Below are 57671 nucleotides of genomic sequence, written 5' to 3' on the forward strand. Positions count from 1 at the left end.
AGCGAAATTTCGCCACCCACCCAAGATTTAATTTCTCCATCCTGCTCGAGTAATAATCCGCCCTGTTTATCAATGCCGCGTGCAATACCGTGAACCTCCCTATCGCCAATCAACAGTTTTACCGGGCGATTGATAAAGTTATCCAGCGCATCCCAACGTCCCACAAACGGCGTCAGTCCATCACGTTCAAAAACGGGTAAGGCATCACGCAGGCTATTGATTATTTTAGCCGCGAGTTCATTGCGATTAATTTTGACGCCGGCTTCCTGCAGATTTATCCAGCCCTGATTAATCTCCGTCGCACTTTCTGAACGCATCACCAGATTGACACCTGCGCCCATGACAATTTGTGCGGCATCGCCGGTTTTACCTGTGAGTTCAACCAGAATACCCGCCAGCTTGCGGTCGTTGAGATAGAGATCGTTTGGCCATTTCACGCGGACATCTGGTGCGCCCAGAGACTGAAGCACTTCAGCCATAACAATACCAATCACTAAGCTCAGCCCCATTGCCGCAGCCGGACCTTGCTCAAGTCGCCAATACATCGAAAGATATAAATTAGCGCCAAACGGTGAGAACCATTTGCGGCCTCGACGGCCTCGTCCGGCTTGCTGATATTCTGCAATACACGCGTAACCTGATACCAACTGGTCCATGCGTTCTAATAAGTATTGGTTCGTTGAATCAATGACGGGAATCACCGCCAGGTCCGGTTGCTGCAGATGTGACAGGATTTCCGCTTCATCCAATAGCTGTATAGGAGCAGGCAAGCTATAACCTTTACCCGTGACGGTGTAAACATCCAGACCCCAGCTTTTCAATGTCTGGATGTGTTTGTTAATCGCAGCACGGCTCATGCCCAGCGATTCTCCCAGATGTTCACCTGAGTGAAACTCTCCATCTGCCAGAAGCGCGACCAATTTGAGTGGCACGTTATGATCTTTCATGAAATTACCTCAACGGCATTACGTTCGCCCTGAGCACCAATAAAACGCACCTCTGGCTCCAGCCAAACATTGAATTTCTCACCAACGGAATTTCGTACATGGTGAGCGAGCCCAACAATATCTTGCGGTGTCGCCTGATCTTCATTGATCAATACCAGTGCCTGCTGGCGATGGACAGCGGCACCACCGACGCTGAAGCCTTTCAGGTTACATTGATCGATCAACCAGCCTGCGGCCAATTTGACCTCACCATTCGCCTGCGGGTAATGCGGCATATCTTGCCACTCTCGCATCAGTGCGGAGGCCTGTTCATGGGAGATCAGAGGGTTTTTGAAGAAGCTGCCCACATTGCCCGTTATCTTGGGATCCGGTAATTTGCTTTTTCGCATATGGCACACCGCATGGAACACATCCCATGCGCACACTGTGGCAGGGTTAAGTTTGGCTAAATCGCCATAGCTTAAGACAGGTTTCCACTGCTTTGCTAAACAAAGCCCAATGGCAACAATCACGTAATCATCCTTCAATGCATGCTTGAAGATACTGTCACGATAGCCGAATAAGCATTCTTCACGATAAAGGCGTCTGATTTTTTGCGTGGGCAAGTGCAGCGCATCTACATAGTGGCAAATGTCTTTGAATTCGACGCCATAGGCGCCAATATTCTGTATAGGTGCTGAACCGGCCATCCCAGGGATGAGCGCCAGGTTTTCCAGGCCAGTGATGCCTTTCTTTAAAGTATGCTCGACCAGCTCATGCCAGTTTTCGCCTGCGCCCACATGCAAATGCCATGTTTCATCTTTCTCTTCAAGAGAGATGCCTTTAATGGCGTTGACGATCACTCCGCCATTAAAGTTCTCAAGAAATAGCACGTTGCTTCCTTCACCTAACACGATGAAAGGTTGATGCCGCTGCTGAGTCGCTTGCCAGGCATCAATAATGGCTTCGGGCGTGTCAGCGATATACAGGGCTTGAGTACTGATCTCTAGACCCAATGTGTTGAAAGCTTTTAAAGAAGTGCGGGGGCTGGACATTTCACGGCCTTTACTGATTAATCTGGCCGTAGTTTACCCGATCAGTTAGCCGCAAGTGGGATGTTTTCGTGGCTTTTAGGGGGAATTCATCGATCTGCAGACGTAAAAAAGCCCTGAACTTTCGTTCAGGGCTTCTTCACTTGTTTGATGCCTGGCAGTTCCCTACTCTCGCATGGGGAGACCCCACACTACCATCGGCGCTACGGCGTTTCACTTCTGAGTTCGGCATGGGGTCAGGTGGGACCACCGCGCTAAAGCCGCCAGGCAAATCTTGGTGTTCTGTCCTGTGTCTTTTACGCTGATGCGGCGTTGGCTGCGTTCGCGCTGCTCAGTCACATACTCATGTATGCTCCTTCACATCGTCTCGCTTGCCGCCTTGCTTCAGCGCAAAATCCTTCGGACTCATGTCCGCAGAACAAAACTAAATCTAAAATCCGGTGAATCAAGCTGAAAATCTACTTTGCGTCTCTTCAAAAACGCCTCTGGCGTTGTAAGGTTAAGCCTCACGGGTCATTAGTACCGGTTAGCTCAATGCATCGCTGCACTTACACATCCGGCCTATCAACGTCGTCGTCTTCAACGTCCCTTCAGGGGCATCAAGTGCCCAGGGAGAACTCATCTTGGGGCAAGTTTCGTGCTTAGATGCTTTCAGCACTTATCTTTTCCGCACTTAGCTACCGGGCAATGCCATTGGCATGACAACCCGAACACCAGTGGTGCGTTCACTCCGGTCCTCTCGTACTAGGAGCAACCCCCCTCAATTCTCCAGCGCCCACGGCAGATAGGGACCGAACTGTCTCACGACGTTCTAAACCCAGCTCGCGTACCACTTTAAACGGCGAACAGCCGTACCCTTGGGACCTACTTCAGCCCCAGGATGTGATGAGCCGACATCGAGGTGCCAAACACCGCCGTCGATATGAACTCTTGGGCGGTATCAGCCTGTTATCCCCGGAGTACCTTTTATCCGTTGAGCGATGGCCCTTCCATTCAGAACCACCGGATCACTATGACCTGCTTTCGCACCTGCTCGAGCCGTCACTCTCGCAGTCAAGCTGGCTTATGCCATTGCACTAACCTCCTGATGTCCGACCAGGATTAGCCAACCTTCGTGCTCCTCCGTTACTCTTTGGGAGGAGACCGCCCCAGTCAAACTACCCACCAGACACTGTCCGCAACCCGGATTACGGGTCTACGTTAGAACATCAAACATTAAAGGGTGGTATTTCAAGGATGGCTCCACGCAGACTGGCGTCCACGCTTCAAAGCCTCCCACCTATCCTACACATCAAGGCTCAATGTTCAGTGTCAAGCTATAGTAAAGGTTCACGGGGTCTTTCCGTCTTGCCGCGGGTACACTGCATCTTCACAGCGATTTCAATTTCACTGAGTCTCGGGTGGAGACAGCCTGGCCATCATTACGCCATTCGTGCAGGTCGGAACTTACCCGACAAGGAATTTCGCTACCTTAGGACCGTTATAGTTACGGCCGCCGTTTACCGGGGCTTCGATCAAGAGCTTCTCCTTGCGGATAACCCCATCAATTAACCTTCCGGCACCGGGCAGGCGTCACACCGTATACGTCCACTTTCGTGTTTGCACAGTGCTGTGTTTTTAATAAACAGTTGCAGCCAGCTGGTATCTTCGACTGCCTTCAGCTCCGTCCGCGAGGGACTTCACCTACCGACAGCGTGCCTTCTCCCGAAGTTACGGCACCATTTTGCCTAGTTCCTTCACCCGAGTTCTCTCAAGCGCCTTGGTATTCTCTACCTGACCACCTGTGTCGGTTTGGGGTACGATTTCGTGTTACCTGGAGCTTAGAGGCTTTTCCTGGAAGCAGGGCATCAGTTACTTCATCACCGTAGTGACTCGTCATCACACCTCAGCGTTAAAAGAGTTCCGGATTTACCTAAAACTCCCGCCTACATGCTTAAACCGGGACAACCGTCGCCCGGATAACCTAGCCTTCTCCGTCCCCCCTTCGCAGTAACACCAAGTGCAGGAATATTAACCTGCTTCCCATCGACTACGCTTTTCAGCCTCGCCTTAGGGGTCGACTCACCCTGCTCCGATTAACGTTGAACAGGAACCCTTGGTCTTCCGGCGAGCGGGCTTTTCACCCGCTTTATCGTTACTTATGTCAGCATTCGCACTTCTGATACCTCCAGCAACCCTCACGGGCCACCTTCAACGGCTTACAGAACGCTCCCCTACCCAACAACGCCTAAGCGTCGCTGCCGCAGCTTCGGTGCATGGTTTAGCCCCGTTACATCTTCCGCGCAGGCCGACTCGACCAGTGAGCTATTACGCTTTCTTTAAATGATGGCTGCTTCTAAGCCAACATCCTGGCTGTCTGTGCCTTCCCACATCGTTTCCCACTTAACCATGACTTTGGGACCTTAGCTGGCGGTCTGGGTTGTTTCCCTCTTCACGACGGACGTTAGCACCCGCCGTGTGTCTCCCGTGATAACATTCTTCGGTATTCGCAGTTTGCATCGGGTTGGTAAGCCGGGATGGCCCCCTAGCCGAAACAGTGCTCTACCCCCGAAGATGAGTTCACGAGGCGCTACCTAAATAGCTTTCGGGGAGAACCAGCTATCTCCCGGTTTGATTGGCCTTTCACCCCCAGCCACAAGTCATCCGCTAATTTTTCAACATTAGTCGGTTCGGTCCTCCAGTTAGTGTTACCCAACCTTCAACCTGCCCATGGCTAGATCACCGGGTTTCGGGTCTATACCCTGCAACTTAACGCCCAGTTAAGACTCGGTTTCCCTGCGGCTCCCCTATACGGTTAACCTTGCTACAGAATATAAGTCGCTGACCCATTATACAAAAGGTACGCAGTCACCTAACAAGTAGGCTCCCACTGCTTGTACGTACACGGTTTCAGGTTCTGTTTCACTCCCCTCGCCGGGGTTCTTTTCGCCTTTCCCTCACGGTACTGGTTCACTATCGGTCAGTCAGGAGTATTTAGCCTTGGAGGATGGTCCCCCCATATTCAGACAGGATACCACGTGTCCCGCCCTACTCTTCGAACTCACAGAAGGTGTGCTTTTGTGTACGGGAGTATCACCCTGTACCCTGCGACTTTCCAGACGCTTCCACTAACACACCAGCTGATTCAGGTTCTGGGCTGTTCCCCGTTCGCTCGCCGCTACTGGGGGAATCTCGGTTGATTTCTTTTCCTCTGGGTACTTAGATGTTTCAGTTCCCCAGGTTCGCCTCGTAACACTATGTATTCATGTTACGATGATGCACAGAGTGCACCGGGTTTCCCCATTCGGACATCGTCGGCTGTAGCGGTTCATATCACCTTACCGACGCTTTACGCAGATTAGCACGTCCTTCATCGCCTCTGACTGCCAGGGCATCCACCGTGTACGCTTAGTCGCTTAACCTCACAACCCACAGGCGTTTTTCAACGCATGCAAGCTGCAAGCATTTGAGAGACTCGAACATGTCATCATTCATTTCTTATTACGGAGAAATGAACCGACACGTCGTTTCAATTTTCAGCTTGTTCCGGATTGTTAAAGAGCAATATCTCAAACTCGACGTTACCGTCAGTTTTGAGATATTTCGTGGAGACACCTTTCACCTGTCACCAAGCAAGTGGCGTCCCCTAGGGGATTCGAACCCCTGTTGCCGCCGTGAAAGGGCGGAGTCCTAACCGCTAGACGAAGGGGACACATACATGTCACGACTTCGCAGCCGTCTTGCTCATTACTTTTCTATCAGACAATCTGTGTGAGCACTTCGCGGGAAAGTATCTTCAGGTAAGGAGGTGATCCAACCGCAGGTTCCCCTACGGTTACCTTGTTACGACTTCACCCCAGTCATGAATCACAAAGTGGTAAGCGCCCTCCCGAAGGTTAAGCTACCTACTTCTTTTGCAACCCACTCCCATGGTGTGACGGGCGGTGTGTACAAGGCCCGGGAACGTATTCACCGTAGCATTCTGATCTACGATTACTAGCGATTCCGACTTCATGGAGTCGAGTTGCAGACTCCAATCCGGACTACGACGCACTTTATGAGGTCCGCTTGCTCTCGCGAGGTCGCTTCTCTTTGTATGCGCCATTGTAGCACGTGTGTAGCCCTACTCGTAAGGGCCATGATGACTTGACGTCATCCCCACCTTCCTCCAGTTTATCACTGGCAGTCTCCTTTGAGTTCCCGGCCGAACCGCTGGCAACAAAGGATAAGGGTTGCGCTCGTTGCGGGACTTAACCCAACATTTCACAACACGAGCTGACGACAGCCATGCAGCACCTGTCTCAGAGTTCCCGAAGGCACCAAAGCATCTCTGCTAAGTTCTCTGGATGTCAAGAGTAGGTAAGGTTCTTCGCGTTGCATCGAATTAAACCACATGCTCCACCGCTTGTGCGGGCCCCCGTCAATTCATTTGAGTTTTAACCTTGCGGCCGTACTCCCCAGGCGGTCGACTTAACGCGTTAGCTCCGGAAGCCACTCCTCAAGGGAACAACCTCCAAGTCGACATCGTTTACGGCGTGGACTACCAGGGTATCTAATCCTGTTTGCTCCCCACGCTTTCGCACCTGAGCGTCAGTCTTTGTCCAGGGGGCCGCCTTCGCCACCGGTATTCCTCCAGATCTCTACGCATTTCACCGCTACACCTGGAATTCTACCCCCCTCTACAAGACTCTAGCCTGCCAGTTTCGAATGCAGTTCCCAGGTTAAGCCCGGGGATTTCACATCCGACTTGACAGACCGCCTGCGTGCGCTTTACGCCCAGTAATTCCGATTAACGCTTGCACCCTCCGTATTACCGCGGCTGCTGGCACGGAGTTAGCCGGTGCTTCTTCTGCGGGTAACGTCAATCGATGAAGCTATTAACTTCACCGCCTTCCTCCCCGCTGAAAGTACTTTACAACCCGAAGGCCTTCTTCATACACGCGGCATGGCTGCATCAGGCTTGCGCCCATTGTGCAATATTCCCCACTGCTGCCTCCCGTAGGAGTCTGGACCGTGTCTCAGTTCCAGTGTGGCTGGTCATCCTCTCAGACCAGCTAGGGATCGTCGCCTAGGTGAGCCATTACCCCACCTACTAGCTAATCCCACCTGGGCACATCCGATGGTGTGAGGCCCGAAGGTCCCCCACTTTGGTCCGAAGACGTTATGCGGTATTAGCTACCGTTTCCAGTAGTTATCCCCCTCCATCAGGCAGTTTCCCAGGCATTACTCACCCGTCCGCCACTCGTCACCCGAGAGCAAGCTCTCTGTGCTACCGTTCGACTTGCATGTGTTAGGCCTGCCGCCAGCGTTCAATCTGAGCCATGATCAAACTCTTCAATTTAAAGTTTGATTTGCTGCAACCAGTGCAGCGATGCTCATCTGTAAAACGTCATAATGAATTTCATTATGTGTTCACTCGTGAGACTTGATATTTTTTACGTCCGGAGACGTTGATATCAATCCTGCGAGTGCCCACACAGATTGTCTGATAAATTGTTAAAGAGCGGTGCAATCAGCGCCTTAAGCTGCTGTTGCGAGGTGGCGTATATTACGCTTTCCTCCTTCAGAGTCAAACACTTTTTTCAGCGTTTTTCTCCGGCGGGGTGAATCACTTCACACCCTGCTGAGCCGTCTGCGTTGCCGCTTTGCCGTCTCAGTGGTGGCGCATTATAGGGAGTTAATTCTGGCTGACAAGGGTTTATTGCAAAAAAATGATCGTTCGACCTAAATTTAGCCACAACGCTCTATTTCACAACGATTTGCCTGGTAACTGTGCAAAATCCTGGGCAAAAACTGCGACTTTATCCCAATCGGTGTACTCCACTTCTTTAGATGTGTCCGTCTCACCTCCAGTCATACGCATGATCAGTTGAATCATGATGCGATCAAACCAGCGATAACGTGGATAACGCAGAGCGCCAGCAAACACAGCACAGCAATCGGGCTGCCACGGTGACTGTTCCAGAAACTTACGAGTATACGCATTGGTCACAGGCGTGCACTTCTCTGCCTTACGCGCCGTCAGGTTGACGCTAAAGAAGCCGCTAACACGCTGCTGCAACTCGGCCTTGTGCTGCGAGACAAACTTAATCAATGCAGGATGGAAATGACCGTAACGAATGGATGCGCCAATCAACACACGATCATACTGTGACCACTCCACCTTCTCAGCCTCAAGCAGGTCAATCACATCACACAGCTGCTGTGGCGCTAACGCCTGCGCCATACGTGCCGCGATCTCACGGGTTTGCCCATCGCGACTGGAATAAAGAATTAATGCTTTCATCAAATAATCCTGTTTCTCTTTTTATTCACGCCAGAAAGTCGGCGTAAACAGCACCAGCAGTGTGAACACCTCAAGGCGGCCAAACAGCATGGTCAAAATCAAAATCCACTTAGCGACATCATTCATTGAAGTGAAGTTATCGGCCACCACCCCCAACCCCGGTCCGAGGTTATTCAGCGTTGCCGCCACCGCCGCAAAAGCAGAGAAGTCATCCACGCCGGTCGCAATAATCGCCAGCATACTCAGTAGAAACACCAGCGCGTAAGCGGAGAAGAATCCCCATACCGCTTCAAGAATGCGTTCCGGCAGTGCACGATTGCCCAATTTGATGGTGTAAACCGCGTTAGGATGCACCAGGCGCTTCAGTTCACGTGAACCCTGCTTAAACAGCAGCAGGATACGAATCACTTTCAAACCACCACCGGTTGATCCCGCCATGCCACCGATAAAAGCCGAGCAAAGCAGCAGCACCGGTAAGAACAGCGGCCAACGTGCGATGCTGTCAGTAGTAAAGCCTGCCGTGGTGGCCATCGACACCACCTGGAAAAACGCCTGATTCAGAGTTTGCCAGCCGCTGGCGTAGACGTTGTGGAACCACAGCACTATCGTACAGATCAGCACTAACGTCAGTTGTACGCCAATAAACATGCGGAATTCGGGATCGCGCCAGTAAACTTTAAGGCTGCGCCCGCTTAACAGAGAGAAATGCAGGCCATAGTTACAGCCCGAGATCAGCAGGAATACCGCCACGATGGTATTAATAGTGGGGCTATTGAAGTAACCGATACTCGCATCATGTGTCGAGAAGCCACCAATGGCGATGGTGGAGAAACTGTGGCCGATAGCATCAAACACCGGCATCCCCGCCAGCCATAACGCTACCGCGCACGCCACGGTCAGCAGGACGTAGATCAGCCACAATGTTTTAGCCGTTTCAGCAATACGCGGACGCATTTTATTATCTTTCAGCGGTCCTGGCATTTCAGCGCGATACAACTGCATACCGCCGACGCCCAGAATAGGCAGGATGGCGACGGCCAAAACGATGATCCCCATACCGCCAAGCCACTGCAGCATCTGACGATAAAACAGAATCGCTTTGGGCAAGGTATCCAGCCCGACTAAGGTGGTTGCACCCGTGGTCGTCAGGCCAGAAAAGGACTCAAAGAACGCATCAGTCACCGACAAATGCGGCTGCTCGGCAAAGATAAAAGGCATGGCCCCCACGCTGCCCAGCACGGTCCAGAACAGCACCACAATCAGGAAACCTTCACGCGGTTTGAGTTCGGTTTTCTTTTTGCGGTTAGGCCACCACAACAGCGATCCAATCACAATCGCCATCATAAATGTCTGGCTGAATGCGCGTCCGGCACCGTCGCGGTAAATTAAGGCCACCAGCCCCGGCAGGATCATGGTCACCGAGAATAAAATCACCAACAGGCCCACGATGCGGGTAATGGCGCGAAAATGCATTCAGCCGTTTCCTTTAACAGATGCTTTTAATGGTCCAGCGGGATCAGCGTCAGCGCGCCCCGGCTGTAATCAGAAAGGTTTTGCCGAAAGCCATCAATCTGTGGATGCGGCAGCGCTAACCGTAGCGCAATACGATCCTGATAATGGCTCTCTTCGATGATGCCGTCAAAACGTTGCAGCAAGCGCTCGATATCGCTCAACTGGGCATAGTCACATTGCAGAGTAAAAGATTGCATCGGCACTTTACGTTGACGCGCTAACTGCTTCAGACCCTGTTGCACGCCGCCACCGTAAGCTTTTACCAGCCCACCCGTGCCCAGCATAATGCCGCCATAGTAGCGCACCACCACGGCGGTAATTTCACCGACACCGCTACCCATCAACTGGGCCAGCATAGGTTTGCCTGCGGTACCTGAAGGTTCTCCGTCATCAGAGAAGCCCAGTTGCTGCGAATCTGACGGAGAACCCGCGACCCACGCCCAGCAGTGATGGCGGGCCGCGGGATGCTCCTGCTTCACCTGCTGCACAAAAGCCCGCGCCGCCTCAACGCCATCGGTATGCGCCAGCAACGTAATAAAGCGGCTCTTCTTGATGGTTTCCTCGCTGAGGCTCACGGTCTCAGCGGGAATATCGTAAGCATCCATTAGGCCAGATGCAGATCGCGCGTCATATTTTCAACACGATTGGCGTGAATCACCACATTATCCTCAATACGAATACCGCCGTACGGTTTCAATGCGTCAATCGCCTGCCAGTCAAAGTATTGGCTGTACTTGCCGCCGCGCAGCGCGGCCAGCAGCGAATCAATGATGTAGAAGCCAGGTTCGATGGTCAGCACCATGCCCGGCTCCAGCACGCGGGTGCAGCGCAAATAAGGATACTGGGCTGGCGCAGCCAGATGCGTGCCGTTGTCGTCCTGCATAAAGCCCGCCACGTCATGTACCTGCAAGCCTAACGGATGGCCAAGACCGTGCGGCATAAATGGACCGGTTAAATCTTCCGCCACCAGCGTCTCTTCGGTCAGCCCCTTCACCAAGTCAAACTTCAGTAACAGGCGCGCAATGCGCTGGTGCATCTGCAGGTGATAATCGGTGTAGCGCACACCGGCTTTCAGCGTGGCAATCAGCGCCAGCTCTTCTTTATTCATCGCGTCCACCATTTCGGCATAGCGAGACTTACTTTGCGCCGCATAGCTGCGCGTCAAATCAGCGGCATAGCCAAGGTATTCTGCACCTGCATCAATCAGGAAACTGTGGCGCTTCGCCGGTGGCTGATGGTCAAGTTTGGTGTAATGCAGCACGGCGGCGTGTTCGTTGAGCGCGATGATGTTGCCGTAAGGCACATCGGTGTCGCGATGACCGGTAGCCGTCAGATAGGCGATGTTGATATCAAACTCGCTCATACCCGAGAAAAAGGCCTCTTTCGCCGCACGATGGCCCGCGACGGCCAGCTTCTGCGCTTCACGCATACAGGCCAGCTCGTACTCAGTTTTGATACTGCGATGGTAATGCAGGAAGTCGATCACGCCTTTGGGATTGACACGATCGCTATTGATACCCAGTTGCGTGGCACGCGATGGCACCGGACCAATGTAAGCCACATTATCGCGCTGAGCAGGCAGAAGCTGGGCAATCTCATCGGCATTTTTCAGGCCAATAACATCCACATCGTGGGTCCAGAAGCTATTAGGTAACGGCTCGACGTTATGCCAGTAATCCACCGGAGAGTAGAACCACAACTTGGGTTTATTGACGCCATCGATCCATAACCAGCAGTTGGGCACCTGCGTGACCGGCACCCAGGCTTTAAATTGCGGATTAACTTTAAACGGATAGTCGTGATCGTCGAGAAAAACGGTCAACAGCTCGCCAGAATGAATCAACATGGCATCAAGTTTAAAGCGTGCCAGCACCTGTTGCGCCCGCTGTTGCAGCGTATTGATATGCGCGTGATACAGGGTTTTCAGTGAATCCATGGACTTGTCTCCGATGTCGCGAAATTGGCGGCAGTGTAGCACAGCCGCGTCTGGGTTGCCGTGCTGCACACGCTGTGATCGGCGTACCAAATAAGCAAAGACTCGTTTGCAAAAAATTAACATGCCGCCCACACTCCCATTCATCTGGTATGACCAGATCACCTTTCGCGGTTTCAGGAGACGGACATGCTCTACCAAGGCGATACCCTTTCAGTTCACTGGCTCGACGATGGCATCGCCGAGTTGGTGTTTGATGCACCCGGTTCAGTGAATAAACTCGACACCAAAACAGTAGCTTCATTGGGCGAGGCCCTCGCCGTGCTGGAAAAACAGCCGGATCTGCGCGGCCTGCTGCTCACGTCGGCCAAACCGGCGTTTATTGTCGGTGCTGACATCACCGAATTCCTGTCGCTGTTTGATGCGCCAGAAGAGAAATTGAGCCAGTGGCTGGCGTTTGCCAATAGCATCTTTAATCGCCTGGAAGATCTGCCCGTCCCAACCGTGGCAGCGATTGACGGCTATGCGCTGGGAGGCGGCTGCGAGTGCGTGCTGGCAACCGATTTCCGTGTTGCCACACCAACCACACGTATCGGCCTGCCAGAAACGAAACTGGGTATCATGCCTGGATTCGGCGGCAGCGTGCGTTTGCCACGCCTGCTGGGTGCCGATAGTGCACTGGAAATCATTGCGGCCGGAAAAGATATTGATGGCACCAGCGCACTCAAACTCGGTCTGGTCGATGCCGTAGTGAGTAGCGAGAAACTGCGCGCTGCCGCACTCACCGTGTTGCAAGATGCGATAGCACAAGGCAGTTGGCAGGCCCGCCGCGCACCGAAACTGGCCCCCTTGAAACTCAGCCCGATTGAAGCGGCGATGAGCTTCACCATTGCCAAAAGCATGGTGATGCAAACCGCAGGCAAGCACTATCCCGCACCGATCACCGCAGTGAAAACCATTGAGGCCGCAGCGGGTTTGGGCCGTGATGATGCACTGAAACTGGAAACGGCCGCCTTCGTCCCGCTGGCGCAGAGCGATGTGGCACGCGCGTTGGTTGGCATCTTCCTCAATGACCAGTATGTCAAAGGGTTGGCGAAGAAACACAGCAGTGCAGCCGGTGCTCCGCAACAAGCGGCGGTATTGGGTGCCGGTATCATGGGCGGCGGCATTGCTTATCAGTCGGCATGGAAAGGCGTGCCGGTGAAAATGAAAGATATCAACCCACAGGCGCTGACGCTGGGCATGACGGAAGCCAGTAAGCTGCTAAACAAGCAACTGGAGCGCGGTAAAATCGATGGCGCTAAGCTGGCCAGCGTACTCACCACCATTCAGCCCACGCTGGATTACGCCGGGTTTGAACGGACGGATGTGGTGGTTGAAGCCGTGGTAGAAAACCCGCAGATCAAAGCCAAAGTGCTGGCCGAAACTGAGCAGCATCTTCGTGACGATGCCATTCTCGCCTCCAACACCTCCACCATTCCGATTAGCCAGTTAGCGCAGTCGCTGCAGCGCCCAGAGAATTTTTGTGGCATGCACTTCTTTAATCCCGTGCCACGCATGCCGTTGGTTGAAGTGATTCGCGGTGAGCAGACTTCAGAAGCCACGATCAGCAAAGTGGTGGCCTGGGCCAGTAAAATGGGCAAAACGCCGATTGTGGTAAATGATTGCCCCGGCTTTTTCGTTAACCGCGTGCTGTTCCCCTACTTTGCCGCGTTCAGTCTGCTGCTGCGTGATGGCGCTGACTTCCGCCAAATCGACAAAGTGATGGAGAAACAGTTTGGCTGGCCAATGGGCCCGGCCTGGCTGCTGGATGTGGTGGGTATTGATACCGCTCACCACGCGCAACAAGTCATGGCGCAGGGTTTCCCTTCTCGCATGCAGAAAGATTACCGCGACGCGATTGATGTGCTGTTCGAGGCGAAACGTTACGGCCAGAAAAACGGCCTGGGCTTCTATCAGTGGGAGCAAGACAAAAAAGGCAAAGCACAGAAGAAAACCGATCCGGCTGTTGATGCCCTGCTGGAGCCGATTTGCGAACCCAAACGCGTATTCAGCGATGAAGACATCGCTAACCGCATGATGCTGCCGATGCTCAACGAAGTGGTGCGTTGCCTGGAAGAGAAGATCATCGCCTCACCCGCTGAAGCCGATATGGCACTGGTGTACGGTCTGGGGTTCCCTCCTTTCCGAGGTGGCGCTTTCCGCTACATGGACACGCTCAGCACCAGCAACCTGGTCGATCAGGCTAAACGTTACACCGCGCTTGGCCCTCTCTATGCCATACCCGAGCTGTTAGTACAGAAAGCCCATCAGCATCAGAGCTGGTATCCAGCGGCCCAACCGATTGACGAAGCAGCACTGCAAAGTGCCTGAGGTGAACAAAATGGAAAATGTAGTGATTGTTGATGCGGTACGCACACCCATGGGCCGTTCCAAAGGCGGTGCGTTTCGTCAGGTGCGCGCGGAAGATCTCTCTGCGCATCTGATGCGCGAACTGCTGAGCCGCAATCCTGGTGTCGATCCCGCAGCGCTGGACGACATCATCTGGGGCTGTGTCCAGCAAACGCTGGAACAGGGCTTCAACATTGCACGTAACGCGGCGTTGCTGGCGGAGATTCCTCACCGCGTCCCGGCCAGCACCGTCAATCGTCTGTGCGGTTCATCGATGCAGGCACTGCACGACGCCGCGCGCGCCATTATGGTCGGCGATGCGCACAGCTGTCTGATCGGCGGCGTCGAGCATATGGGCCATGTGCCGATGAATCACGGCGTTGATTTCCATCCTGGCTTAGGCCGCACCGTTGCGAAAGCGGCGGGCATGATGGGATTAACTGCTGAAATGCTGGCACGTATGCACCACATTAAACGTGAGCAGCAGGATGCCTTTGCCTTGCGTTCGCATCAGCGCGCCTGGGCTGCTACACAGCGCGGTGACTTCAAACGTGAGATTGTGCCCACATACGGCCACGATGCGGATGGCGTACTGAAGCGCTATGACATCGATGAAGTGATCCGCGAAGATACCACGCTGGAAGGATTAGCCGCGCTGCGTCCGGCATTCGATCCGGTCAACGGCACTGTGACAGCGGGCACCTCCTCTGCACTCTCTGACGGCGCTGCCGCGATGCTGATCATGAGCGAAAGCCGTGCCAGAGAACTCGGCCTGACACCACGTGCACGCATTCGCAGCATGGCCGTGGTGGGTTGCGATCCCTCCATCATGGGTTACGGTCCGGTTCCCGCCAGTAAGCTGGCGCTGAAACGGGCAGGATTAAGCGTGCAAGATATCGACCTGTTTGAGCTTAACGAAGCCTTTGCCGCGCAGACGCTGCCGTGCATTAAGGATTTGGGGCTGCTGGATCAGTTGGATGAGAAAGTGAATCTGAACGGCGGCGCCATTGCTCTGGGCCATCCGTTGGGATGCTCTGGCGCGCGAATCAGCACCACGCTGCTGAATCTGATGGAACGCCGTGATGCGCACTTTGGTCTGGCGACCATGTGCATTGGTCTAGGTCAGGGCATTGCGACGGTGTTTGAACGGGTTTAATCAGTTGCCATCAGCACGATGAATCGCGCCGCTACAGGGTGAGCGGCGTGATTTATCGTACGCTGATGACTTTAGATAAACGCAAACGCATCGCCGAACATCTGCGCTTCTACCGCACCGCGCTCCGCACAGAAACGCTCGCGTGCAATCTTCGCCATCTCAAAACGACCAGCGATATAGATGTCGTGCTCGCTAAGGGTCGTGTAATCCTGCATCACGGCAGTCAACACCGTGCCACTGCGACCTTCCCAACCTTCCGCTGGCTGCTCGACGACCGGGATCACCTTCAGATTAGGATGCTTCACCGCCAGCGCATTCAGCTCATCCAGATCGTAGAGATGCATCAATTCACGTCCACCCCAGTAAATGGCGATATCGCGCTCTGGCTGCTGGGCCAGCGCCGTCAGCAGAATGGAACGTGCATAAGAGAAACCCGTGCCACCGGCAATCAAAATGATCGGGCGATCACTCTCTTCTCGCAGCCAGGCATCGCCATGCGGCATGTCCACGGTGATTTGACGATCGTTTTTGATGCGATCCATCACCGCCATGGCATAGAGATTGAGGTCAGATGCGCCGATGTGCAGCTCGATGATGTCCTTTTCCATCGGCGTTGAAGCCAGTGAAAACGGGCGCTTGTCACGCTCATCCATTACCACCATCAGATACTGTCCCGCGCGGAAGCTGAAATCCGCTGCTGGAATCAATCGGACGCGGAATACCGTATCCGTAATCGCTTCAACCGAAGTGACTTTGCAGCTTAACGTCGTCATAGGTGCCCTTTTTTATGGTTCTGGCCGCCGTTAGCGCTGCGGCGGCTCGGCAAAGATAGCTAACTCATCCCAAATTGCGTCAATGCGCGCGGTGACGGCCGGATCTTTGACAATCGGCGTCCCCCACTCACGGGTGGTTTCACCAGGCCACTTGTTGGTGGCATCGAGCCCCATCTTCGAGCCCAAACCGGAAACCGGTGAGGCGAAATCAAGATAGTCGATAGGCGTGTTCTCCACCATCACGGTATCGCGCGCCGGATCCATACGTGTCGTAATGGCCCAAATCACATCGTTCCAGTCGCGTGCGTTAACATCGTCATCGCACACAATCACAAACTTGGTGTACATAAACTGGCGCAGGAAAGACCAGACGCCAAACATCACGCGCTTGGCATGGCCGGCATACTGTTTCTTTATCGTCACCACCGCGAGGCGATAAGAACAGCCTTCAGGCGGCAGATAGAAATCAACAATCTCCGGGAACTGCTTGATCAGAATCGGCACCAGCACTTCATTCAGCGCAACGCCTAACACCGCAGGTTCATCCGGTGGACGACCGGTGTAAGTCGAGTGATAAATCGGGTTACGTCGCTGCGTTACGTGCGTCACGGTAAATACCGGGAAACTATCTACTTCATTGTAGTAGCCCGTGTGATCGCCGTAAGGGCCTTCAGGTGCCATGTCGCCAGGCTCGATATAACCTTCCAGCACGATTTCCGCACTCGCCGGCACTTCCAGGTCGTTGGACAAGCACTTCACGACTTCGGTTTTGTTGCCGCGCAGTAAACCGGCAAAAGCGTATTCGGACAGCGTGTCAGGCACTGGCGTCACGGCACCGAGAATCGTCGCGGGATCGGCCCCCAGCGCTACCGAGACGGGGAAACGCTCGCCGGGATGGGCTTTACACCACTCCTGGAAATCCAGTGCGCCGCCGCGATGGGACAACCAACGCATGATAACGCGATTCTTACCGATCACCTGCTGGCGATAGATGCCGAGGTTCTGGCGCTCTTTGTGCGGTCCACGCGTCACGGTGAGGCCCCAGGTGATCAGCGGTGCCGCATCACCCGGCCAGCATTTCATTACCGGAATACGCGACAGATCGACATCATCGCCGCTAAATACCTCTTCCTGACACGGCGCATTACGCAGACGCTTGGTCGGCATATTTAGCACTTGCTTGAACTGCGGCATCTTGTCGAACAGATCGCGGAAACCTTTTGGTGGCTCGGGTTCTTTCAGGAACGCCAGCAGTTTACCCACTTCTCGCAGGGCACTGACCTCTTCCTGGCCCATGCCCATCGCCACACGTTTTGGCGTACCGAACAGATTACACAGCACCGGCATGTCGTACCCTTTAGGGTTCTCAAACAGCAGTGCCGGGCCACCCGCACGGAGGGTGCGATCGGCAATTTCAGTCATCTCCAGCTCAGGATCGATTTCCTGAGTGATGCGCTTTAGCTCGCCTCGCTGCTCAAGCAACGCGAGGAAGTCTCGTAAATCCTGATATTTCATGCGGCGTTAGCTTCCGGCCAAAGTGAATCGGGAAGTATATACCCAAACATTAAACGGGCTGACAGGAGAATGGCACCAGCGATTGAATCGCCAGCACATCGTGATACGCCGCGACAGGCTCGCCATGACGGAAAACTTTAAAATCTTCACCACGTGCGCTGTAGTAACGCAGGCGGTTTTCACTCACGTGCAGGAAACTGGCTTCACGCAGCGCAATCACCGACTCATGCGGATTAACCGCGCAGAACTCGGCCAGACGCTCGTCACGGGTTTCGCCCATATGGCCACTGACGTGCGCATCCAAATAGTGCGGATTGATCTGTACCGGGAACAAGCCCAACGCAGGCAACACCACGCTGCTGCGCACCGGCATATCGTTGGTGGTGCGAATCGAAGGTGTGGCGACATTACAACCGGCGCTCCAGCCCACGTAAGGCACATCACGCTCACGTACCGCACGCTGAATCGCCACAATCAGACCTTGTTCATGCAGCATCTGATTGAGGAACCAGGTATTGCCACCGCTCACCAGGATTAACTCCGCCTGTTCAATCGCCGCCACCGGCGAGGAGAATTCGTGCACGGTACGCACCTGAATGCCCAGAGAGTCGGATAAGTCTTGCGCGCGCTGCGCGTGATCACCACGAATGATGGCATACGGCACCAGCACCGCCGAGGTAATGCCCCGCTGCGCGATCATGGCGTGCAGTTGCGGGTGTGCGTAGCTCAGCAAAGGCGCATCATCAGCCACTTTGCCATTACTCAACAAGAACAGTTCCATCAGCCAGCCCTTTTCAAATTCATGCGAAAGATGGAGAGGGAGTCTGATACAGATGGTCATCAGCCGTCAATTTTCTTGCAAGAAAGCGTTAATAAGCCGCACCAATCGGAAAATTCGTAGTGATTTTTATTTCTCAGCCGCGTTTCCGCTGGCCGATGCGCTATAACTCTGACAGCAGGTTTGTTATTCTTAGCGTCCAATATTTGGGAGCAGTTATGGAATCCTGGTACTTACTCTATTGCAAACGTGGACAGCTGTTGCGCGCGAAAGAGCATCTTGAGCGGCAAGAGGTGAATTGCCTCAGCCCAATGATCGCTCTGGAGAAGATTGTGCGCGGCAAACGCACCACGGTGAGTGAGCCGCTGTTTCCAAACTATCTGTTTATCGAGTTTGACCCCGAAGCGATTCACACCACCACAATCAGCAGCACGCGCGGCGTCAGCCACTTCGTGCGCTTTGGTGCGCAACCGGCCACCGTATCCAGTGAAGTGATCGAAGCGCTGCAAACCGATGTGCCGCAAATTATGCTGGACCCGGAAACGCCACAAAGCGGTGATGAAGTGATCATCACCGAAGGCACCTTTGAAGGGCTGCGCGCCATCTTTGCCGAACCCGATGGCGAGACACGCTCGGTATTGCTGCTAAATTTGCTGAACAAACAAGTAATGCGCAGCGTCGACAACAAACAGTTCCGTAAGGTCTAAGCCAGCTTAAACAGTTGGCGCGCGTTGCTATCCACCTGCAAGCCTAACGCTTCCGCCTCTTCCCCACGCCAGTTTGCCACTTGCTGCACAATATGCGGCAGGAAGCAGGGTTCATTACGACGTGAAGGGGGGCGTGGATGCATATCGCGCGGGAGCAAATACGGCGCGTCGGTTTCCAGCAGCAGACGATCAGAGGGAATCAGCGGTAACAATTCACGCAGTTCCATGCCACGCCGTTCATCGCACACCCAGCCGGTAATGCCCACCGATAAGCCCAGAGCCAGGCAGGATTCCAGTTCCTCGCGCGTACCGGTAAAGCAATGCACCACTGCTCCCACTAATTTTGGCAGCCACGGCTCCAGCACAGCCGCGAAACGGTCGTGCGCTTCCCGACAGTGCAGAAATACCGGCAACTGCAATTCTGCCGCCAGCGCCAGCTGTGCATCAAACGCATACTCTTGTTGATCGTGAGCGGCCAGGTTGCGATTAAAATCGAGACCGCACTCCCCAATCGCCACCACCTGCTCGCTCTCGGCCAGACGACGTAGCGTATTCGCTGTCTCTGCCGACCATTCACTGGCGTGATGAGGATGCACCCCGGCCGTGGACCAGCAGTAACCTGGATGCAGTGCCGCTAACTGGCGCGCCTGTTGGCTCTCCAGGGCATTAGTTCCGGTAATTAACAGGCCGGTGACGCCTGCTTCGCGCGCACGTTTCACAACCTGCTCGCGATCTTTTGCGAATTGCGTGCTGGTCAGGTTTACACCGATATCAAACATGTTTTCTCCCAAATAAAAACCGCCCAGAGGGCGGTTTCGATTGATTCACCCGCTCGCTGACGGGAAGCCCTGCTCAAAAGACATCAGGATTCAGTGTTCTGTTCCTCGTCCTCTGACGCTTTGCGACCTTTTCCCACATAGTAGCGGGAGAAGAATACGCCGACTTCAAACAGGCAGTACATCGGAATAGCGAGCAAAGTTTGCGAGAAAACATCCGGCGGTGTGAGCAACATTCCAACCACGAATGCGCCAACCAGCATATAAGGACGTTTCTTTTTCAAATCTTCCGGTGAGGTAATACCCGTCCAGCAAAGCAGCACAATCGCAATCGGGACTTCAAACGCCACGCCAAACGCCATGAAAATGGTCATAACGAAGTCGAGGTAGTTGGTGATATCGGTCGCGATAGTCACACCTTGCGGTGCGGTCTTGGCAAAGAAGCCAAACGCCAGCGGGAAGACGATGAAGTAGGCAAAGGCCACACCCACGTAGAACAGCAGCGTACTGGAGAACAGCAACGGCATGACCAGCTTACGTTCATGGCGATACAGCGCAGGCGCCACAAATGCCCATACCTGATAAAGGATCACCGGCACGGCAAGAAAGACCGAAACAATGATGGTGAGCTTTATCGGAGTAAAGAACGGTGATGCCACATCGGTGGCGATCATACTGGCACCGGCCGGCATTTGGCTGATCAGCGGTGATGCCACCAAGTGGTAGATGTCGTTAGCGAAGTAGACCAGGCACAAAAAGATAGCAAACACCGCAATAATGCAGTTCAACAAACGCTTACGCAGCTCAATCAGGTGGCTGATGAGCGGTTGGGTATCTTCAACGGCCATGTTTATCGTTCATCTTTTACGGTGGGTGTCGGCGTCGTATTGTGCGGAGCACTGGCGGGTGCCGCTGTCTCCGCTGGCGCCGTTGTCACAGGTTGAGGTGCCTGCGCCGGTGCACTGGCCTGCTGCTCTGCGGATGCCGGGGTCACCCCAGGTTGAGGAGAGGTAGCAGGTTGCGCGGCAACAGGCTGCGATTGATGAATGGTGTTGGCTTCATCTTCCGCTTTCTCGATATCGATACTTTGCTGCACAGAGCGTTTCATCGAGTCCGCAGTTTTACGCAGTTCTTCCATGGACTCTTTCAGCTCCGGCGACAACGAGCCGCGGCCTGCTTCTTCGACTTTTTTCAGGCTGTCCTGCAATTCCTGCAGTTTCAGCTCCTGCGCCAGTTCGTTTTGCACGTTAGCAGCCAGGGAACGAATCGCTCGAATCCAGCCCACGACGGTTTTCACCGCAACCGGTAATCGTTGTGGGCCCAGTACGATCAGCCCAATAACGAACACCAATACCAGTTCACTAAAACCAATATCGAACACAGTTAACCCTTACTTGTCTCGGGCGTCGTCTTTGCTCGCCGAGGTTTGCTGTTTGTCTGCCAGAGTTTTGGCGTTGAAGTCAGCGTCCTGCTCTTTCGGTTGATCCTTTTTATCGTCTTCATCGCCCATGGCTTTTTTGAAGCCACGAATGGAAGAACCTAAATCCGAACCCAGGTTGCGAAGTTTATTGGTACCGAACAGAAGTACAACAATGACGGCAATGATTAACAATTGCCAAATACTGATACCGCCCATGAGATATGCCTCTAATATTCTGTGAAAAACTATTGAATGTAACGCACAGAAAGCCCGTATGAATTCGGGCTTTAGCTTGCGACATTACGCGATTTGCACCAGGCAGACAATCAGTTTGTCTTACGCCAGCCGATAAGCCAGGTCACGATGCCAGCGGCCATTAAAAGCGCGGGGAAGAAATCCCAGTCAGGTCGACTTAACAGCACTGCGGTGCCACTTAATAACAGTGTAGCCCCTACCCCAAACAGATAACGTGCCTTGTGATGACGTGTGCGCTGTGCGTTCATGTCGCTCACCAGCTTATCGACACTGTGCTGCAATAATTTATGCTGACGCATGCTGTCATAGAACAATTCAGGCAGCTCTGGCAGCTTCTCGGCCCAGAAAGGCGCCTTGTCTTTGACTGCGCGCAAAATGGCCGGAATGCCAATCTGATCTTTAATCCAGTCTTCAAGAAATGGCTTAGCGGTTTTCCACAAATCCAGCTGCGGATAAAGCTGACGACCAATGCCTTCGATATACAGCAAGGTTTTTTGCAACAGCACCAGCTGGGGCTGCACTTCCATGTTGAAGCGACGTGCGGTGTTGAACAGGTTCAACAGCACGTGTCCAAATGAGATCTCTGCCAGTGGCTTCTCGAAGATCGGTTCGCACACCGTTCGGATAGCGAATTCGAAATCTTCGACATTGGTATCTGGCGGTACCCAGCCTGAATCCACATGCAATTCGGCGACTTTGCGGTAGTCACGATTGAAGAAGGCGATAAAGTTTTCTGCCAAATAACGTTTATCTTCTTTATTTAGCGAGCCGACGATGCCGCAATCAATGCCGATATATTGCGGATCTTCAGGATGGTCATAACTGACAAAGATGTTGCCCGGATGCATGTCGGCATGGAAGAAGCTGTCGCGGAAAACCTGGGTGAAGAACACCTGCACACCGCGTTCTGCCAGAATCTTCATATTGACGCCATGCTGCTCCAGCGCCGCCACATCGGAAATCGGGATGCCGTAAATACGCTCCATCACCATCATGGATTCGCTGCAGTAATCGGAGAAAACTTCCGGCACATACAGCATGTGGCTCTGTTCAAAGTTTCGACGCAGCTGAATCGCATTCGCTGCTTCGCGCAGCAGATTGAGTTCATCAAGCAGCGTTTTTTCGTAATCGCGCACCACTTCAACCGGGCGCAGACGACGACCATCCGGCAACAGACGCGGCACCCAACGCGCCATGCGATAAATCAGCTTCATGTCCGCTTTGATCACCGGCAGGATGTCAGGGCGGATCACTTTGATCACCACTTCGCGACCGTTGGATTTCAACGTGGCGGTGTGCACCTGCGCAATTGAAGCGGAAGCCAGCGGCTTAATGTCAAAATCATCAAACCAGGTCTCCACCGGGCCACCAATCGAGCGCTCAATCTGCTCTTTCGCTTTTAGGCCATCAAAGGGGGCCACTCGGTCCTGCAATACCGCCAGCTCATCGGCAATCGCCGGTGGGAAAAGATCCCGGCGCGTTGAGAGCATTTGACCGAACTTGATCCACACCGGACCGAGCTGCTCCATTGCCAGACGAATGCGCACGCCCGTTGAATCATTTTTGTGTTTGTTGGGGATCCAGAAAATACAGCGTCGCCAGATTCGCAGCGGCAACGTGATGCGCATGTGGGGGATCAGTTCATCAAGACCGTAGGTCAGGAAGATCTTGATAATGAAGTATAAGCGCCGAATTTCTCCCAGCGTCATTTCGCCTCCAGCTGTGCTAAACGCGTTTCAAACGCATTAAGCGAACGTTCCATCGCTTCGACCTCCTCGCAGAACCAGGCAAGTTCTAATGCGCCCGGCGCGACACGCCACTCTTCAGTCAATACCTGGCCAAGATAGTCCTGCCGACGCGTAACCTGCTTCTGCACGAATTTCAACGCATGCTGTGCAGCCTGGCTCACGCCCTGCGCTGCAATATCGCCAATCCAGGGTGCGAGATACTCTGCTGGGTCGAGTTCAGCAAGATCCATCAATGCAGAAAACTGCTGCACCACCTGCAGATCGCCTTCTACGTCCAGCTCACCGCTGCGGATCAGGCTGGTGAGTTGCTGACGATCGCGCAGCTTCGGCAGAGTGCTCAAGCGCAGACTGACGCTGCAATCGCTGCTGTCTTGCCAGTCACTCAGCACATCCAGCTGTGATTCGCTGAACACCAGCACCAGCGGGAAATCCAGCTCTTGCAGGCGCAGCGTTAACACTTTGCCCGCCAGACGCTGGCGCGCAGCTTTCAAACTACGATCGCGATAGAGAACACGATTGAGGGCGGTCTCAAGACCGCCGGTAATAATCGGGGTAAAAGTCATGATTAATCAGAACTTAAAGCCGCGATGCAGCGCCACAATACCGCCGGTCATGTTGAAATAGGTGGTATTTTCAAAGCCGGCATCGTTCATCATCGCTTTCAGGGTTTCCTGATCGGGATGCATACGAATGGATTCTGCCAGGTAGCGATAGCTTTCCGCATCCTGCGCCACCAGTTGGCCGATACGCGGCAAAATGTGGAATGAATAGGTATCGTAGGCTTTGCTCAGCGGTTCCAGCACCGGTTTAGAGAACTCCAGCACCAGCAGACGACCACCCGGCTTCAGCACGCGGAACATCGATGCCAGCGCCTTCTCTTTTTCGGTGACGTTACGCAGGCCGAACGAGATGGTGATGCAATCGAAATAGTTATCCGGGAACGGCAATGCTTCAGCGTTAGCCTGCACATAGCTGACGTTGCCTGACACGCCCATGTTGCGCAACTTCTCACGGCCCATTTTCAGCATCGAGCTGTTGATGTCCGCTAACACCACCTGACCGGTTTCACCCACCAGGCGGGAGAATTTCGCCGTTAAATCACCGGTGCCACCGGCCAGATCCAATACACGTTGACCACGGCGCACGCCGCTGCTGTCAATCGTAAAACGCTTCCAGACACGATGGATGCCAAACGACATCAGATCGTTCATCAGGTCATATTTTGCCGCTACGGAATGAAACACGTCCGCGACTTTATCGGCCTTTTCGCTTTTCGCGACGGTCTTAAAGCCAAAATGAGTAGTTTCCTGCTGTGATTCATCTGCCATCGGGTTTACCTGTTCCACAAACAATTCTTGCCGAAGTGTATCAGAGTCACGCTACGCGAGCACGTGACCACCGTGCTATTCGTTGATGCGGCGCAGCGAAGCAGGTGAAGAATCTGCTGGCTTTTCATCGGGCTCACTGTCATCGGCCCAATCCTCGTCCGCCTCCTCCGGCTGCGCTTGCTCTACCAACTGAGGATTAATCGGCCGTTTGATCTCCACGCCGAGCGATCGGAAAGCCTCACTTTGCGCAATCAGGTTACCGCGCCCTTCCGCCAGCTTCTTCATCGCCTGCTGGTAACTTTGCTGGGCTTTATCGAGGTTGTGACCAATGCCACTCATATCATCCACAAACAGTCGCATCTTGTCGTACAGCCGCGCAGCGCGGTCGGCGATACGTTGGGCGTTACGGCTCTGATGCTCATAACGCCACAAGTTGTTGATGGTACGCAGCGCCACCAGCAAGGTTGTTGGGCTGACTAACATGATGTTTTGCTGCAGAGCTTCGCTGATCAGCTCTGGCTGGCGATCGATCGCTAACAAGAACGCCGGCTCAACCGGAATAAACATCAACACATAATCCAGAGAGCGTAAACCGGGCAATTGTTGATAATCTTTTCGCCCCAGCAAGCGGATATGACCACGCATGGCGCTGACGTGTTCCTGAATGGCCTGCTCGCGCGTGGCTTCATCTTCCGCGTTGAAATAGCGTTCATAGGCGATCAACGTCATCTTGGCATCAATCACCACATCCTTGCCCTGTGGCAGCCGCACGATGACATCCGGTTGCATCCTGCCCTGCTGCTCCAGCTGCACGCTGACCTGCGACTCATACTCGTGGCCTTCACGCAGCCCTGAGGCTTCCAGTACCCGAGCCAATACCACTTCGCCCCAGTTACCCTGAATTTTGTTATCGCCTTTTAATGCTTTGGTCAGGTTCACCGCTTCCTGTGCCATCTGCACATTCAGCTGCTGTAACTGACGGATTTCATGCGCCAGCGTATGACGTTCACGCGCTTCCTGGCCAAAGCTGTCATGTACCTGACGCCGAAAACCATCCAGCTGTTCGCGCAGCGGGCCAATCAGGCTGTTGAGGCTTTGGCGATTTTGCTCATCAACGCGACGCCCGCTGTTTTCAAAAATGCGATTGGCGAGATTTTCAAACTGAGCGCTGAGACGCTGCTCGCTGTTGGTCAGCAAGCGCTGCTTCTCCTCCGCGCCATAGCGCGTCTCTTCCAGACGTATAGTGACTTCGCGCAATTCTGCTTCCTGCGCACTGTTCACTTCCAGCTGATTACGCAACTCCCGGCTAAGCTGCTCGCTTTCACCGCGCCAGTAATCAAGCTGTTGCAGTCTTTCCTGTGCTCCGCTGAGCGCACCGTGCAGTTGGCGCAACTCTTGTTCGCGCTGCTGGATTTGCTGCTGCAGATACTCATGCTGTTGCTGCTGACGCTGCTGCGCCTCTTCCAGCAGGCGCCGCTCGGTGGTGAAGCTGGCGTGCTGTTGACCAGCGCGCAATTGGGCCAGTATCCAGCCAATGCCCAATCCGGCCAGCGCCAGCGCGCCGCTGATGATAAGTTGCTGATCCATAATTCCCCCGCGGATCGATTCGCTGGGGGAAAAGGTAAAATGCTACTGTATAAATGTCCAGACCGATTTACGCCTTCGGTTTCGAGTCGCAGGCGCGTTGGTTTGATTGACTGGCTTCAGTCACTGACTGGCAGTGCTTTTACCGTCAATTCCCCCGCTTTCCATGCATCAATCAGGAAAAATGGCATTGGCAGCATCCATTCGCTGTCTTTGACCTTGGCGGGATAGCGCCAGCTTTGCCCATCACAGGTCAGCTCAATCTGCTGCCAGCCGTCGGTCACGTTTTCGACTTTACCCGCCATGCTGGAAAATCCGGCATTACTGCCAACATGGAAGCGGTCGGTCTGCCAGCGAATCGGCGGATGCGCGGGCCATGCCTGTGCATGATGAAACTGGAACAAATCATCATGATTCAACACACTTTCTCGTACCGTCGGCCACAGCGCCACTTTGAGGAAGTACTGATCGGTGAAACGTTCACTGCCGCTGTACTGCACAATAAAATCCCGCATCTGCTGCTCAACGTTGTGGAACACGCCGTGACAGCCGCCCCACATCCCCGCCAGCAAAAGTTCGGTATGGGTGAAATAGTCGCGCATATGGTGGAACCAGTAAGGCGAGGCAAGCCAGGCATCCACTGCCGCTACTTCACGTTCAGAGAGCAAAGAGTCCGCGTCACGCACGATATAGCGTTTGACGCTGGGGTCATCCATTACCAGGAAGCGCCATAGCGTCGGGAAAATGGTTTTCTCGTGCGACATATCCACCAGCTGGGTATTGGGCTGCTTCAGACGCTGCCAGACATGCGGCGGCACGCTATCGTCGAGATAAACCCGGCAGATCCAGCTGGGATACAGCTCGCGGGCGACGTCGATATTTTTGATCAGCGTTTCGCAATAGCGCGGCTGCCCACCATACAGGCTGAAAGAGATGATGTTTTCGTTGGGACTGCCAGGATTATACGGCGGTGGTGTTCCCACAGGAAAAGCCACCTTGTTGCCCTGGCGGAAAATCGCATCTGATTTTTCCAGCGATTCCCGGCCATAACGGGCCACTTCTTCCGGTTTTCCCAGCCATCCACACACTTCAGTTAAGCCATCGAGCCAGGTTTCAGAAGCCTGCGCACGCTGCGCGGCTGGCGCCTGGTAGATTTTTTGATAGGTCTTGTAGGATTTTTTGTAATCCCCGATCCGCATCAGCGTTAGTGCATAGTCGCTCAGCACCTGCATGTTGTGGGGCATGACGCGCAGCACTTCTTCACAGCACCGGCATGCAACGGGAAAATCAGAGGCCGCCATGGCCTGACGAAAACGCGCTGCAACACCTTCAATACGTGATTGCGCCGCAGCGGCAGGGTTTACCAGGGCAGGACGAGGAGCAGAAACCGTTTTGCGCATAGTTTGTTCTCAGAATCAGCTGAAATTGTGCGCAATTTAATCAGGCAATTGCTGAGATCCCTATAAGTCCGGTCTCGAATCATCCTTTGCCTTGCGCACTAAATTAAGCGACGCGCTGCTTCAACTACAATCTTCACCGCATCACTTTCGGTCTGTTTCATGGTCGCCGCATCCGGGATCTCTTTTTGCGTACGGTTAACGATGACACCCGCCACCATGCCCGCTCTCAGCCCCTGACTGGCGCACATGGTTAACAGTGTAGCGGATTCCATCTCATAGTTGAGCACGCCCATTTGCTGCCACTCTTGCATTGAGCCCTGGAAGCGATTCACCACACGTCCTGAGAAGGTATCGTAGCGTTCCTGGCCCGGATAGAAGGTGTCGGAAGAAGCGGTAATACCGATGTGCGTTTTAGCGCCACAGGCTTCTGCTGCAGCCACCAGCGCGGTGGTACAGGTGAAATCTGCCACCGCCGGGAATTCCATCGGCGCGAAGTGCAAGCTGGCCCCGTCAAGACGCACTGAAGCAGTGGTAACCAACACATCACCGACGTTGATATTCGGCTGGATCGCACCGGTGGTGCCGACGCGTAAGAAAGTACGCACCCCCAACTGCGCCAACTCTTCCACCGCGATAGAGGTGGACGGACCGCCAATGCCGGTTGAGCACACCACCACAGGCTTGCCATCCACTTCCGCCAGGTAAGTGGTGAATTCACGGTGCGAGGCGAGGTGCTGTGGGTTATCCATCAGCGCTGCGATTTTTTTCACGCGCTCTGGATCGCCGGGAACGATAGCCAATGTGGCTCCTTTCAGATCGGCTTTAGTGATACCAAGGTGAAAAACGTCAGACTGGGCCATAACAGACTCCTGATAGAGAGAGGATATGCGCGCCACTCTACGTCAGCGAGTGGCATAAATATGTGACTAATTTCACTATAAATTATGAAAGTTACATTATCAGAAAATAATAATGTGATATGCATCACACATTAGCAGTTGGCAATTCTGAATTGCTACAAGCGGTGCTGTGTTCGTTCGGTTGGCAGTGTTAATAGAGAAGAAGAACACATCAACCCTACATCAGCCTGGCTCCTGAAGCAGGCTATAGTTACGTGATTGCGCATTTGCTAGCACGGAGAGAACAATGAAAACCGAAGACAATATGGCACAAAAATCTGCCGCCGGTGGTTTCGCCCCTGCGGTTCAGCCCATCGCAAGCAGTACGATTACTACCTCCAGTGACACGATTCACAGCGGTGAGACATCGGTGCCGAGCCAGGGCGAAAATCTTCCGGCTTATTACGCGCGCCCGAAAGTGTATGAGGGGACGCTACCGGTCGTCCTGGTGGTGCAGGAGATTTTCGGTGTGCACGAGCATATTCGCGATCTGTGCCGCCGACTGGCACTGGAAGGTTATCTGGCCGTGGCGCCGGAACTCTATTTCCGTGAAGGCGACCCAAGTGACTACAGCGATATCCCCACCTTGTTTAAAGAGTTGGTGAGCAAAGTGCCTGATTCGCAGGTGCTGTCGGATCTTGATCATGTGGCTAACTGGGCGGCACGTCATGATGGCGATATACGTCGCATGGCGATTACCGGTTTCTGCTGGGGTGGACGAATTAGTTGGCTGTTTGCCGCGCACAATCCGCAGGTACGTGCCGCCGCCGCCTGGTATGGACGCCTGGAAGGTGAAAAAACCCTGAAGCAGCAGAAGCATCCGATTGATGTCGCAGTGGATCTCACCGCACCGGTACTGGGTTTGTATGGCGGTAAGGATGAAAGTATCCCGCTGGAGAGCATTGATAAGATGCGTCAGGCGCTGCACGCAGCCAATGCCAAAGCAGAGATCGTGGTTTACCCAGAAGCGGGCCACGCTTTCAACGCGGATTATCGACCAAGCTATCACGCCGATTCTGCCGCCGATGGCTGGGCGCGCATGTTAGCGTGGTTTAAGCAGTATGGCGTAGCACCCAACGCCTGATCAGTCAGGGGCGCACTCGCGCCCCCAAATGCCCCTGTTAAACCTTTTCACCCCGCAGGTTTTGCGCCGCTTTGACCATGTTCGCCAGAGCCTGACGCGTCTCCGTCCAGCCACGGGTTTTCAAACCGCAATCAGGATTCACCCACAAACGCTCTTCAGGGATACTCAGCGCCGCTTTGCGGAGCAGGTCTTCCATCCAGGCCACACTTGGCACGTTAGGAGAGTGGATGTCATAGACGCCGGGGCCGATTTCGTTCGGGTATTCAAACACTTTAAACGCCTCCAGCAGATCCATATCAGAACGCGAAGTTTCGATGGTGATGACATCGGCATCCAGTGCGTCAATCGCATCCATGATGTCGTTGAACTCGCAGTAACACATATGGGTGTGGATCTGGGTCGCATTTTGCGCCACCGCGGCGTTGAGGCGGAAGGCATCAACCGCCCATTTCAGATAGGCCGCCCATTCAGACTGGTGCAGTGGCAGGCCTTCACGCAGCGCCGGTTCATCAATCTGGATGATGCCGATCCCGGCTGTTTCCAAATCTTCCACTTCATCACGCAACGCCAACGCAATTTGTTTGGCGATGGTTTCACGCGTCACGTCCTCGCGCGGGAATGACCAGCACAGAATCGTGACGGGGCCGGTGAGCATACCTTTAACCGGTTTGTCGGTCAGTGACTGCGCATACTGCGCCCACTCAACGGTGATGGCTTGCGGACGGCTGATGTCGCCAATAATGACCGGTGGTTTCACGCAACGCGATCCATAGCTTTGTACCCAGCCGTTTTGCGTGAACACGAAGCCATCAAGGTTTTCGCCAAAGTATTCAACCATGTCGTTACGTTCCGCTTCACCGTGTACCAGCACGTCAAGCCCCAGCCGCTCTTGTTCGGCAATTGCCTGTTTGATGTGTTGCGCGATACCCGTGCGGTAGTTTCCGCTGTCGATGTTGCCTTTTTTGAAGTCGAGACGCAGGCCGCGGATTTCAGTGGTCTGCGGGAATGAGCCGATAGTGGTGGTTGGCCAGGCTGGCAGGTTGAAGCGCTGACGCTGTGCCTGGGCACGTTCACGATAGTGGCCCGGACGTTCCACGTCTTTAGCCTGAATTTTTGCCAGACGCGCCTCGACGGCGGCATTGTGAACACGCGTTGAGTGAGCACGGGCACGAATCGGTGCACTCCACGCCGCCAGTGAAGCGGCATCTCCATTATTCAGCGCGTTGCTCAGCAGTGACAGCTCAGCACACTTTTGCAGGGCAAAGGCAAACCAGCTTTTCACTTCCTCATCCAGCCGGGTTTCCACACTCAAATCGATCGGGCTATGTAGCAGTGAGCACGATGAACCCACCCACAGCTGCTGGCGCAGTCCCACCAGCGGCTTCAGGCATTCAAACCAGCGACTCAGGTCAGCACGCCAGACGTTACGACCGTTAATTACGCCGACGGACAGTAGCCATTCAGCGGGCAGCTGTTGGTGAATGTGTTGGATGTCATCTTTACCCTGCACAAGGTCAACATGCAGGCCCTGTACGGGCAGGATTTTGATGACATCAAGGTTCTGACCAATGCTGTCGAAATAGGTGGTGAGCAGCAGTTTGACGTTGCCTTGCAGCGCTGCGTAGGCCGGTTTGAAGGCATCACGCCACGCTGACGGCAGTTCCAGCGCCAGGGCAGGTTCGTCGATTTGCACCCATTCGATACGGCGTTTTTTCAGCTCTGCCAGGACTTGCTGGTAAACCGGCAGGATCTCTTTTAGCAGTGTCAGGCGATCAAACGATTCACCTTTGACTTTGCCCAGCCACAGATAAGTGACAGGCCCCAACAACACAGGCTTAATCTTGTGACCCAGCGCCAGCGCTTCGTCCACTTCATCCAGCAGTTGGGTCCAGCTGAGCCTGAACTGCTGACCTTGGGTGAACTCGGGCACCATGTAGTGATAGTTGGTGTTGAACCATTTGGTCATTTCAGCCGCTGCCGCGGGCTCACCGCTGGGCGCACGACCACGACTAATGCGGAACAGGGTGTCGATATCGATAGAACCGTCTTGATTTTGGTGGCGTGCGGGCACATTGCCGAGCAGCAGGCTAGTACTTAGTACGTGATCGTACCAGGCGAAATCGCCGACCGGCAATAAATCTACGCCCGCCTCTTTTTGCTGTTGCCAGTGTCGGGCCCGCAGTTCACTCCCTACGGCCAGTAGCGCTTGTTGCGAGCTGAGGCCTGCCCAGTAACTTTCCAGTGCTTTTTTGAGTTCACGACGCAGACCAACGCGAGGGAAACCGAGTGTGTGGTTCAGAATGCTCATTGGGTGTACTCCAAACGATGCGAACCCTTTATCTTCATCCAGCAAGCATGATGGCGGTCCGCTGAAGGCTTATACTGGACAAAAAGAGAGTGGCCGTATCGCTTGCTTGAGATGTTTAGCCGTCCAGATGTTTACACCGCTATCTTCTGCGGGTACTGTATGTTCCTCAAGCGCAATCTGTTCAATCTCGATGTGAAGGACTCTCATGATCGAACTCAAACACCTGAGAACGCTGCAGGCGTTACGGAATACCGGCTCTTTAGCTGCCGCCGCCGCCCAGCTTCATCAGACACAATCGGCGTTATCTCATCAGTTCAGCGACCTGGAACAGCGGCTGGGCTTTCGCCTGTTTGTGCGCAAGAGCCAGCCGTTGCGGTTTACGCCGCAGGGTGAGATTTTGCTGCAGTTGGCCGAGCAGATTTTGCCGCAGATTCAGCAGGCATTGCAGGATTGCCACGAGCCACATCAAACCACGCTGCGCATTGCCATTGAGTGCCACAGTTGTATTCAGTGGCTGACACCCGCCTTGAGTAATTTCCGTAAGAGCTGGCCGCAAGTGGTGATGGATTTTAAATCTGGCGTGACTTTTGATCCCCAGCCAGCGTTGCAGCAGGGGGAGCTGGATGTGGTGTTGACCTCAGATATTCTGCCGCGCAGCGGGTTGTTCTATACGCCAATGTTTGATTTCGAGGTGCGTTTGGTGTTGGCACCGGATCATCCGCTGGCGCAGCGTGAACATATTTCGCCGGAAGATTTGGCTGATGAAGTGTTGATGATTTATCCCGTTCAGCGTCAACGTTTGGATATCTGGCGTCATTTTCTGCAACCCGCTGGCGTGACCCCCGCCTTGAAGAATGTGGATAATACGCTGTTGTTGATTCAGATGGTGTCGGCCCAGATGGGCATTGCCGCGTTACCCCATTGGGTGGTGGAGAGTTTTGAGAAGCAGGGCCTGGTGGTGACCAAGACGCTGGGTGATGGTTTGTGGAGCCGCTTATATGCTGCGGTTCGCGATGGCGAGCAGCGTCAGCCGGTGTTAGAGGCGTTTGTACGATTTGCCCGTCAGCACGCCTGTGACCATTTGCCCTTTGTCCGCGATGCCGCGCGTCCGGGTTCACTTCAGTCCGTTTCTTTATGATCCCGCGGGCGGCGTGTGTCGCCCGTGCTGTTATCCCTGCCCTGCCTGCTCTATAATGCGCCGCCTCAATCCGCGACCAAGAGAGTTTCACCATGACGAGTAACGATGTTCTGCGCAGCGTGCGCTATATGCTTGATTTGAGCGATAGCAAAGTGGTGGAGATTTTTGCCTTAGCGGGCAGCGAAGTGCCATTGGAAGATGTGCAAGCGTGGATGAAGAAGGATGATGATGCTACGTTTCGTAAATTGCCTGACGTGCTGATGGGCTATTTTCTGAACGGGTTGATTTTCTATCGCCGTGGCAAGAGTGAAGATGCGCCTGCACCGTCGGTAGAGCGCCGCATGAATAATAATATTTTTATCAAGAAGTTGCGTATTGCCTTTGCTTTGAAGACAACGGATATCACGGAAGTGTTGCTGAAAGCGAACTTCAAGGTGTCTCAGGCAGAAGTGGGCGCGATTTTCCGCAATCCGGATCATAAGAATTACCGCGAGTGCGGTGACCAGATTCTGCGTAACTTTTTGAAGGGACTGACGATGATTCATCGTCCTGCGGCGCCAGCGAAAAAGGCGTAGTCGCTTGGAGATCGGAGCAGGGTCGGATATAGGCCGCTCCGATCATGAAGGAATCTCACATCCCTCTGGCTTAAGCGCTGCTTTTTCCTAGCACCCAACGCTTATGAACGTAGAGTGAAGCAAAAATCACGATGGCTCCGGCAATAAAGCTTGGCCAGTGTGGTTTTTCCTGCCAGATGGCCAGATTGACCAGCAAGCCCGCCGGTACGTGCATGTTGTTCATGATACCCAGCGTGCCCGCATCCACCTGAGTGGCACCGTAGTTCCACATGAAGTATCCCAGTCCCGATGCCGCCACGCCCAGCCACACCAGAATGCCCCACTGCAGTGAGGTGGTAGGTAGTTTGTTCGGATTACCCCACAGGCTCCAGGCAATGATGGCGATGATCACCGCGCCAAGATAGAACCATGAGAATGCGGTGTGCTGCGGCATCGGACGGGTTTCCTGCAGGCGCTTGTAGCCGACCATGCCAATGGCAAAGCAGATGTTGGCGGCTTGAACCAGCAGCAGGCCAAACCAGAAATGGTCGCTGACTTTGTCGTAACGGATGATGGCTGCCCCACCGACTGCCAGCAGCGCACTGAATGCATAGCCAATTCGCAGCGGACGTTTGCTGAGCAAGTCGTAAATCAACGTCACATACAGCGGCGTCATCACCGTGAACAGCAGGAACTCTGACACGCTGAGATAGGTGTAAGCCTCAAAACTCAGCAGATACATGACGCCCAGCTGCAGCATCCCCACCAGCATATACAGCAGGATGGTGGAGGCGCGATAGCCTTTCCAACGCAGGAAAGGCAGGAAAACGATGGCCGCAAGTGCCAGGCGCATCAGCACCGAGAACCAGGAATCAACCTGGCCGGCGAGGTATTCCCCGATCAAACTAAAGGAAAAAGCCCACAAAATGGTGGTAACGATCAGTAACAGCACGGTATTGATCCCAAAATGAACAGTGGCGCTAGTGTAAACAAACTGTCGTCATGGGTTTGAATTATTTGGTTTACAACAGACCAAAATACAGACAAACAATGTAAGGCAAGAATAAGTGGCCTGTCTCGCCAGACATCATGCGCGAATACCAACATTTCCTGGTTTATTTCGCTCTTTAATGTCATCAAACTGTAACAAATGTGTCACACGTCACAGTAACGTGACGAAACCATCACTATCCTGTGCGCGAAATGGAACCTTTTGGTGCTGTTTTAACGCCACACGGCGCTTGACCCAACCTGCTGGGAACACATAACAATATCGCGCCCTGGAGGGCCACACTCATGTTGAGTATCTTCAAACCGGCACCGCATCAGCCGCAAGTCGCTGATGATCGTGTTGATCCGCTCTACCGTCGGCTACGCTGGCAAATCTTTATCGGTATTTTCTTTGGATACGCGGCCTACTATCTGGTGCGTAAAAACTTCGCGCTGGCGATGCCTTATCTGGTCGAACAGGGTTTCTCACGCGGCGATCTAGGCTTTGCGCTGTCCGGGATCTCCATCGCGTACGGCTTCTCCAAGTTCATCATGGGCTCGGTTTCCGACCGCTCTAATCCGCGCGTGTTTTTACCCGCTGGGTTAATTCTCGCTGCGGCCGTGATGTTAATCATGGGATTTGTGCCTTGGGCGACCTCAAGCATCATGGTGATGTTTGTTCTCCTGTTCCTGTGTGGTTGGTTCCAGGGCATGGGCTGGCCGCCTTGTGGACGAACGATGGTGCACTGGTGGTCGCAGAAGGAGCGCGGCGGGATTGTCTCCGTGTGGAACTGTGCGCATAACGTGGGTGGCGGCATTCCACCGCTGCTGTTCTTGCTGGGGATGGCATGGTTTAACGACTGGAAAGCGGCACTCTACATGCCCGCGTTCGGGGCGATCATCATCGCCATCATTGCCTTCGCCCTGATGCGCGACACACCGCAGTCTTGTGGCCTGCCGCCGATTGAAGCCTATAAGAATGATTACCCGCCAGATTACAACGAGAATCATGAGCAGGAGCTGTCGGCAAAGCAGATTTTCATGCAGTACATCCTGCCGAATAAGTTGCTGTGGTACATCGCGTTGGCTAACGTCTTCGTCTATCTGCTGCGTTACGGCATTCTCGACTGGTCACCCACTTACCTGAAAGAAGTGAAACACTTCACGCTGGATAAATCCTCCTGGGCATACTTCTTCTATGAATATGCGGGCATTCCCGGCACCTTGCTGTGCGGCTGGATGTCAGACAAGGTCTTCCGCGGCAACCGTGGCGCGACCGGCGTGTTCTTTATGACGCTGGTCACCATCGCCACCGTAGTTTACTGGCTTAACCCACCGGGCAACCCAGGCATCGATATGCTGTGCATGATCGTTATCGGTTTCCTGATTTATGGTCCGGTGATGCTGATTGGTCTGCATGCGCTGGAGCTGGCACCGAAGAAAGCCGCGGGTACGGCGGCGGGCTTTACCGGCCTGTTCGGTTACCTCGGCGGTTCCGTTGCGGCCAGTGCGATTGTCGGTTACACCGTGGATTACTTCGGCTGGGATGGCGGCTTTATGGTGATGATCGCGGGGTCAGTGCTGGCGGTACTGCTACTGCTGCTCACCATGATCAATGAGCATAAGCACAAGAAACAAATAGCATAATTAAATGGGCCGGTTAACCGGCCCACTTTTTAAGCCAGGAACAGCTTACGCAACGTGTGCGGAACCGCATCCTCAGCATTACTGCCAATCACTTCCAATGCTGGCAAGGTATCTTTCAGGCGCTGGTGCGCATTACGCATGATGCAGCCCTTACCCGCCATGCTCAGCATTTCGACATCATTCATACCGTCACCAAAAGCGATGCACTCTTTCAGTGAATATCCGAGCTGTTTGGCGACGGCTTCCAGCGCGTGACCTTTCGATACGCCACCGGCCATCACTTCCAGGCAGGTTGGCAGTGAGAAACTGACGTTGACGCGATCGCCCCAACGCGCTTCGATCGCCAGTTCCAGCGGAGCCAGGCGTTCGGGTTCATCACAGGTGAAGAAGACTTTACTGATCCCATCCGTTGGCAACATACCCGGTTGGTAAACCTGATAGTTAAATACGGACTCACGAAAATAGTCCTGCTCGTCTGGGCGATGGCGGCTCATAAACCACTCGTCGTCACGGTAGACGTGCGTAAGGATATGCTCATCATGGTACTGCAAGCCGTAAAGCTCGCTGGCGATGTCGCCATCAAGGTTGTGGCTGAACACCAATTCGCCGTCAGCGTTGTGCACGCGCGCACCATTCGAGGTGATCATATAGGCCGGGATGCCGAGGCTATCGCGCATCTGGCCCACGTCGATGTAATGACGTCCGGTGGCGAAGACAAAATGCACATCACGTGCCACCAGCTCCTGCAATGTGGTACGAGAGAAAGGCGTCAGGCGATGTTCCGGCGAAAGCAGCGTGCCATCCAGGTCGGATGCGACGATGTGGTACATGTAAACCTCTGGTATTGATATCGGATAAAAAATTAAACTTGGCGCTCGAAGAAATCGACCACCAGGTTGAGCGCTTCAGCGCGCATGGCGTCTGTTTCAAACAAAATCTCATGACGCGCGCCTTGGATCACATACGGCACGGTGCCTTCGCAGGGATGGCCTGCCTCGGCCATCGCCGAGCAAAAAGCCCCTTGCGAGCGGTTATCCACCACATCGTCTTCACTGGCCTGCAGCACCAACGTGGGAGTGGTGATTTTCGCCACCTGGCTAATGATGCTGCGCCCCGCCTGCACACCTTCACGGACCCAATGGTAAGTGGGGCCACCCACGCGCAGCGCGGGATCGTCGGCATAGAAACGCAGGTTACGACGATAACGCTCCCGACTGTGCGTCAGGCGATTGATGCCAAACGGACTGGCACGCCAGCGGCCCGTTCCCAGCGCATAACGTTCGCGCAGCGCGGGCAGTTTCTCCGCCCAGTCCAAAATCGGATGCGCCATCCAATCGGGAAGCGGCAGCACAATGCCAAACATCGGTGCTGAAAATACCGCCGCGTGGAATGCCTGAGGCTGACGCGCCAGAAACAGCGCTAAGATCGCGCCGCCCATCGAGTGCGCCAACACATATCGCTGTTGATAGTTGCTGTTAGCGATCTCTTTCTCATAGAGCGTTTCCAGATCGTCAACATAGTGGCTGAATTCCACCACGTGGCCGCGGTGTGAATCGGCCAGTAAGCGATCGGAACGACCCTGACCACGATGATCAATGATCACCACGTCATAACCACAGTGGAAAAGATCGTAAGCCAATTCCGGATACTTGATATAGCTTTCGATGCGGCCCGGCACAATTAAGATGACACGGCGATGTTGCGGTGAGGTGAAACGAACATAGCGAATAGTCAGATTGCCGACGCCGGTGAATTCGCACTCTTCACGACGACGCCAGAAGTCGAGCAGCGGGCCAGTGGCAAACGCAGAAAAGCCACGCTCACGCCCGAGCCAACTCTGTTTATGTTGCTGCATCCGTCCCCCAGAAAAAAAGCCTCATCGCGCGCTTGCGCTCCGTAGCGTGCCGCGATGTTCTGGCGTATTGTGTCACACTTCGCTAACTTCAGGGAATGTCACACATGACCATTGAATGGTGGTTAACCTATCTGCTGACCACAACTATCCTCAGCCTTTCACCCGGTTCCGGCGCGATTAACACCATGAGCACCGGCATCAGTCACGGCTATCGTGGCGCTGCGGCTTCCATTACCGGTTTACAGCTTGGCCTCGCGATTCATATCGTGCTGGTCGGTGCCGGCCTGGGCGCGCTGTTTTCGCAATCTATTATGGCGTTTGAAGTGCTGAAGTGGGCAGGTGCGGCTTATCTGGTGTGGCTGGGTATTCAGCAGTGGCGTTCCGCCGGTGGCATTGACCTGAATGCGGTGGCGAAAGCGATGCCACGTCGTCGTTTGTTCAAGCGCGCCATTCTGGTGAACCTCACCAACCCGAAAAGCATCGTGTTTCTTGCCGCGCTGTTCCCGCAGTTTATTCAGCCACATCAGCCGCAGCTGGCGCAGTATCTGGTGCTCGGCGTCACCACCATCGTGGTCGATATTATCGTGATGATTGGTTACGCCACCCTGGCTACGCGCATCGCAGGCTGGATTAAAGGCCCGCAGCAAATGAAGCTGCTGAACCGTACCTTTGGCGGATTGTTTATGGCGGTCGGTGCGTTGTTAGCCAGCGCGCGCAGAATCGCGTAAGAGGTTTTTCAAACCAACGGCATCAATTTTAAAGCCGTTGGTTGCGCAGCCAGTTCGGTGCCGGCCAGCGCACAGCCCCCGGAGCGTACACGTAGTACGTGAGGAGGGCGAGCACTGCCCGGTGCCGAAATGGCCAGTAAACCAGGCTTTATCGCGAGATAATGAGGTGAATGCCGAATCCGGCGAATAACACCCCCGCCATACCATCGACCCATTTCGCCATACGCTGATACTTATCACGCATCCACGGCAGCGCGAAGATGGCTGCCACCAGCGTAAACCAGGCAAACGTCTCACCGATAATCAGCAGGAACAGACCCCAACGCTCCATCGCACCCACGTCATTACCCACAAACAGCGAGAACACGCTACCGAAATAGATAATGGCTTTTGGGTTAGACAGATTGGTCAGGAACCCTTTCAGGAAGCTCATGCCGCTCTTAGGCAGTTCAACCACCGGTACATCCACCTGCGGTGACTTGTGGCGTTGACGCGCCGAACGCAGCAGCTGCCAGCCCATCCACAGCAGATATAAACCACCACCCACCATGATGATTTCATGCAGCCAGGCCATTTTTTCGAGAATCAGATGCAGGCCCATCAGCGCCACGCCCGCCCAGATAACAATCCCCAGCGTAATGCCGAAAACGCCCATCATCGCCTCTTTACGCGAACGGCTTGCGGCAGTTTGCGAGACGAAGAAGAAGTCCGGTCCTGGGCTCATCAGCGCAACAAGATGCACCAGCGCGACGGTGGCAAATAACATCAACATGGTTTCTTTCCTTTACTCTTCATCGACATGTTCTTTGATCATCACCAGGAAGGGTTTACCAAACCGTTCGAGTTTGCGATGACCGACACCGTTCACGCTCAGCATTTCTGACGCGGTAATCGGCATTTGTTCCGCCATTTCAATCAGCGTGGCATCGTTAAACACCACGTAGGGCGGAATGTTCTCTTCATCAGCAATCGCCTTACGCAATTTGCGCAGTTTGCCGAACAGGGTGCGATCGTAATTTCCACTGTGAACTTTGGGCGAACTGCTGCGGCTTTTGACAGTAACGATACGCGGCACGGCAAGCATCAAAGGCACTTCCGCACGCAGCACAGGACGCGCGGCTTCGGTCAGTTGCAGCGCCGAATGCATGGCAATATTTTGCGTCACCATACCCAAATGGATAAGCTGACGCAGCACGCTAACCCAGTGCTCCTGGCTCTGTTCACGACCAATGCCGTACACCGGCAGTTTGTCGTGCCCATTATCGCGGACACGGTGATTGGTCGAGCCACGCAACACGTCAACAATATAGCCCATACCAAAGCGCTGACCGGTACGATAGATGCTGGAGAGCGCCTTTTGCGCTTCTACCAGACCATCATAACGGCGCGGCGGATCAAGGCAGATATCGCAGTTACCACACTGCTGCTGACGCCCTTCGCCAAAGTAGTTGAGCAGCACTAAACGACGGCAGGTCTGCGCTTCGGCAAATGCTCCCATGGCATTCAGCTTATGGCGTTCAATATCCTGCAGTGGACCGGGTGCTTTCTCTTCCAGACACTTACGCAACCAGGCCATATCCGCTGGATCGTACAGCATCATCGCTTCTGCGGGCAGCCCGTCGCGTCCGGCGCGCCCGGTCTCCTGATAATAGGATTCGATATTGCGCGGGATGTCGAAATGCACCACAAAGCGCACGTTGGGTTTGTTGATGCCCATACCAAACGCCACGGTGGCGACCACGATTTGCAGATCGTCACGCTGGAAGGCTTCCTGCACGTGCGCACGTTGCGCGCTATCGATACCGGCGTGATACGCGCCCACACTTAGCCCGCGGCTTTGCAAACGCGCGGCGGTGTCTTCCACTTTCGCGCGGCTGTTACAGTAAATAATGCCGCTTTTGCCCCGTTGCTCCTGCACGTAGCGCAGCAGCTGATCGGTGGGTTTAAATTTTTCCACTAGCGTGTAGCGGATGTTGGGGCGGTCAAAGCTGCTGATTTGAATCAGCGGATCGTCCATCTGCAGCAGATGCGCGATGTCATTACGCGTGGTTTCATCGGCCGTCGCGGTTAACGCCATCACCGGCAGTTCCGGGAAGCGCTGACGCAACTGACCAATCGAGCCATATTCCGGACGGAAATCGTGGCCCCATTGTGAGATACAGTGCGCCTCATCCACCGCCAGCATCACCGGATTCCACTGGTGCAGGCTGTCGAGGAAGTTGTCCATCATCAGACGTTCAGGGGCGATGTACAGCAGCTTCAGCTTGCCGGTACGGCAATCCGCAAACACCTGCTGCTGTTGCTCGCGCGTCTGGGTGGAATTCAGGCACGCCGCCGCCACGCCGTTGGCCAGCAACTGATCAACCTGATCTTTCATCAGTGAAATCAGCGGCGAGACCACCAGCGTCAGCCCTTCACGCACCAGCGCCGGGATTTGATAGCACAGCGATTTACCGCCGCCGGTTGGCATCACCACCAGACAATCGCGCCCTGCTAGCGCGGTTTCAATGATGGTTTGCTGACCGGGACGAAATTGCTGGTAGCCGAAGGTGTCTTGTAAAACCTGCTGCGCCAGCATTTCCTGATTAAGCACTGCCGATGTTGCCACGGTAATCCTGTTTTTTGACTTGTTAGAACAGATCGTTAAGTGTTACGCCCACGCCAAAGCGGGTTTGACGGTGGTTATAGTCGATAAGCGATTCACCATACCCGCTGAACAGCTGGGTGTAAAAGCGTACGTGTTCGGTGATGGGGTAGCTCCAGGCGAAAGTGGCCCCGCCGTAACCGCTGTTCCAGTTGTAGTTACCTTCCACGCTGAAAATACTCTCGCCCACTTCATAACCGAGCTTGGCGCGATAGTAGCCCATGTACTTGGTGATGTCGGGGTTATCATCGTTATTTTCGTTTTCTGGAATGCGATACCAGGGTTTGATTTCCGCAAGGAAGTTACCGTTCTGCGCCATCAGTCGCGCATAAACGCGGTTCCAGCTGCGTGAAGTCGGATCGCTGCGTCCGTTCGACTCGTGATTCAGACCGGTTTCGATGTCGCGCAGTGTCCAGCCCGCAAAGGTGTAATCCGTTGCCCAGCCGAGGAAAATCTGCGGTTCGTAGTTAGTTTCACGGAACGGTGACGATGCGCCACGGTTGGAAAGCTGCCACCAGGAACGTTGAGTATAGGAGGCGGCCAACACCGAATTGTCGCCCAGGATGCCACGCCACAGCGGAAACGCCAGGCTCAGCTGGAATTTCACTTCGTCATTTTTTGCTTTATCTGCCCAGTTATAAGAGGAGATGGCCTCTTTATTCATGTCACTGGTGTAGGTGTAAAGCAGGTAGTTGTTCTCATAAGGATACAGCACGAACGGGTTATCGTGTTTTTCCAGCAGGTTAGCGATAATACTGCCCTTTACTGCCGGGGCGTCATGCACCTCTTTTATCGTGGCTTCATCAGCTTGAGCCAGCACAGGAAGCGTCAATGCCGCGGCCAGCAAGGCGTAATGCTTACGCATAAAATTCTCCAGAGAACTGCGTGTCGTAATCGTCAGGGCGACGGTTCAAAAAGCAGGCCATTCTACACGCAAAGCCAGTGGTTGATCAGTGCCGATTTCTGAAACTGGAAAGCAGCGCGAACGCGGCATAATATACACAATTCTTTAACATCTTAAGGCAGGAACTATGTCATCCCCGTTGCTGACACAGCAGGAAGCTCGCCGCCTGATTGGCGAAATCTTTGTTTATCACATGCCCTTTAATCAAGCCCTGGGCCTCGAGCTGGATCGACTGGAGGCGGATTACGCCGAGTTGGGCTTTGCCAACAAAACCATGTTGGTGGGCAATGCTGCGCAGCAGATTTTGCACGGCGGCGTCATTGCCTCGGTGCTGGATGTCGCCGCCGGGTTGGTGTGTGTCAGCCATGCGCTGTCGCGTCAGGAGAGTATTAGCGAGGAAGAACTGCGTCAGCGCCTGTCACGCATGGGCACCATTGATATGCGCGTCGATTACTTGCGTCCCGGACGCGGCGAACGCTTTATCGCCACCAGTAGCCTACTGCGCGGTGGCAACAAGGTCGCTGTAGCACGAGTTGAGTTGCACAACCAACAGGGCGATTACATCGCCACCGCTACCGCCACCTATCTGATTGGTTAACAAGCTTTTTTGGATGAAATAATGGAATCGCAACACACGCGTCAGGGCATTGGTTATGCGCTTGGCGCTTACTTTATTTGGGGCATTGCACCGGCTTACTTCAAGTTGGTGAAGGAGGTGCCGCCCACGGAGATCATGACGCATCGTGTGATTTGGTCAGCGCTGTTTATGCTGATTCTGATTACGCTGAGTCGCAGCTGGAAACAGGTACGCACGGTGCTCGCCCAACCGAAAAAAGTGCTGCTACTGGCACTGACCGCCGTCACCATCGGCGGCAACTGGCTGCTGTTTATCTGGGCGGTGAACAATCAGCATATGCTGGAAGCCAGCCTCGGCTACTTTATCAACCCGCTGATCAACGTGGTATTTGGCATGCTGTTCCTGCGCGAGCGCTTCCGGCGTTTGCAGTGGCTGGCTGTGATACTGGCCACGACTGGGGTATTGGTCCAGCTGTGGCAATTTGGTTCGTTGCCGATTATCGGCCTCGGCCTGGCGTTGAGTTTTGCGCTCTATGGTTTGATCAGAAAGAAGATTCAGGTGGATGCGCAAAGTGGCATGCTGATCGAAACTGCCTGGTTATTTCCGCTGGCTGCCATCTATCTGTTTGGCTTTGCCGACAGCGCCACCAGTCATCTGAGCGCCAATCCGCTGAGCCTTAACCTGAAACTGGTTGCCGCGGGCATCATCACCACCATTCCGTTGATGCTGTTTGCTGCGGCTTGTGCGCGTCTGCGTCTGTCAACCGTGGGGTTCTTCCAGTATCTCGGCCCCACATTGATGTTCCTGCTGGCCGTGCTGTTCTATGGCGAGAGCCTGACGCCGGACAAAATGGTCACCTTTGGCTTCATCTGGCTGGCGCTCGCCATCTTTATTGTTGATGCTGTTGCGTTCTCAGCTCGCACTCGCGTGCGCATAGCGTGAAATAAAGCGTGCTATCGCCGGGCCGGTGAGCAAGATAGTGAACAGGCGTAGCGTCTGCAACGCCATCACAAAAGCGATATCGACCCGGCTGCCAGCAGCAATAATTGCCACGGTATCCAGCCCGCCGGGGCTGGTTGCCAGGTAAGCGGTCATCAGATCCACATGCAGCACGCGCGTCAGCATCCAGGCTAATCCTCCGCACAGCAGCATCAAACCAAAAATCGAGACCAGCATTTGTGGCAGCGTGCGCAGTGCCAGCAGGAAAATCGGACGGGTAAAACGTAATCCTACGCTCCAGCCAATCAGTGCATAAGCCAGCGCCAGCAACCATTCTGGCACCTGCAACGTGGCGACATCCGTACCGTGCAACGTTGCGCCAATCAGCGCAGGCAACAGCAGTGCACCGGAAGGAATGCGCAATTTCTGTCCCAGCCAGGCACCGGCTAACATCACTACGATGGTCAGCAGGAAACTGCTTTGTAATGCCGGAAACCACTCCAGCTCCACCGCGCCGCCACTGGTCCCCAATCCAATGCGCGCCACCACGGCCGCCGCGGTAGCCACAAACAGCACGCGCAGATACTGCATAAAGGCCACCAGGCGAACGTCAGCACCAAAATCACCGGCCATCGCCACCATCGCGGAAGCACCGCCGGGTGAAGATCCCCACGCACCCGTCGGTCCGGGCAAGTTGCTAAAGCGCACCAGCAAAAATCCTGACAAACCACTGGCCGCCAGCGTCAGCACCAACACGGCCAGCACCACCGGCCAATCCTGCAACAGTGGCGAGAGAATCGCAGGGGAAAGCGTTTGCCCAATCATGCAGCCCAGCACGGCTTGTGCCAGCACGAAAAAACGCTTGTCGATGCGCACAGTGGCGCCTGACAGGCCCATGATGGTGCCGACGATCATCGGTCCTAACAGCAGTGCAGCGGGAAGGTGAAACAGCTGGAGGATAATCCCCAGTACTAACGAAGCAATCAGCAGAATGGTCCACTGCTGTCGCAAAGAGAGACGCGCCATAAGGTGGAAATCAGAAAGTGAGAAGTGACAACAGCCTACGCAGAATTGTGATGCGGCGCCAGTTTAAAGGGCCGCAAATGCGGCCCCGAAATCGTTACAACCAGTTTTTACGTTTGAAGTAGAGATAAGGTGCCAGCCCGGCAAGGATCATCAAGGTGATCGCCCCCGGATAACCAAAGCTCCACTTCAGCTCAGGCATAAACTCGAAGTTCATACCATAGCTTGAAGCCACCAGCGTTGGCGGCAGGAACACCACTGATACCACCGAGAAGATCTTGATAATGCGGTTCTGCTCGATGTTGATAAAGCCCATCGCCGCCTGCATCAGGAAGTTAACTTTCTGGAACAAGGATTCGTTATGCGGCAACAGGGATTCGATATCGCGCAGGATTTCACGCGCCTGCTCCAGCTGGTTGCCCGGCAAGCGTGCTTTGCGCACCAGGAAATTCAGGGCACGCTGCGTATCCATCAAACACAGACGCACTTTCCAGCCGATATCTTCCAGCTCTGCCAGACGCGACAGCGCCTGATCGTACTCTTCACCCTGCTGGCCTTCCATAATGACTCGGCTCAGTTTTTCCAGCGCGCTGTAGATGTTCTCGATCTCATCCGCCAGCTGTTCGATTTTGGTCTCAAACAGATCCAGCAGCAGCTCGTAAGCATTGCCATCCGTCAGCGTTTGGTTACGCGCGCGCATGCGATAGAGACGGAAAGCAGGCAGCTCACGTTCACGCAGCGTATAGAGGCGATCTTCACGAATGGTAAACGCCACGGTGGAGTTACCGGCGTGGTCTTCCGCATCTTCAAAGAAGAAGAAGGAGTGAATGTGCAAGCCATCTTCGTCTTCGAAGAATCGCGCTGAGGCTTCGATGTCCTCCAGCTCCGGACGGGTTGCCAGGCTTTGGCCCAGCTCAGACTGCACACGATCACGTTCGCTGTCGTCAGGCTCGATCAAATCGACCCAAACCGACGTATTCAGTTTGTCGTTATTTTCTTCCAGCTCGATGCGCGTCAGGCGATCGCGTTCGAGTTTAAAAGCGCTCAGCATAGCAATACTCCCCATTGCAGACGGAATGGGACAAGGCGGCACTCCGTGATGCCAGAGGCAAAACGGGCACGGCAAAGCCTGAACGCGGAAACTTTCGCTTCAAGGGTAAATCAGTGCTGACTCGTGCGACGAGAGTGTAAAGGGAGGTCGCTGATAACCGCTAAGGCTACCCGCAATGAGAGGTGACCTTAGGAGTTGTTCCTGTTAAACAGGCGGTTGAGCCAGCATCGACTGGGCGCGTCCAAGGCATTGTCCTCTCATGATAATAGTGCGCGCATGTTACGCTGAGACGAAAAAGTCGTCAAGGTAGCGCAACCGCGCTACACCGTTTCCAGACGGGCGTAAGCCGCCACCAGCCACTTGATTCCCTGGCCCTGAAACGCCACTTGCAAGCGGCTATGCTCGCCACTGCCTTCAAGGTTGATGATGGTGCCTTCACCAAATTTGGCATGGCGCACGCGCTGTCCGAGCGCAAAGCCACTGTCATTTTGCGCGATGGGCGTGCCCATACGTTGATGGCTCACCGGGCGGCTGACGCTGGCGCGCAGACGCACCTCTTCCACACACTCTTCCGGTAACTCACCAATGAAGCGCGAAGGACGGTGATACACTTCCTTACCATAAAGGCGGCGGGTTTCGGCGTAGGTCAGCGTGAGTTTTTCCATCGCACGCGTGACGCCGACATACGCCAGGCGACGCTCCTCCTCCAAACGACCGCCCTCATCCAGCGACATCTGGCTCGGGAACATGCCCTCTTCCATACCGACGATAAAGACCTGGCTGAACTCCAACCCTTTGGCGGAGTGCAGAGTCATCAATTGCACTGCATCCTGCCACTTATCGGCTTGCCCCTCACCCGCTTCCAACGCAGCATGTGAAAGAAACGCCTGCAATGGCATCAGGTCTTCATCTTCGTCCTGATAACTGAACTGGCGCGTTGCCGTCACCAGTTCTTCCAAGTTTTCGATGCGCGCCTGGCCTTTTTCACCCTTCTCCTGCTCATACATGATCCACAGGCCCGAGTCTTTAATCACCCGATCGGTTTGCACGTGCAGCGGCATTTCAGCGGTTTCCGTGGCCAGTGAATCCACCAGCTCGCAGAAGCGTTGCAGCGCAGAAGCGGCACGTCCCGCCAGGGCTTTGTTTTGCAGCAGTTCCCGCGTGGCTTGCCACAAGGTTAATTGCTGATCGCGCGCCGTCTGACGCACCACATCCAACGTGCGATCGCCCACGCCCCGTACCGGCGTGTTCACCACGCGTTCAAACGCCGCATCATCATTGCGGTTAGCCATCAGACGCAGATAGGCCAACGCATCTTTGATCTCCTGGCGTTCGAAGAAGCGCATACCGCCATAAATGCGATACGGCATGCTGCCCTGAATCAGCGCCTCTTCCAGCACACGAGACTGGGCGTTGCTGCGATAGAGAATGGCGCAATCCTGCAGCGCATTGCCGTTCTCATGCCAGGTTTTGATGCGATTAACCACAAAGCGCGCTTCGTCTAATTCGTTAAAGGCGCAGTAGATCGAAATCTTTTCGCCATCGCTGCCATCGGTCCACAGCTCTTTACCGAGGCGCCCATTGTTATTGGCGATCAGTGTGTTAGCGGCTTTAAGGATATTGTTGGTCGAGCGGTAGTTCTGCTCCAGACGAATGGTTTCCGCGCCGGGGAAATCCTGCAGAAAGCGCTGGATGTTCTCGACCTGCGCACCACGCCAGCCGTAGATCGACTGATCGTCATCGCCCACGATAATCACCCGACCGGTATCACCCGCCAGCATGCGGATCCAGGCGTACTGAATGTTGTTGGTGTCCTGGAATTCATCCACCAGCACATTGCTGAAGCGCTCGCGATAATGATTCAGGATGTGCGGCTTGTTGAGCCACAGCTCATGGGCACGCAGCAGCAGTTCAGCGAAATCCACTAAGCCCGCGCGATCGCAGGCTTCCTGATACGCCTGATAAATACGCAGCCAGGTTTGCTCAACGGGATTGCCGTAACTTTCAATATGCTTGGGACGTAAGCCCTCATCTTTTTTGCCGTTGATGTACCACATGCCCTGACGCGCAGGCCACTGTTTCTCATCAAGGTTCATGGCTTTGATCAGACGCTTCAGCAGACGCAGTTGGTCATCGCTATCGAGAATCTGGAAGTCCTGCGGCAAGCCGGCATCAAGGTGATGCGCGCGCAGTAAACGGTGCGCCAGACCGTGGAACGTTCCGATCCACATGCCGCCCTGGCTGGTGCCGATCAGTTGATCGATACGATGACGCATTTCCGCCGCGGCTTTGTTGGTAAAGGTCACCGCCATAATCGAGTAAGGCGAGCAATTTTCTACCGACAGCAGCCAGGCAATACGATGCACCAGCACGCGGGTTTTACCACTGCCTGCTCCGGCCAGCACCAGCAGGTTGCTGCGCGGTGCGGCGACCGCCTCGCGCTGTTTGTCATTCAAGCCGTTAAGCAGATCAGAAACGTCCATAAGCACCGTTTGAAAAATAAGAGAGGTTCCAGAATGCCGTTCTCCGGCACTCCATCAACGCACCATTTGTAGCGGCGCGATTTATCGCGCAATACATTGCGCCGCTACGATTTGTGCGTCAGGAAATGACTGTAATCACCCAGTGATTAGCTGGATGAACATACAGCATTATAGCAGCGAGGTTAGCGATGCCAACTGATGAATTTCCACATGCGGCACCAGGCGCGCATCGTCAATCTTCATCAGGTTACCGTCACGCAGGTTTATCCAGCAGGCTTGCATGCCCGCACGCAGTGAACCCACCACATCGGTGGTCAGATCGTCGCCGACGTGCAAAATGTGCTCAGGTGCGATACCTAAACGATCGGAGGCCAACTGATACATATCCTGCCAAGGCTTTGCACGGCCATGAGGACCGGCGCGCAGGGCAAACTGGAAATAGTGGTCAATGCCCAGTTTCTCTGGGCAGGCGTTGCCATTGGTGATCGCCACTAACGGCACGCGCTCGCCCAGCCACGTCAGCGTTTGGTGTGTCTCTTCGGGCATCTCAACTTCGCTGCGCCACTGGTGGAACACACTCATCACTTCACTGGCCCCGGCGGTGGCTTCAGCGGCTGACAACCCCACATTGATCATCGCCAGCTCAACCGAGCGGCGACGCCACTCAGACACGTCGTGATAAATCTCCGGCTCACGCGCCAGCAATTCGTCACGCAGCGCCTGATAGTCCGCAGGGGTAAATTCACGCAGCGCAGGATGGAAGGCCTGCAACGCGGCATGAGATTCTGCGGTGGTTTTGCGGATCACGGGATGGTTGTCATACAGCGTATCGTCGAGATCAAAGGTGATCGCTTTGATCGGGCCCAGCGGGCGGTAAAACTTCATTCAGGCTTTCCTCGTTTAGCACGTGGATGTGCTGCGTCATAGACCGTTGCCAGATGCTGGAAATCGAGATGGGTATAGATTTGCGTGGTCGACAGATTGGCGTGACCCAGCAACTCCTGCACCGCGCGCAGATCGCCGCTGGACTCCAGCAAATGGGTGGCAAACGAGTGACGCAGTTTATGGGGATGAATATGGCTGGCCACGCCCTGCTTAATACCCCACTCGGCAAAGCGTTTTTGCACATTTCGCGCCGAAATACGGCTGCCCCGGCTAGAGACAAACACCGCATCATCCTGTGGCGCAAAGCTGGCACGCAGCGGAAGCCAGTGTTGCAGCCAGGTCACGGCGGTGCCACCAATCGGCACGCGCCGCTCTTTGCTGCCTTTACCCAACACCCACACTTCACCGGCATCTAAATCAACATGACGACAATCCATGCCCACCAGCTCGGACAGACGTAATCCGCCGCCGTACATGGTTTCGAGCATCGCGCGATCGCGCACCGCCAGCGGATCGTTCATGTCAATCTCCAGCAGTTGGTTGACTTCATCAACGTCCATATTTTTGGGCAGATGGCGCGCATTGCGCGGTGTGGATATCCCTTTTGCCGGGTTGGCACTCAACATGCCCTGGCTGACCTGCCAGTCGAGAAAACTGCGCAAGGCTGACATACGTAGCGCCAGACTGCTGGCCCCTAACCCTCCACGACGACTGCGCGCGGCAAGCTGGCGGACTTGGGCGGGTTCCAGCTGCGTCCAGGCAACAATCTTCATCTCATCAGCCATGGCGACCATCGCCTGCAGCTGACGGGTGTAATTTTTTTGCGTAAGCGGGCTAAGCTGGCGTTCGACTTTCAGATAACGCAGAAAGCCCTCAACGGTGGGCCACAGCGGGCTGACGTCGCTCATGCACGTTCAATCCAGCGTGACAGCAGATCCGGCAACATTTGCGCCAGGTGCTGTAACAATAAGGTGCCCATGCCCGCCTGATAGTGCTGGTTATCGCGGCTGCTAAACATCAGCACGCCCAGTTCTCCGCGTTCACCCATCAGTGACATAGCGACAGAACCAATCGCTTTGGCCTGCGGTAACAGCAGCAACAATTCCGGGCCGTTCAGGCTCCCCAGATAATGATGTTCGTTGCCAAAGCGCTGGATACGCAACGGCTCAAATGCCTGGCGCGATAAGCCCAGTTGCGTGAAATCAGAAGGCGCACCGATATGCCATTTGTCGTTGAAGACACGCACGTTGGCACCTGCAAGGCCAAGATCGCGCGCCCAGCGATGCAGGCGTGTGAGCATCTCTTGCAGGCTGTCTGCTGAAGCGAGATGTCCCTGCAACGACAGCAGGCGATCAAACAGTTGATGGTTGGCCGTCGCCTGCTCCATCAACAGGGTGATCTCCTCTTCCAACTGTTGGATATGGTTGCGCTGACGCGCCATATGCCACTCCACCAGGGAAACGCTGCCGCGCACCGGGTGCGGCACCATCATCTGTTCGACCTGGCGCGCATTGCGAATAAAGAAGTCGGGATTCTGGCGCAGGAATGCGCTAACCGACTGATCGTCCAGCAAAACCGCGCTGTCGGTTTGCTCTTCGATATTTTTCATAGATGAATAAACCCATCATAGACGTGTGTGGCTGGACCGGTCATCAGCAGCGGCTGACCCGCCCCTTTCCAGGCAATATGCAGCGTTCCGCCGGGCAGATCGACGCGCACTTTTGCGGCTAAAATGCCCTGCTGAATACCACAAGCCACCGCCGCACAGGCGCCGCTGCCACAGGCCTGGGTTTCGCCTGCGCCGCGTTCATACACACGCAGACGGATATGTTCAGGATTGACCACTTCCATAAAGCCAACGTTGACGCGCTCCGGGAAGCGCTCGTGGCTTTCGAGCAGCGGGCCGAGCGTTTCCACCGGTGCAGTTTTCACGCTCTCAACCTGAATCACGCAGTGAGGGTTGCCCATCGATACCGCACCAAACATCACGGTTTGCTCGGCAACACGTTGCAGGTAAAGGTTTTCGGCTTTGTTGGCACGCAACGGCACCTGTTGTGGATCGAAATTGGGCTCGCCCATGTTGACGCACACCAGCTCATCGTTCGTCACGCTCAGCACCATGCGGCCGGTTTGCGTGCTGACGCGAATATCACTTTTGTTGGTCAACCCTTTCAGACGCACAAAGCGGGCGAAGCAGCGCGCGCCATTACCGCACTGCGCCACTTCACTACCATCAGCGTTGAAAATTCGGTAATGAAAATCGAGATCCGGATCGTAAGGCGGTTCGACGATCAGTAATTGATCAAAACCGATCCCCAGATGCCTGTCCGCCAGACGGCGAATCAGCTCCGGCGAAAAAAAGACGTTTTGCGTCACGGCATCGACAACCATGAAATCGTTGCCGAGACCGTGCATTTTCGAGAACTGCATTTTCTGCTCCGCCGGATGACTCATAGAGATTAGTTCGCCTGTACACCAGGTTTGCTGGTCACTAAACCATTCACATCAGCATTCTGAGCGGCTTTTTGCTGCTGCTCGGTCACTTGCTGATTGCTTTTGGTCGGCTGATCTTTCGGCGGGAAATACAGCGGTCCTTTCAGTCCACAACCTACCAGGCTGACCAGTGCCAGCCCCATGCCTAGCTGACTTATCATTCGTCTCATTCTTTCTGCTCTTTCTGTCCTTAAGCCATTGCTGCTTATCATCGCAGTTGACGTTGTAAAAGCAACAGGAAATACCCGCAAATCCGGGAGCGAGTCAGAGGAAAAGCCAATCCCACCGCGCGAACGCAGGCGGGATCAGTGCATTTGGTAGCGTGGCTGGAAGTCGCCGTTATCGTTATCGGGCTGCGTGGCGCAGAGCTGTGTCAGCGTCTGGCTGCGGAACGGAATCACCTGGAAGCGATCGCCGGTGTTCACAATCTGATAGAACTGCGGCAAGTTGAAGTTGATAAAGCTGGAACCGTAGGTGAAACGGTCATGCGATGACGAGTAGAACCGGCTGACATCGCGCACCAGCTCTTCTTTGCTGCCTTCGCAGTGATGATAAACCTCAACGCGGTTGCTCTCGTCGAGGATATAGATGTTGAAGCCGCGATCGTCATTGGTATCTTCAAAGAAGAACTGAATAATGCCTTCGCTGGCATAACCATTCACCACCGGCGGCAGCGGCGTCTGGTTGGATTCGACTTTGATCGATAGCCCGTGCAGTTTGTTGTTGGAAATCGCACCGTAGAACTCCACTGCGTTTTCCAGTTTCTGCACCGAGACGCTCATACGCTCAAAGAACAGGCCCCAGGTTTGCCCTGCCATACGCAGCGCTTTAAAGCGGCCTGGCTCCTGGCGCGTGCTCGACAAACGCAGCTCAATGCATTCGGAAACCAGTTGCTGCACGCGAGTGCGGATCAAACCACGCAGGTGCTGGCTGTAGCAGAACACTTCGACCGTATCGGGCGGTGCGGCATCCTGATGCATCTTGCCGAGAATGGTTTTCAGGCCTTCAATCATCGCCTGTTCGCCACTGAAGTGCAGCGTACGCACCTCATTCCACGAATTACGGTACAGCAGATCGATGCTGCCAATCAGGCATTGCTGCTGCTGACCAAAGCTGAACACATCCAGCTTGCGGAAATCGAAATGCACTACCTGATTGCGGAAGGCCGAGGTCGGATCGTGCTCAAGATTGACGATAATCGCCAGGTGACGAATTTCACACGGACTGTACAACGCCTTGGGCGTTGGCGCAGGCACACGCAGCGGGAAGTGGCTCGACACGTCGTTCACCAGCTCCTGCAAACGCGGCAGATCGCAGAGTTCATTACCTTTCATGTGCAGACGGGTTTTGCTGGTCAGCAACCCGTTGAACCACGCCCACGCCACTAACTTGTTCAGGTAGCGGTTATATTCCAGCGGCTGATGGCTGATGATGGAACTCATGTCCGGCGACTGGTTGTACAGATACCAACCCGCACGATTGGCACGACCTTCCGGCACATGAATAAAGGTGAGATTATCTTCCGAGAGGTCGGGCGAAATCTGTGGGTTCACCAGCGTCACTTTACCCGGCAGCGCTTCAAACGCGGCATACAGTTTACGCGTCAGCACGCCGATATCCTGCGGGCTGGCACTGACGCTTAAATTGTTACGACGGGCAAAACGGATCAGGTTGCGATAACTCTGCATCATCGCATCCAGCAGTTCATTGTGCGCTTCACGCACGCGCTCGATTTTCCACTGCGCGCGGTTATCTAATACCGCGAGCTTCTCATCATCCCAGCCCCACTCTTTGACCAACTGCGACAGAATTTCGCGACGCCAGCCTGAGCGTTGATGGTGGTGATCTTCGCTAGAAAGCTTCTCACACACTTTTAAGTAGAAACATCGACGCACCAAATCGAGGCGCGCCATGTCATCGACGCTGGTCAGATAACGCGTCACACGTTCCAGCATCATGCAGTAAGGATCGAGACCAAAGCAGACAATTTCGCCATCGTGCAAGCGCTGTTTGATATCCATCGCCAAAAGTTGCGTGTTGGGGTATTCCCAGCTGTAGGCTTCCAGCAGCAGGGTTTTCAGCACCGCTTTGTAGGGCGAATCGATACTTTTATATAACTGCCACAGGCTGGCACCAAAATACTCTTCTGCCGATAGCGTGCCGAGGCCGCCAAGATCAAGCCACTCATTCGGCGTCAATACACCTTGTGAGTAGAGTGACATGACGTATTCGTCGTAATGGTGCTCCTCTTCGCCGGGCACCATGTTCCACAGGATGCGTTTGCCCGCCATACGCACAGCGGTACGGTAAAACTCATCCAGCAGTAAAATATGTTGGGTTGAACCGCAGTCTTCACCGCCGAGGCTGCCGCTCTCATTATGGCGGAAACGGTTCTCATCGATCAGGAAGAAACTCACTTCCACACCCATCGACACACACCATTTCTGCAACAGCGTACACTTACGTTGCAGATTGAGGCGCTCTTCATTATCCAGCCAGGACTGGTGGCACACCCAGATGTCGAGATCAGACACACTGTTCTGACCCACGGATGAGGTGCTGCCCATCGAGTAAATACCGGTGATGGGGCGCTCGCCTTTCACGGCAGTGCTGAGATCCAGAGACTGGTCACCTGCAAGATGTTGCAGGAGCTGCTGTTGATTTTCATCAGGCGTGAAAAAGCTGACGCCATGTGGAACGCTACCCTCAAGGTAGCCCGGCATCAGTGGATGATGATAGTGCAGTAATGTTGGCAGCAGACTGTAGACTTGCTGGAAAGCAGGCCCCATAGCAGCCAGCGCACGATCAACGCGCAGCTGGTTAATTGCATCCAGTCTCTGTTTCAGTGTCTCAATGTAGAGGTACAAGACGTTTCGCCTGATTGTCCCAGTGTTAAGCACCCTGTTTCCACAACCTGCCGCTTAATAATAAAGATGTCGGGCAAATTATTGCTGGAAACGTGATCAATCTAACACCTGGAGGATTGACCGTAAAGAAAGTTGCGCTACCTAACAGTTTAGCACGTTCCGTTGGCAGCCCTGCTTTTTCGGACTTCGACCTCAGAATAAGTCGCAATCGCTGACACATTCTGACATCGAGGCCTTTTCAATCCGTTGAAACTGACAGCATTCCCCTATCAATGATAGGATAATCGATGAACGATCAAAATGGTTAACAGCATGTTAAACAAAATTTTCAGAATTGCTACCAGACAAAGTCCTCTTGCTTTATGGCAGGCACAATATGTCCAACAGCGTCTGATGGCGGCACATCCAGGACTGCAAGTTGAGCTGGTTCCGATGGTGACCAAAGGCGACATCATCCTCGACACGCCACTGGCGAAAGTGGGGGGTAAAGGCCTGTTTGTTAAAGAACTCGAACTGGCGATGCTGGAAAATCGTGCCGACCTCGCGGTGCACTCCATGAAAGATGTGCCGGTGGATTTCCCCGAAGGTTTAGGGCTGGTGACCATCTGCGAGCGCGAAGATCCGCGTGATGCCTTTGTCTCTAACCGTTACAACGCTATTGATGAACTGCCACAGGGTGCGGTGGTGGGCACATCCAGCCTGCGTCGTCAGTGTCAGCTCAGTGCGCGTCGTCCCGATCTGATTATTCGCTCATTGCGTGGCAACGTCGGGACGCGTCTGGGCAAGCTTGATGCCGGAGAGTATGACGCGATCATCCTCGCGGCGGCAGGCCTCAAGCGTTTAGGGCTTGAAGACCGTATTCGCCAAGCCATGCCAGCCGAGATCTCTTTACCTGCCGTTGGCCAAGGCGCGGTGGGTATTGAGTGTCGCCTGGATGACCACACCCTGATTACCTTGTTGGAAGCGCTCAATCACAGCGATACTGCGGTTTGCGTACGTGCTGAACGCGCCATGAATACGCGCCTCGAAGGCGGATGTCAGGTACCGATTGGTAGCTTTGCGGTGCTGGAAGACGATCAACTGTGGTTGCGTGGGTTAGTCGGTTCGCCAGATGGTCTACAGATGGTGACGGGTGAACGTCGCGGTCCACGCGATCAGGCCTTACAAATGGGCATCTCACTGGCGGAAGAGCTGCTGGATGGCGGTGCGCGTGACATTCTGCGTGACGTCTATCAAGGACAACCGCCGGTATGACCATCCTCGTGACCCGCCCGGAACCCGCCGCCAGTGAATTGGCTTCGCGTTTGCGAACCCTCGGCAAGCTGGCGTGGACGTTACCGCTGATTGAGTTCACGCCGGGTCGCGACCTTGAACATCTGCCGCAGAAATTGGCGGCACTGCAGCCGGGCGATTTGGTCTTTCTGCTGTCACAGCAGGTGGTGCTTTTTGCTCATCCTGCCCTTGAGCGCCAGGGCATCACCTGGCCTAAAGCGCTCGACTATTATGCCATTGGCCGCAGCACTTCTTTGGCACTGCACACCGTCAGTCATCTGAAAGTAGACTATCCTCATGCGCGGGAAACCAGTGAAGAGTTGGTACGCCTGAACCGTCTGCAGCAGGTGAAAGGTAAACGCGCACTGATTCTGCGCGGCAGTCCTGGCCGCGAATTGCTGGCAGAAACCCTGATCGCACGCGGAGCCGAAGTCGAGTATTGCGAGTGCTATCAGCGCTGTGAAAAGCAATACGATGGCGCCATAGAGGGTCGCCGCTGGCGCGATCGCGGCATTACCACTCTGGTGGTGACCAGCGGTGAGATGTTACAACAACTGTTTGCACTGTTTCCGCCAATCGATCGTCGGGAATGGTTATTGCACTGTCGGCTTGTGGTCGTCAGTGAACGTTTGGCTACACAAGCCGCCGAATTAGGCTGGCAGGACATTGATGTAGCCGATGGTGCCGATAACGATGCGCTGCTGCGTGCGTTACGCTGAACTTAACAACGGGATGAGCCATAATGACGGAACAAAAAGCCTCCTCCGCCATGGTTGAAGAAACCACCCCAGCGGACACTTCCCCTACGCCAGCCGGTAAAAAGCCTCGCGATAAAAAAAGCGATGGCAAAGTGCTGAGTGCAGTGGCGATTGTGATTGCGCTGGCGATTGGCGCAGGACTTTACCTCAATGGGAAACACCAGGCCGATTTACAGGCTCAGACTAACCAAAACCTGAGCGAGCAGCTGAGCGCGTTGCAGCAGCAACTGGGCAGTGACAAACAGCAGTTAACCCAACAGCTGGATGCAGCCAATACCGCCTTAAATGAAGCGCGTACCCAGCAAGATAACAGCGCAAAAGAGCTGGAAACGCTGCGGGATAAAGTGGCGACCATCTCCGGCAACGACACGCGCACCTGGCTGTTGGCGCAAGCGGACTATCTCGTCAAGTTAGCGGGCCGTAAGCTGTGGAGCGATCAGGATGTCACCACGGCGGCAGCGCTGTTAAAAAGTGCCGACACCAGCCTCGCGGACATGAACGACCCTAGCGTCATGAACGTCCGCCGCGCACTGACCCAGGACATCAGCTCCTTGTCTACCGTGAGCCAGGTCGATTATGACGGCATCATTCTCAAGCTTAATCAGTTGTCGAACGGCGTAGATAACCTGCGTCTGGCCGACAATGACAGCGATGACGCACCAATGGATGCTGATGGCGGCGAGCTGTCCAGCTCTCTGCACGAATGGCGTCAGAATCTGGTGAAGAGCTGGCACAACTTTATGGATGATTTCATTACCATCCGCCGCCGTGACAACACCGCACAGCCGCTGCTGGCGCCGAATCAAGACGTCTATCTACGTGAAAACATTCGTTCGCGGCTGCTGATTGCAGCTCAAGCCGTACCACGTCATCAGGATGAGATCTATAAACAGTCGATTGATGCCGTTTCAACGTGGGTGCGTGCCTGGTATGACACCAACGATGCTGCCACCAAAGCGTTTCTTGCCCAGTTAGATGAACTCAGCCAGCAGAGCATCGCCATGGATGTGCCTGATACACTGGAAAGCCAGGCGCTGCTGGAAAAACTGATGC

Annotated in this window: 48 protein-coding genes, 1 tRNA gene and 3 rRNA genes (2 of these 52 only partly in view); 13 read left to right on the top strand and 39 right to left on the bottom strand. The window is 54.5% G+C overall.

What is annotated here, in order from left to right; translation table 11 throughout:
* The 10 genes from birA to pepQ form a co-directional block, all read right to left on the bottom strand.
* Nucleotides 1–947: the 5' portion of a bifunctional biotin--[acetyl-CoA-carboxylase] ligase/biotin operon repressor BirA gene (birA, locus tag LK04_RS17845; protein ID WP_039336561.1), read on the bottom strand. Its footprint begins 16 nt before the window's first position; 947 of the gene's 963 nt are visible here — the first part of the coding sequence; it begins with the start codon at nucleotides 945–947; the stop codon falls past the left edge of the window.
* Nucleotides 944–1981 (bottom strand): UDP-N-acetylmuramate dehydrogenase, encoded by a 1038-nt coding sequence (gene murB, locus LK04_RS17850; protein WP_039336563.1) that lies wholly within the window; start codon nucleotides 1979–1981, stop codon nucleotides 944–946. Before murB ends, birA begins: the two co-directional genes overlap by 4 nt.
* Before the next feature lie 149 nt (nucleotides 1982–2130).
* A 5S ribosomal RNA gene (gene rrf, locus LK04_RS17855) occupies nucleotides 2131–2246 on the bottom strand.
* A gap of 227 nt (nucleotides 2247–2473) precedes the next feature.
* Nucleotides 2474–5379: ribosomal RNA gene (locus LK04_RS17860) — 23S ribosomal RNA — on the bottom strand.
* Between the two features lie 215 nt (nucleotides 5380–5594).
* Nucleotides 5595–5669: transfer RNA gene (locus LK04_RS17865), tRNA-Glu, on the bottom strand.
* 89 nt (nucleotides 5670–5758) lie between these two features.
* Nucleotides 5759–7298, bottom strand: a 16S ribosomal RNA gene (locus LK04_RS17870).
* The 16S, 23S and 5S rRNA genes sit together here with 1 tRNA gene alongside, the layout of an rRNA operon.
* A gap of 408 nt (nucleotides 7299–7706) precedes the next feature.
* Nucleotides 7707–8243 (bottom strand): menaquinone-dependent protoporphyrinogen IX dehydrogenase, encoded by a 537-nt coding sequence (gene hemG, locus LK04_RS17875; RefSeq protein WP_039329285.1) that lies wholly within the window; start codon nucleotides 8241–8243, stop codon nucleotides 7707–7709.
* Between the two features lie 21 nt (nucleotides 8244–8264).
* Nucleotides 8265–9716, bottom strand: a complete 1452-nt coding sequence (trkH, locus tag LK04_RS17880) for a Trk system potassium transporter TrkH (protein WP_039329284.1) — start codon at nucleotides 9714–9716, stop codon at nucleotides 8265–8267.
* Nucleotides 9717–9742: 26 nt separating this feature from the next.
* A complete protein-coding gene (locus tag LK04_RS17885) occupies nucleotides 9743–10360 on the bottom strand; it encodes an IMPACT family protein (RefSeq protein ID WP_039329282.1) in 618 nt (205 codons plus the stop codon).
* Nucleotides 10360–11691: a Xaa-Pro dipeptidase gene (gene pepQ, locus LK04_RS17890; protein ID WP_039329281.1), complete on the bottom strand. Its 1332-nt coding sequence runs from the start codon at nucleotides 11689–11691 to the stop codon at nucleotides 10360–10362. The genes LK04_RS17885 and pepQ overlap by 1 nt, the downstream gene beginning before the upstream one ends.
* Before the next feature lie 186 nt (nucleotides 11692–11877).
* Between pepQ and fadB the strand changes: the two genes are divergently transcribed.
* A complete protein-coding gene (fadB, locus tag LK04_RS17895) occupies nucleotides 11878–14061 on the top strand; it encodes a fatty acid oxidation complex subunit alpha FadB (RefSeq protein ID WP_039329279.1) in 2184 nt (727 codons plus the stop codon).
* 10 nt (nucleotides 14062–14071) lie between these two features.
* Complete coding sequence (fadA, locus tag LK04_RS17900; protein ID WP_039329296.1) at nucleotides 14072–15235, top strand: acetyl-CoA C-acyltransferase FadA; 1164 nt, start codon at nucleotides 14072–14074, stop codon at nucleotides 15233–15235.
* 71 nt (nucleotides 15236–15306) lie between these two features.
* Here fadA and fre read toward each other — a convergent pair whose 3' ends face one another.
* Genes fre through pepE form a run of 3 tightly spaced genes read right to left on the bottom strand, consistent with a single transcriptional unit; the run spans nucleotide 15307 to nucleotide 18304 of the window.
* The gene (fre, locus tag LK04_RS17905) at nucleotides 15307–16008 is read right to left on the bottom strand and encodes an NAD(P)H-flavin reductase (RefSeq protein ID WP_039329278.1); all 702 of its coding nucleotides are present in this window, start codon (nucleotides 16006–16008) and stop codon (nucleotides 15307–15309) included.
* A gap of 30 nt (nucleotides 16009–16038) precedes the next feature.
* A complete protein-coding gene (ubiD, locus tag LK04_RS17910) occupies nucleotides 16039–17523 on the bottom strand; it encodes a 4-hydroxy-3-polyprenylbenzoate decarboxylase (RefSeq protein WP_039329276.1) in 1485 nt (494 codons plus the stop codon).
* A 49-nt stretch (nucleotides 17524–17572) separates the two neighbouring features.
* Nucleotides 17573–18304, bottom strand: coding sequence for a dipeptidase PepE (gene pepE / locus LK04_RS17915; protein WP_039329295.1), 732 nt, complete (start codon nucleotides 18302–18304; stop codon nucleotides 17573–17575).
* Between the two features lie 215 nt (nucleotides 18305–18519).
* Here pepE and rfaH point away from each other — a divergent pair, with 215 nt between their 5' ends.
* Nucleotides 18520–19008, top strand: coding sequence for a transcription/translation regulatory transformer protein RfaH (gene rfaH / locus LK04_RS17920; RefSeq protein WP_039329275.1), 489 nt, complete (start codon nucleotides 18520–18522; stop codon nucleotides 19006–19008).
* On the opposite strand, the gene tatD is transcribed toward rfaH, so the two are convergent.
* The 10 genes from tatD to udp form a co-directional block, all read right to left on the bottom strand.
* The gene (gene tatD, locus LK04_RS17925; protein ID WP_039329274.1) at nucleotides 19005–19787 is read right to left on the bottom strand and encodes a 3'-5' ssDNA/RNA exonuclease TatD; all 783 of its coding nucleotides are present in this window, start codon (nucleotides 19785–19787) and stop codon (nucleotides 19005–19007) included. The two genes, rfaH and tatD, sit on opposite strands and share 4 nt — an antisense overlap.
* A gap of 83 nt (nucleotides 19788–19870) precedes the next feature.
* On the bottom strand, nucleotides 19871–20632 hold the full coding sequence (tatC, locus tag LK04_RS17930; protein ID WP_039329272.1) for a Sec-independent protein translocase subunit TatC: 762 nt from the start codon (nucleotides 20630–20632) through the stop codon (nucleotides 19871–19873).
* Between the two features lie 2 nt (nucleotides 20633–20634).
* Nucleotides 20635–21165, bottom strand: a complete 531-nt coding sequence (gene tatB, locus LK04_RS17935; RefSeq protein ID WP_039329271.1) for a Sec-independent protein translocase protein TatB — start codon at nucleotides 21163–21165, stop codon at nucleotides 20635–20637.
* A gap of 9 nt (nucleotides 21166–21174) precedes the next feature.
* The gene (gene tatA / locus LK04_RS17940; protein ID WP_038643775.1) at nucleotides 21175–21420 is read right to left on the bottom strand and encodes a Sec-independent protein translocase subunit TatA; all 246 of its coding nucleotides are present in this window, start codon (nucleotides 21418–21420) and stop codon (nucleotides 21175–21177) included.
* Nucleotides 21421–21530: 110 nt separating this feature from the next.
* The gene (gene ubiB, locus LK04_RS17945; protein WP_039329269.1) at nucleotides 21531–23168 is read right to left on the bottom strand and encodes a ubiquinone biosynthesis regulatory protein kinase UbiB; all 1638 of its coding nucleotides are present in this window, start codon (nucleotides 23166–23168) and stop codon (nucleotides 21531–21533) included.
* Nucleotides 23165–23770, bottom strand: a complete 606-nt coding sequence (gene ubiJ / locus LK04_RS17950; RefSeq protein WP_039329268.1) for a ubiquinone biosynthesis protein UbiJ — start codon at nucleotides 23768–23770, stop codon at nucleotides 23165–23167. The genes ubiB and ubiJ overlap by 4 nt, the downstream gene beginning before the upstream one ends.
* A gap of 6 nt (nucleotides 23771–23776) precedes the next feature.
* Nucleotides 23777–24535, bottom strand: a complete 759-nt coding sequence (ubiE, locus tag LK04_RS17955) for a bifunctional demethylmenaquinone methyltransferase/2-methoxy-6-polyprenyl-1,4-benzoquinol methylase UbiE (RefSeq protein ID WP_039329266.1) — start codon at nucleotides 24533–24535, stop codon at nucleotides 23777–23779.
* 75 nt (nucleotides 24536–24610) lie between these two features.
* A complete protein-coding gene (gene rmuC, locus LK04_RS17960; RefSeq protein WP_039329264.1) occupies nucleotides 24611–26122 on the bottom strand; it encodes a DNA recombination protein RmuC in 1512 nt (503 codons plus the stop codon).
* A 116-nt stretch (nucleotides 26123–26238) separates the two neighbouring features.
* The gene (locus LK04_RS17965; RefSeq protein WP_039329263.1) at nucleotides 26239–27519 is read right to left on the bottom strand and encodes a tetratricopeptide repeat protein; all 1281 of its coding nucleotides are present in this window, start codon (nucleotides 27517–27519) and stop codon (nucleotides 26239–26241) included.
* Nucleotides 27520–27617: 98 nt separating this feature from the next.
* Nucleotides 27618–28379, bottom strand: a complete 762-nt coding sequence (gene udp / locus LK04_RS17970; protein WP_038643781.1) for a uridine phosphorylase — start codon at nucleotides 28377–28379, stop codon at nucleotides 27618–27620.
* 286 nt (nucleotides 28380–28665) lie between these two features.
* Here udp and LK04_RS17975 point away from each other — a divergent pair, with 286 nt between their 5' ends.
* Nucleotides 28666–29502 (top strand): dienelactone hydrolase family protein, encoded by an 837-nt coding sequence (locus LK04_RS17975; protein ID WP_039329260.1) that lies wholly within the window; start codon nucleotides 28666–28668, stop codon nucleotides 29500–29502.
* A 37-nt stretch (nucleotides 29503–29539) separates the two neighbouring features.
* Here the strand turns inward: LK04_RS17975 and metE are convergent, their stop codons facing one another.
* Complete coding sequence (gene metE, locus LK04_RS17980) at nucleotides 29540–31810, bottom strand: 5-methyltetrahydropteroyltriglutamate--homocysteine S-methyltransferase (RefSeq protein WP_039329258.1); 2271 nt, start codon at nucleotides 31808–31810, stop codon at nucleotides 29540–29542.
* 205 nt (nucleotides 31811–32015) lie between these two features.
* On the opposite strand from metE, the gene metR reads away from it, so the two are divergent.
* Both metR and LK04_RS17990 read left to right on the top strand, forming a co-directional pair.
* Nucleotides 32016–32948, top strand: coding sequence for an HTH-type transcriptional regulator MetR (gene metR, locus LK04_RS17985; protein WP_039329256.1), 933 nt, complete (start codon nucleotides 32016–32018; stop codon nucleotides 32946–32948).
* A gap of 92 nt (nucleotides 32949–33040) precedes the next feature.
* Nucleotides 33041–33523, top strand: coding sequence for a DUF1456 family protein (locus tag LK04_RS17990; protein WP_039329254.1), 483 nt, complete (start codon nucleotides 33041–33043; stop codon nucleotides 33521–33523).
* A gap of 70 nt (nucleotides 33524–33593) precedes the next feature.
* Here the strand turns inward: LK04_RS17990 and LK04_RS17995 are convergent, their stop codons facing one another.
* Nucleotides 33594–34454 (bottom strand): carboxylate/amino acid/amine transporter, encoded by an 861-nt coding sequence (locus tag LK04_RS17995; protein WP_039329253.1) that lies wholly within the window; start codon nucleotides 34452–34454, stop codon nucleotides 33594–33596.
* 344 nt (nucleotides 34455–34798) lie between these two features.
* On the opposite strand from LK04_RS17995, the gene glpT reads away from it, so the two are divergent.
* Entirely contained in the window at nucleotides 34799–36139 is a 1341-nt protein-coding gene (glpT, locus tag LK04_RS18000) for a glycerol-3-phosphate transporter (RefSeq protein ID WP_039329252.1), read from the top strand.
* 29 nt (nucleotides 36140–36168) lie between these two features.
* On the opposite strand, the gene yigL is transcribed toward glpT, so the two are convergent.
* Together yigL and pldB are read right to left on the bottom strand one after the other, a co-directional pair.
* Nucleotides 36169–36969 (bottom strand): sugar/pyridoxal phosphate phosphatase YigL, encoded by an 801-nt coding sequence (yigL, locus tag LK04_RS18005; RefSeq protein WP_039329250.1) that lies wholly within the window; start codon nucleotides 36967–36969, stop codon nucleotides 36169–36171.
* Between the two features lie 32 nt (nucleotides 36970–37001).
* Nucleotides 37002–37994, bottom strand: a complete 993-nt coding sequence (gene pldB, locus LK04_RS18010) for a lysophospholipase L2 (protein ID WP_039329249.1) — start codon at nucleotides 37992–37994, stop codon at nucleotides 37002–37004.
* 104 nt (nucleotides 37995–38098) lie between these two features.
* Between pldB and rhtB the strand changes: the two genes are divergently transcribed.
* Nucleotides 38099–38722, top strand: coding sequence for a homoserine/homoserine lactone efflux protein (rhtB, locus tag LK04_RS18015; protein ID WP_039329247.1), 624 nt, complete (start codon nucleotides 38099–38101; stop codon nucleotides 38720–38722).
* 148 nt (nucleotides 38723–38870) lie between these two features.
* On the opposite strand, the gene rhtC is transcribed toward rhtB, so the two are convergent.
* Genes rhtC through pldA form a run of 3 tightly spaced genes read right to left on the bottom strand, consistent with a single transcriptional unit; the run spans nucleotide 38871 to nucleotide 42231 of the window.
* On the bottom strand, nucleotides 38871–39494 hold the full coding sequence (rhtC, locus tag LK04_RS18020) for a threonine export protein RhtC (protein WP_039329245.1): 624 nt from the start codon (nucleotides 39492–39494) through the stop codon (nucleotides 38871–38873).
* Between the two features lie 12 nt (nucleotides 39495–39506).
* The gene (recQ, locus tag LK04_RS18025; protein ID WP_039329244.1) at nucleotides 39507–41330 is read right to left on the bottom strand and encodes an ATP-dependent DNA helicase RecQ; all 1824 of its coding nucleotides are present in this window, start codon (nucleotides 41328–41330) and stop codon (nucleotides 39507–39509) included.
* Between the two features lie 22 nt (nucleotides 41331–41352).
* Nucleotides 41353–42231, bottom strand: coding sequence for a phospholipase A (pldA, locus tag LK04_RS18030; RefSeq protein ID WP_039329242.1), 879 nt, complete (start codon nucleotides 42229–42231; stop codon nucleotides 41353–41355).
* Nucleotides 42232–42397: 166 nt separating this feature from the next.
* On the opposite strand from pldA, the gene LK04_RS18035 reads away from it, so the two are divergent.
* Both LK04_RS18035 and rarD read left to right on the top strand, forming a co-directional pair.
* Complete coding sequence (locus LK04_RS18035) at nucleotides 42398–42868, top strand: thioesterase family protein (RefSeq protein ID WP_039329240.1); 471 nt, start codon at nucleotides 42398–42400, stop codon at nucleotides 42866–42868.
* A 21-nt stretch (nucleotides 42869–42889) separates the two neighbouring features.
* Complete coding sequence (rarD, locus tag LK04_RS18040) at nucleotides 42890–43789, top strand: EamA family transporter RarD (protein ID WP_039329238.1); 900 nt, start codon at nucleotides 42890–42892, stop codon at nucleotides 43787–43789.
* Here the strand turns inward: rarD and LK04_RS18045 are convergent.
* From LK04_RS18045 to LK04_RS18085, 9 genes are all read right to left on the bottom strand, one after another.
* Nucleotides 43760–44812: an AbrB family transcriptional regulator gene (locus LK04_RS18045; protein WP_039329236.1), complete on the bottom strand. Its 1053-nt coding sequence runs from the start codon at nucleotides 44810–44812 to the stop codon at nucleotides 43760–43762. The genes rarD and LK04_RS18045 overlap by 30 nt on opposite strands.
* 94 nt (nucleotides 44813–44906) lie before the next feature.
* Nucleotides 44907–45860 (bottom strand): magnesium/cobalt transporter CorA, encoded by a 954-nt coding sequence (gene corA, locus LK04_RS18050; RefSeq protein WP_039329235.1) that lies wholly within the window; start codon nucleotides 45858–45860, stop codon nucleotides 44907–44909.
* 320 nt (nucleotides 45861–46180) lie between these two features.
* Nucleotides 46181–48343: a DNA helicase II gene (gene uvrD, locus LK04_RS18055; protein ID WP_039329233.1), complete on the bottom strand. Its 2163-nt coding sequence runs from the start codon at nucleotides 48341–48343 to the stop codon at nucleotides 46181–46183.
* A 168-nt stretch (nucleotides 48344–48511) separates the two neighbouring features.
* Entirely contained in the window at nucleotides 48512–49228 is a 717-nt protein-coding gene (gene yigB, locus LK04_RS18060; RefSeq protein ID WP_039329231.1) for a 5-amino-6-(5-phospho-D-ribitylamino)uracil phosphatase YigB, read from the bottom strand.
* Nucleotides 49225–50136, bottom strand: coding sequence for a tyrosine recombinase XerC (gene xerC / locus LK04_RS18065; protein ID WP_039329229.1), 912 nt, complete (start codon nucleotides 50134–50136; stop codon nucleotides 49225–49227). The genes yigB and xerC overlap by 4 nt, the downstream gene beginning before the upstream one ends.
* Entirely contained in the window at nucleotides 50133–50837 is a 705-nt protein-coding gene (locus LK04_RS18070; RefSeq protein ID WP_039329228.1) for a DUF484 domain-containing protein, read from the bottom strand. The genes xerC and LK04_RS18070 overlap by 4 nt, the downstream gene beginning before the upstream one ends.
* On the bottom strand, nucleotides 50834–51658 hold the full coding sequence (dapF, locus tag LK04_RS18075; protein ID WP_039329293.1) for a diaminopimelate epimerase: 825 nt from the start codon (nucleotides 51656–51658) through the stop codon (nucleotides 50834–50836). The genes LK04_RS18070 and dapF overlap by 4 nt, the downstream gene beginning before the upstream one ends.
* Nucleotides 51659–51687: 29 nt before the next feature.
* On the bottom strand, nucleotides 51688–51891 hold the full coding sequence (lptM, locus tag LK04_RS18080) for an LPS translocon maturation chaperone LptM (RefSeq protein ID WP_039329226.1): 204 nt from the start codon (nucleotides 51889–51891) through the stop codon (nucleotides 51688–51690).
* A gap of 135 nt (nucleotides 51892–52026) precedes the next feature.
* On the bottom strand, nucleotides 52027–54588 hold the full coding sequence (locus tag LK04_RS18085) for a class I adenylate cyclase (RefSeq protein WP_039329223.1): 2562 nt from the start codon (nucleotides 54586–54588) through the stop codon (nucleotides 52027–52029).
* A 312-nt stretch (nucleotides 54589–54900) separates the two neighbouring features.
* On the opposite strand from LK04_RS18085, the gene hemC reads away from it, so the two are divergent.
* The 3 genes in view from hemC to hemX are tightly spaced (at most 23 nt apart) and all read left to right on the top strand, a layout consistent with a single transcriptional unit that may run on beyond the window.
* Entirely contained in the window at nucleotides 54901–55842 is a 942-nt protein-coding gene (gene hemC, locus LK04_RS18090; RefSeq protein WP_039329291.1) for a hydroxymethylbilane synthase, read from the top strand.
* Nucleotides 55839–56579: a uroporphyrinogen-III synthase gene (gene hemD / locus LK04_RS18095; protein WP_039329221.1), complete on the top strand. Its 741-nt coding sequence runs from the start codon at nucleotides 55839–55841 to the stop codon at nucleotides 56577–56579. The genes hemC and hemD overlap by 4 nt, the downstream gene beginning before the upstream one ends.
* 23 nt (nucleotides 56580–56602) lie before the next feature.
* Nucleotides 56603–57671 carry the 5' portion of a uroporphyrinogen-III C-methyltransferase gene (hemX, locus tag LK04_RS18100; RefSeq protein WP_039329219.1) on the top strand. The gene runs 62 nt beyond the window's last position, so only the first 1069 of its 1131 coding nucleotides appear in the window; its start codon is at nucleotides 56603–56605; its stop codon lies beyond the right edge, outside the window.

The sequence above is a fragment of the Pantoea vagans genome (assembly GCF_001506165.1).
Lineage (GTDB): Bacteria > Pseudomonadota > Gammaproteobacteria > Enterobacterales > Enterobacteriaceae > Pantoea > Pantoea vagans_C.

Bases quoted from the DNA above. Each gene is read 5' to 3' on its own strand.
- murB (WP_039336563.1), bottom strand. From the start codon at position 1,981: ATGTCCAGCCCCCGCACTTCTTTAAAAGCTTTCAACACATTGGGTCTA.
- hemG (WP_039329285.1), bottom strand. From the start codon at position 8,243: ATGAAAGCATTAATTCTTTATTCCAGTCGCGATGGGCAAACCCGTGAG.
- trkH (WP_039329284.1), bottom strand. From the start codon at position 9,716: ATGCATTTTCGCGCCATTACCCGCATCGTGGGCCTGTTGGTGATTTTA.
- LK04_RS17885 (WP_039329282.1), bottom strand. From the start codon at position 10,360: ATGGATGCTTACGATATTCCCGCTGAGACCGTGAGCCTCAGCGAGGAA.
- pepQ (WP_039329281.1), bottom strand. From the start codon at position 11,691: ATGGATTCACTGAAAACCCTGTATCACGCGCATATCAATACGCTGCAA.
- fadB (WP_039329279.1), top strand. From the start codon at position 11,878: ATGCTCTACCAAGGCGATACCCTTTCAGTTCACTGGCTCGACGATGGC.
- fadA (WP_039329296.1), top strand. From the start codon at position 14,072: ATGGAAAATGTAGTGATTGTTGATGCGGTACGCACACCCATGGGCCGT.
- fre (WP_039329278.1), bottom strand. From the start codon at position 16,008: ATGACGACGTTAAGCTGCAAAGTCACTTCGGTTGAAGCGATTACGGAT.
- ubiD (WP_039329276.1), bottom strand. From the start codon at position 17,523: ATGAAATATCAGGATTTACGAGACTTCCTCGCGTTGCTTGAGCAGCGA.
- pepE (WP_039329295.1), bottom strand. From the start codon at position 18,304: ATGGAACTGTTCTTGTTGAGTAATGGCAAAGTGGCTGATGATGCGCCT.
- rfaH (WP_039329275.1), top strand. From the start codon at position 18,520: ATGGAATCCTGGTACTTACTCTATTGCAAACGTGGACAGCTGTTGCGC.
- tatD (WP_039329274.1), bottom strand. From the start codon at position 19,787: ATGTTTGATATCGGTGTAAACCTGACCAGCACGCAATTCGCAAAAGAT.
- tatC (WP_039329272.1), bottom strand. From the start codon at position 20,632: ATGGCCGTTGAAGATACCCAACCGCTCATCAGCCACCTGATTGAGCTG.
- tatA (WP_038643775.1), bottom strand. From the start codon at position 21,420: ATGGGCGGTATCAGTATTTGGCAATTGTTAATCATTGCCGTCATTGTT.
- ubiB (WP_039329269.1), bottom strand. From the start codon at position 23,168: ATGACGCTGGGAGAAATTCGGCGCTTATACTTCATTATCAAGATCTTC.
- ubiJ (WP_039329268.1), bottom strand. From the start codon at position 23,770: ATGACTTTTACCCCGATTATTACCGGCGGTCTTGAGACCGCCCTCAAT.
- ubiE (WP_039329266.1), bottom strand. From the start codon at position 24,535: ATGGCAGATGAATCACAGCAGGAAACTACTCATTTTGGCTTTAAGACC.
- rmuC (WP_039329264.1), bottom strand. From the start codon at position 26,122: ATGGATCAGCAACTTATCATCAGCGGCGCGCTGGCGCTGGCCGGATTG.
- LK04_RS17965 (WP_039329263.1), bottom strand. From the start codon at position 27,519: ATGCGCAAAACGGTTTCTGCTCCTCGTCCTGCCCTGGTAAACCCTGCC.
- udp (WP_038643781.1), bottom strand. From the start codon at position 28,379: ATGGCCCAGTCTGACGTTTTTCACCTTGGTATCACTAAAGCCGATCTG.
- LK04_RS17975 (WP_039329260.1), top strand. From the start codon at position 28,666: ATGAAAACCGAAGACAATATGGCACAAAAATCTGCCGCCGGTGGTTTC.
- metE (WP_039329258.1), bottom strand. From the start codon at position 31,810: ATGAGCATTCTGAACCACACACTCGGTTTCCCTCGCGTTGGTCTGCGT.
- metR (WP_039329256.1), top strand. From the start codon at position 32,016: ATGATCGAACTCAAACACCTGAGAACGCTGCAGGCGTTACGGAATACC.
- LK04_RS17990 (WP_039329254.1), top strand. From the start codon at position 33,041: ATGACGAGTAACGATGTTCTGCGCAGCGTGCGCTATATGCTTGATTTG.
- glpT (WP_039329252.1), top strand. From the start codon at position 34,799: ATGTTGAGTATCTTCAAACCGGCACCGCATCAGCCGCAAGTCGCTGAT.
- yigL (WP_039329250.1), bottom strand. From the start codon at position 36,969: ATGTACCACATCGTCGCATCCGACCTGGATGGCACGCTGCTTTCGCCG.
- pldB (WP_039329249.1), bottom strand. From the start codon at position 37,994: ATGCAGCAACATAAACAGAGTTGGCTCGGGCGTGAGCGTGGCTTTTCT.
- rhtB (WP_039329247.1), top strand. From the start codon at position 38,099: ATGACCATTGAATGGTGGTTAACCTATCTGCTGACCACAACTATCCTC.
- rhtC (WP_039329245.1), bottom strand. From the start codon at position 39,494: ATGTTGATGTTATTTGCCACCGTCGCGCTGGTGCATCTTGTTGCGCTG.
- pldA (WP_039329242.1), bottom strand. From the start codon at position 42,231: ATGCGTAAGCATTACGCCTTGCTGGCCGCGGCATTGACGCTTCCTGTG.
- LK04_RS18035 (WP_039329240.1), top strand. From the start codon at position 42,398: ATGTCATCCCCGTTGCTGACACAGCAGGAAGCTCGCCGCCTGATTGGC.
- rarD (WP_039329238.1), top strand. From the start codon at position 42,890: ATGGAATCGCAACACACGCGTCAGGGCATTGGTTATGCGCTTGGCGCT.
- LK04_RS18045 (WP_039329236.1), bottom strand. From the start codon at position 44,812: ATGGCGCGTCTCTCTTTGCGACAGCAGTGGACCATTCTGCTGATTGCT.
- corA (WP_039329235.1), bottom strand. From the start codon at position 45,860: ATGCTGAGCGCTTTTAAACTCGAACGCGATCGCCTGACGCGCATCGAG.
- uvrD (WP_039329233.1), bottom strand. From the start codon at position 48,343: ATGGACGTTTCTGATCTGCTTAACGGCTTGAATGACAAACAGCGCGAG.
- yigB (WP_039329231.1), bottom strand. From the start codon at position 49,228: ATGAAGTTTTACCGCCCGCTGGGCCCGATCAAAGCGATCACCTTTGAT.
- xerC (WP_039329229.1), bottom strand. From the start codon at position 50,136: ATGAGCGACGTCAGCCCGCTGTGGCCCACCGTTGAGGGCTTTCTGCGT.
- LK04_RS18070 (WP_039329228.1), bottom strand. From the start codon at position 50,837: ATGAAAAATATCGAAGAGCAAACCGACAGCGCGGTTTTGCTGGACGAT.
- dapF (WP_039329293.1), bottom strand. From the start codon at position 51,658: ATGCAGTTCTCGAAAATGCACGGTCTCGGCAACGATTTCATGGTTGTC.
- lptM (WP_039329226.1), bottom strand. From the start codon at position 51,891: ATGAGACGAATGATAAGTCAGCTAGGCATGGGGCTGGCACTGGTCAGC.
- hemC (WP_039329291.1), top strand. From the start codon at position 54,901: ATGTTAAACAAAATTTTCAGAATTGCTACCAGACAAAGTCCTCTTGCT.
- hemD (WP_039329221.1), top strand. From the start codon at position 55,839: ATGACCATCCTCGTGACCCGCCCGGAACCCGCCGCCAGTGAATTGGCT.